Origin of the sequence: Kribbella capetownensis, from assembly GCF_004331485.1 — a bacterium.
GTDB classification, from domain to species: Bacteria; Actinomycetota; Actinomycetes; order Propionibacteriales; family Kribbellaceae; genus Kribbella; species Kribbella capetownensis.
Genome location: NZ_SJKD01000003.1, coordinates 1 through 55,499, shown reverse-complemented (window position 1 = coordinate 55,499; position 55,499 = coordinate 1). Strand labels below are relative to the sequence as shown.

Annotated in this window: 54 protein-coding genes and 1 riboswitch (1 of these 55 running past the window's edge); of the genes, 25 read left to right on the top strand and 29 right to left on the bottom strand. The window is 68.5% G+C overall.

The window, feature by feature from the left end; all coding sequences use genetic code 11:
* Window positions 1-717, top strand: the end of a protein-coding gene (locus E0H75_RS15010; protein ID WP_131514174.1) for an ABC transporter ATP-binding protein. Its footprint begins 1,173 nt before the window's first position; only the last 717 of its 1,890 coding nucleotides appear in the window; the start codon falls outside the window, past its left edge; its stop codon occupies window positions 715-717.
* Between the two features lie 43 nt (window positions 718-760).
* Window positions 761-937, top strand: coding sequence for a hypothetical protein (locus E0H75_RS43070; RefSeq protein WP_165553758.1), 177 nt, complete (start codon window positions 761-763; stop codon window positions 935-937).
* Between the two features lie 3 nt (window positions 938-940).
* On the opposite strand, the gene E0H75_RS15005 is transcribed toward E0H75_RS43070, so the two are convergent.
* The 3 genes from E0H75_RS15005 to E0H75_RS14995 all read right to left on the bottom strand — a co-directional run bounded on the left by E0H75_RS15005 (window position 941) and on the right by E0H75_RS14995 (window position 3,379).
* On the bottom strand, window positions 941-1,444 hold the full coding sequence (locus E0H75_RS15005; protein ID WP_131366465.1) for a hypothetical protein: 504 nt from the start codon (window positions 1,442-1,444) through the stop codon (window positions 941-943).
* A 94-nt stretch (window positions 1,445-1,538) separates the two neighbouring features.
* The gene (uppS, locus tag E0H75_RS15000) at window positions 1,539-2,303 is read right to left on the bottom strand and encodes a polyprenyl diphosphate synthase (protein WP_131514173.1); all 765 of its coding nucleotides are present in this window, start codon (window positions 2,301-2,303) and stop codon (window positions 1,539-1,541) included.
* Window positions 2,303-3,379, bottom strand: coding sequence for an ATP-dependent DNA ligase (locus E0H75_RS14995; protein WP_131514172.1), 1,077 nt, complete (start codon window positions 3,377-3,379; stop codon window positions 2,303-2,305). The genes uppS and E0H75_RS14995 overlap by 1 nt, the downstream gene beginning before the upstream one ends.
* 86 nt (window positions 3,380-3,465) lie before the next feature.
* Between E0H75_RS14995 and E0H75_RS14990 the strand changes: the two genes are divergently transcribed.
* The 5 genes from E0H75_RS14990 (at window position 3,466) to E0H75_RS14970 (ending at window position 6,060) form a co-directional block, all read left to right on the top strand.
* A complete protein-coding gene (locus E0H75_RS14990; RefSeq protein ID WP_131514171.1) occupies window positions 3,466-4,194 on the top strand; it encodes a hypothetical protein in 729 nt (242 codons plus the stop codon).
* A 65-nt stretch (window positions 4,195-4,259) separates the two neighbouring features.
* Window positions 4,260-4,949: a DUF1707 and FHA domain-containing protein gene (locus E0H75_RS14985; protein ID WP_131514170.1), complete on the top strand. Its 690-nt coding sequence runs from the start codon at window positions 4,260-4,262 to the stop codon at window positions 4,947-4,949.
* Between the two features lie 39 nt (window positions 4,950-4,988).
* Window positions 4,989-5,309, top strand: a complete 321-nt coding sequence (locus tag E0H75_RS14980) for a hypothetical protein (RefSeq protein ID WP_131514169.1) — start codon at window positions 4,989-4,991, stop codon at window positions 5,307-5,309.
* On the top strand, window positions 5,306-5,728 hold the full coding sequence (locus tag E0H75_RS14975; protein ID WP_131514168.1) for a MerR family transcriptional regulator: 423 nt from the start codon (window positions 5,306-5,308) through the stop codon (window positions 5,726-5,728). Before E0H75_RS14980 ends, E0H75_RS14975 begins: the two co-directional genes overlap by 4 nt.
* Window positions 5,725-6,060 carry a YnfA family protein gene (locus E0H75_RS14970; protein ID WP_131514167.1) on the top strand — a complete coding sequence of 112 codons (336 nt, stop codon included), beginning with the start codon at window positions 5,725-5,727 and terminating at the stop codon, window positions 6,058-6,060. The genes E0H75_RS14975 and E0H75_RS14970 overlap by 4 nt, the downstream gene beginning before the upstream one ends.
* 3 nt (window positions 6,061-6,063) lie before the next feature.
* On the opposite strand, the gene E0H75_RS14965 is transcribed toward E0H75_RS14970, so the two are convergent.
* On the bottom strand, window positions 6,064-6,825 hold the full coding sequence (locus E0H75_RS14965; protein ID WP_131514166.1) for a phytanoyl-CoA dioxygenase family protein: 762 nt from the start codon (window positions 6,823-6,825) through the stop codon (window positions 6,064-6,066).
* A gap of 115 nt (window positions 6,826-6,940) precedes the next feature.
* Between E0H75_RS14965 and E0H75_RS14960 the strand changes: the two genes are divergently transcribed.
* Entirely contained in the window at window positions 6,941-7,735 is a 795-nt protein-coding gene (locus E0H75_RS14960) for a helix-turn-helix transcriptional regulator (RefSeq protein WP_131514165.1), read from the top strand.
* Window positions 7,736-7,812: 77 nt separating this feature from the next.
* Window positions 7,813-9,624 (top strand): GH39 family glycosyl hydrolase, encoded by a 1,812-nt coding sequence (locus tag E0H75_RS14955; RefSeq protein WP_131514164.1) that lies wholly within the window; start codon window positions 7,813-7,815, stop codon window positions 9,622-9,624.
* Between the two features lie 22 nt (window positions 9,625-9,646).
* On the opposite strand, the gene E0H75_RS14950 is transcribed toward E0H75_RS14955, so the two are convergent.
* The 5 genes from E0H75_RS14950 to E0H75_RS14930 all read right to left on the bottom strand — a co-directional run bounded on the left by E0H75_RS14950 (window position 9,647) and on the right by E0H75_RS14930 (window position 16,172).
* A complete protein-coding gene (locus E0H75_RS14950; protein ID WP_131514163.1) occupies window positions 9,647-11,497 on the bottom strand; it encodes an ABC transporter ATP-binding protein in 1,851 nt (616 codons plus the stop codon).
* A gap of 1 nt (window position 11,498) precedes the next feature.
* Window positions 11,499-12,413: an ABC transporter permease gene (locus E0H75_RS14945; protein ID WP_131514162.1), complete on the bottom strand. Its 915-nt coding sequence runs from the start codon at window positions 12,411-12,413 to the stop codon at window positions 11,499-11,501.
* A complete protein-coding gene (locus E0H75_RS14940) occupies window positions 12,410-13,405 on the bottom strand; it encodes an ABC transporter permease (protein ID WP_131514161.1) in 996 nt (331 codons plus the stop codon). The genes E0H75_RS14945 and E0H75_RS14940 overlap by 4 nt, the downstream gene beginning before the upstream one ends.
* Window positions 13,406-13,411: 6 nt before the next feature.
* A complete protein-coding gene (locus E0H75_RS14935; protein WP_131514160.1) occupies window positions 13,412-15,082 on the bottom strand; it encodes an ABC transporter substrate-binding protein in 1,671 nt (556 codons plus the stop codon).
* Window positions 15,083-15,176: 94 nt separating this feature from the next.
* A complete protein-coding gene (locus tag E0H75_RS14930) occupies window positions 15,177-16,172 on the bottom strand; it encodes a LacI family DNA-binding transcriptional regulator (protein ID WP_131514159.1) in 996 nt (331 codons plus the stop codon).
* A gap of 130 nt (window positions 16,173-16,302) precedes the next feature.
* Here E0H75_RS14930 and E0H75_RS14925 point away from each other — a divergent pair, with 130 nt between their 5' ends.
* Window positions 16,303-18,750, top strand: coding sequence for a beta-galactosidase (locus E0H75_RS14925; protein WP_131514158.1), 2,448 nt, complete (start codon window positions 16,303-16,305; stop codon window positions 18,748-18,750).
* Window positions 18,751-18,766: 16 nt separating this feature from the next.
* Window positions 18,767-19,870 (top strand): Gfo/Idh/MocA family protein, encoded by a 1,104-nt coding sequence (locus E0H75_RS14920; protein ID WP_131514157.1) that lies wholly within the window; start codon window positions 18,767-18,769, stop codon window positions 19,868-19,870.
* Window positions 19,871-19,873: 3 nt separating this feature from the next.
* On the opposite strand, the gene E0H75_RS14915 is transcribed toward E0H75_RS14920, so the two are convergent.
* Window positions 19,874-20,839, bottom strand: a complete 966-nt coding sequence (locus E0H75_RS14915; RefSeq protein ID WP_238163025.1) for a zinc-binding dehydrogenase — start codon at window positions 20,837-20,839, stop codon at window positions 19,874-19,876.
* A 105-nt stretch (window positions 20,840-20,944) separates the two neighbouring features.
* Here E0H75_RS14915 and E0H75_RS14910 point away from each other — a divergent pair, with 105 nt between their 5' ends.
* Window positions 20,945-22,165 (top strand): ROK family transcriptional regulator, encoded by a 1,221-nt coding sequence (locus tag E0H75_RS14910; RefSeq protein ID WP_131514155.1) that lies wholly within the window; start codon window positions 20,945-20,947, stop codon window positions 22,163-22,165.
* Here E0H75_RS14910 and E0H75_RS14905 read toward each other — a convergent pair.
* From E0H75_RS14905 to E0H75_RS14880, 6 genes are read right to left on the bottom strand one after another with little or no spacing between them, the layout of a single operon-like run.
* Window positions 22,154-23,506: a GH1 family beta-glucosidase gene (locus E0H75_RS14905; RefSeq protein WP_131514154.1), complete on the bottom strand. Its 1,353-nt coding sequence runs from the start codon at window positions 23,504-23,506 to the stop codon at window positions 22,154-22,156. The two genes, E0H75_RS14910 and E0H75_RS14905, sit on opposite strands and share 12 nt — an antisense overlap.
* Window positions 23,503-24,450, bottom strand: coding sequence for an aldo/keto reductase (locus E0H75_RS14900; protein WP_131514153.1), 948 nt, complete (start codon window positions 24,448-24,450; stop codon window positions 23,503-23,505). The genes E0H75_RS14905 and E0H75_RS14900 overlap by 4 nt, the downstream gene beginning before the upstream one ends.
* Entirely contained in the window at window positions 24,447-25,223 is a 777-nt protein-coding gene (locus tag E0H75_RS14895; protein WP_131514152.1) for a VOC family protein, read from the bottom strand. The genes E0H75_RS14900 and E0H75_RS14895 overlap by 4 nt, the downstream gene beginning before the upstream one ends.
* Window positions 25,224-25,241: 18 nt before the next feature.
* Entirely contained in the window at window positions 25,242-26,081 is an 840-nt protein-coding gene (locus E0H75_RS14890; protein WP_131514151.1) for a carbohydrate ABC transporter permease, read from the bottom strand.
* Window positions 26,078-27,031, bottom strand: coding sequence for a carbohydrate ABC transporter permease (locus tag E0H75_RS14885; protein ID WP_131514150.1), 954 nt, complete (start codon window positions 27,029-27,031; stop codon window positions 26,078-26,080). Before E0H75_RS14885 ends, E0H75_RS14890 begins: the two co-directional genes overlap by 4 nt.
* A gap of 4 nt (window positions 27,032-27,035) precedes the next feature.
* Complete coding sequence (locus E0H75_RS14880; RefSeq protein WP_131514149.1) at window positions 27,036-28,340, bottom strand: ABC transporter substrate-binding protein; 1,305 nt, start codon at window positions 28,338-28,340, stop codon at window positions 27,036-27,038.
* 175 nt (window positions 28,341-28,515) lie between these two features.
* On the opposite strand from E0H75_RS14880, the gene zapE reads away from it, so the two are divergent.
* Genes zapE through E0H75_RS14865 form a run of 3 tightly spaced genes read left to right on the top strand, consistent with a single transcriptional unit; the run spans window position 28,516 to window position 30,654 of the window.
* On the top strand, window positions 28,516-29,535 hold the full coding sequence (gene zapE / locus E0H75_RS14875) for a cell division protein ZapE (protein ID WP_131514148.1): 1,020 nt from the start codon (window positions 28,516-28,518) through the stop codon (window positions 29,533-29,535).
* 4 nt (window positions 29,536-29,539) lie between these two features.
* The gene (locus E0H75_RS14870; protein ID WP_131514147.1) at window positions 29,540-29,746 is read left to right on the top strand and encodes a hypothetical protein; all 207 of its coding nucleotides are present in this window, start codon (window positions 29,540-29,542) and stop codon (window positions 29,744-29,746) included.
* A 29-nt stretch (window positions 29,747-29,775) separates the two neighbouring features.
* Window positions 29,776-30,654 (top strand): PPK2 family polyphosphate kinase, encoded by an 879-nt coding sequence (locus E0H75_RS14865; protein WP_131514146.1) that lies wholly within the window; start codon window positions 29,776-29,778, stop codon window positions 30,652-30,654.
* Window positions 30,655-30,670: 16 nt separating this feature from the next.
* Here the strand turns inward: E0H75_RS14865 and E0H75_RS14860 are convergent, their stop codons facing one another.
* Complete coding sequence (locus E0H75_RS14860) at window positions 30,671-31,762, bottom strand: Clp protease N-terminal domain-containing protein (RefSeq protein WP_131514145.1); 1,092 nt, start codon at window positions 31,760-31,762, stop codon at window positions 30,671-30,673.
* Window positions 31,762-31,989, bottom strand: coding sequence for a ribbon-helix-helix protein, CopG family (locus E0H75_RS14855; RefSeq protein ID WP_202867892.1), 228 nt, complete (start codon window positions 31,987-31,989; stop codon window positions 31,762-31,764). The genes E0H75_RS14860 and E0H75_RS14855 overlap by 1 nt, the downstream gene beginning before the upstream one ends.
* A 58-nt stretch (window positions 31,990-32,047) precedes the next feature.
* Here E0H75_RS14855 and E0H75_RS14850 point away from each other — a divergent pair, with 58 nt between their 5' ends.
* Both E0H75_RS14850 and solA read left to right on the top strand, forming a co-directional pair.
* Window positions 32,048-32,428, top strand: a complete 381-nt coding sequence (locus E0H75_RS14850; RefSeq protein WP_131514144.1) for a VOC family protein — start codon at window positions 32,048-32,050, stop codon at window positions 32,426-32,428.
* A 9-nt stretch (window positions 32,429-32,437) separates the two neighbouring features.
* Entirely contained in the window at window positions 32,438-33,580 is a 1,143-nt protein-coding gene (solA, locus tag E0H75_RS14845) for an N-methyl-L-tryptophan oxidase (RefSeq protein WP_131514143.1), read from the top strand.
* 39 nt (window positions 33,581-33,619) lie between these two features.
* On the opposite strand, the gene E0H75_RS14840 is transcribed toward solA, so the two are convergent.
* The 6 genes from E0H75_RS14840 to E0H75_RS14820 are packed head-to-tail and all read right to left on the bottom strand — an operon-like array spanning window position 33,620 to window position 39,164.
* On the bottom strand, window positions 33,620-34,417 hold the full coding sequence (locus E0H75_RS14840) for a sirohydrochlorin chelatase (protein ID WP_131514142.1): 798 nt from the start codon (window positions 34,415-34,417) through the stop codon (window positions 33,620-33,622).
* Window positions 34,414-35,700, bottom strand: coding sequence for a sulfate adenylyltransferase subunit 1 (locus E0H75_RS14835; RefSeq protein ID WP_131514141.1), 1,287 nt, complete (start codon window positions 35,698-35,700; stop codon window positions 34,414-34,416). The genes E0H75_RS14840 and E0H75_RS14835 overlap by 4 nt, the downstream gene beginning before the upstream one ends.
* Entirely contained in the window at window positions 35,700-36,647 is a 948-nt protein-coding gene (cysD, locus tag E0H75_RS14830) for a sulfate adenylyltransferase subunit CysD (RefSeq protein ID WP_131514140.1), read from the bottom strand. Before cysD ends, E0H75_RS14835 begins: the two co-directional genes overlap by 1 nt.
* Window positions 36,644-37,330, bottom strand: a complete 687-nt coding sequence (locus E0H75_RS14825; RefSeq protein WP_131514139.1) for a phosphoadenylyl-sulfate reductase — start codon at window positions 37,328-37,330, stop codon at window positions 36,644-36,646. Before E0H75_RS14825 ends, cysD begins: the two co-directional genes overlap by 4 nt.
* Window positions 37,327-37,476: a hypothetical protein gene (locus tag E0H75_RS43065; RefSeq protein WP_165553756.1), complete on the bottom strand. Its 150-nt coding sequence runs from the start codon at window positions 37,474-37,476 to the stop codon at window positions 37,327-37,329. Before E0H75_RS43065 ends, E0H75_RS14825 begins: the two co-directional genes overlap by 4 nt.
* The gene (locus E0H75_RS14820; RefSeq protein ID WP_131514138.1) at window positions 37,473-39,164 is read right to left on the bottom strand and encodes a nitrite/sulfite reductase; all 1,692 of its coding nucleotides are present in this window, start codon (window positions 39,162-39,164) and stop codon (window positions 37,473-37,475) included. The genes E0H75_RS43065 and E0H75_RS14820 overlap by 4 nt, the downstream gene beginning before the upstream one ends.
* A gap of 409 nt (window positions 39,165-39,573) precedes the next feature.
* Between E0H75_RS14820 and E0H75_RS14815 the strand changes: the two genes are divergently transcribed.
* The 3 genes from E0H75_RS14815 to E0H75_RS14805 all read left to right on the top strand — a co-directional run bounded on the left by E0H75_RS14815 (window position 39,574) and on the right by E0H75_RS14805 (window position 43,314).
* Window positions 39,574-40,143: an ArsR/SmtB family transcription factor gene (locus tag E0H75_RS14815; protein WP_131514137.1), complete on the top strand. Its 570-nt coding sequence runs from the start codon at window positions 39,574-39,576 to the stop codon at window positions 40,141-40,143.
* On the top strand, window positions 40,140-41,354 hold the full coding sequence (locus E0H75_RS14810) for an MFS transporter (RefSeq protein WP_131514136.1): 1,215 nt from the start codon (window positions 40,140-40,142) through the stop codon (window positions 41,352-41,354). The genes E0H75_RS14815 and E0H75_RS14810 overlap by 4 nt, the downstream gene beginning before the upstream one ends.
* A 112-nt stretch (window positions 41,355-41,466) precedes the next feature.
* On the top strand, window positions 41,467-43,314 hold the full coding sequence (locus E0H75_RS14805; protein ID WP_131514135.1) for a glycoside hydrolase family 9 protein: 1,848 nt from the start codon (window positions 41,467-41,469) through the stop codon (window positions 43,312-43,314).
* Window positions 43,315-43,433: 119 nt separating this feature from the next.
* Here the strand turns inward: E0H75_RS14805 and E0H75_RS14800 are convergent, their stop codons facing one another.
* From E0H75_RS14800 to E0H75_RS14790, 3 genes are all read right to left on the bottom strand, one after another.
* A complete protein-coding gene (locus E0H75_RS14800; RefSeq protein ID WP_131514134.1) occupies window positions 43,434-44,483 on the bottom strand; it encodes a CU044_5270 family protein in 1,050 nt (349 codons plus the stop codon).
* Window positions 44,480-45,073 carry an RNA polymerase sigma factor gene (locus E0H75_RS14795; RefSeq protein ID WP_131514133.1) on the bottom strand — a complete coding sequence of 198 codons (594 nt, stop codon included), beginning with the start codon at window positions 45,071-45,073 and terminating at the stop codon, window positions 44,480-44,482. Before E0H75_RS14795 ends, E0H75_RS14800 begins: the two co-directional genes overlap by 4 nt.
* A gap of 384 nt (window positions 45,074-45,457) precedes the next feature.
* The gene (locus tag E0H75_RS14790) at window positions 45,458-45,928 is read right to left on the bottom strand and encodes a GbsR/MarR family transcriptional regulator (protein ID WP_131514132.1); all 471 of its coding nucleotides are present in this window, start codon (window positions 45,926-45,928) and stop codon (window positions 45,458-45,460) included.
* A 63-nt stretch (window positions 45,929-45,991) separates the two neighbouring features.
* Between E0H75_RS14790 and E0H75_RS14785 the strand changes: the two genes are divergently transcribed.
* Window positions 45,992-47,545, top strand: coding sequence for a DHA2 family efflux MFS transporter permease subunit (locus tag E0H75_RS14785; RefSeq protein WP_202873003.1), 1,554 nt, complete (start codon window positions 45,992-45,994; stop codon window positions 47,543-47,545).
* Between the two features lie 53 nt (window positions 47,546-47,598).
* Here E0H75_RS14785 and E0H75_RS14780 read toward each other — a convergent pair whose 3' ends face one another.
* Window positions 47,599-49,047: a glycine hydroxymethyltransferase gene (locus E0H75_RS14780; protein WP_131514131.1), complete on the bottom strand. Its 1,449-nt coding sequence runs from the start codon at window positions 49,045-49,047 to the stop codon at window positions 47,599-47,601.
* Window positions 49,048-49,075: 28 nt separating this feature from the next.
* Window positions 49,076-49,157, bottom strand: a riboswitch (ZMP/ZTP riboswitch).
* 26 nt (window positions 49,158-49,183) lie between these two features.
* Window positions 49,184-50,809 (bottom strand): acyl-CoA dehydrogenase family protein, encoded by a 1,626-nt coding sequence (locus E0H75_RS14775; RefSeq protein ID WP_131514130.1) that lies wholly within the window; start codon window positions 50,807-50,809, stop codon window positions 49,184-49,186.
* An 18-nt stretch (window positions 50,810-50,827) separates the two neighbouring features.
* Between E0H75_RS14775 and E0H75_RS14770 the strand changes: the two genes are divergently transcribed.
* The 4 genes from E0H75_RS14770 (at window position 50,828) to E0H75_RS44625 (ending at window position 55,113) form a co-directional block, all read left to right on the top strand.
* Window positions 50,828-52,102 (top strand): YihY/virulence factor BrkB family protein, encoded by a 1,275-nt coding sequence (locus E0H75_RS14770; protein WP_131514129.1) that lies wholly within the window; start codon window positions 50,828-50,830, stop codon window positions 52,100-52,102.
* 148 nt (window positions 52,103-52,250) lie between these two features.
* Window positions 52,251-53,318 (top strand): ribosome small subunit-dependent GTPase A, encoded by a 1,068-nt coding sequence (rsgA, locus tag E0H75_RS14765; RefSeq protein ID WP_131514128.1) that lies wholly within the window; start codon window positions 52,251-52,253, stop codon window positions 53,316-53,318.
* 30 nt (window positions 53,319-53,348) lie between these two features.
* Entirely contained in the window at window positions 53,349-54,092 is a 744-nt protein-coding gene (locus tag E0H75_RS14760; RefSeq protein WP_131514127.1) for an SDR family NAD(P)-dependent oxidoreductase, read from the top strand.
* A 175-nt stretch (window positions 54,093-54,267) separates the two neighbouring features.
* Entirely contained in the window at window positions 54,268-55,113 is an 846-nt protein-coding gene (locus E0H75_RS44625; RefSeq protein ID WP_131514126.1) for a DMT family transporter, read from the top strand.
* Window positions 55,114-55,499: the final 386 nt, after the last annotated feature.

Sequence of the window (55,499 nt, the reverse complement as noted above, 5' to 3'; positions counted from 1 at the left end):
GACAAGCGGGTGTCCTCGCAGGTGCTCGAAGACGTGAACTTCGCCGTCCAGCCCGGCCAGATGGTCGCGCTGGTCGGCCCGTCGGGCGCCGGCAAGACCACGATCACGAACCTGGTGGCCCGCCTGTACGACGTGACCGGCGGGGCCGTGCGGGTCGGTGGGCAGGACGTCCGCGAGGTGACGCTGCAGTCGCTGCACGACACGATCGGGTACGTCACGCAGGACGCGCACATGTTCCACGACACGATCCGGGCGAACCTCGCGTACGCGAAGCCGGACGCCACCGACGACGAGATGATCGAGGCCCTGAAGTCCGCGCAGGTGTGGACGTTGGTGTCGTCCCTGCCCGACGGCCTCGAGACCGTGGTGGGGGACCGTGGCCACCGGCTGTCCGGTGGCGAGCGGCAGCGCCTCGCGATCGCGCGTTTGTTGCTGAAGGCACCGCAGATCGTCGTACTGGATGAAGCCACGGCCCATCTGGATTCCGAGTCCGAGGTCGCCGTACAGCGGGCGCTCGACACCGCGCTGGAAGGGCGTACGTCGCTCGTGATCGCGCACCGCTTGTCGACGGTGCGGAACGCCGACCTGATCCTGGTCGTTGACCGCGGCAACATTGTCGAGCGGGGTACGCACGAGCAGTTGCTCGCCCAGGGCGGGGAGTACGCCGACCTGTACCACACCCAGTTCGCCGAGACCGGATCCGCTGCCGGCGTCTGAGCGAGCTACTTTGGTTGTGAGGGGCAGTGAGGGGGAGCGGACGATGATCAGACTGGCCTTGGCTCTCGCCGCGGGCTACGCCGGCTACAAACTCGCGTATCACTCCGAGGACGGCCGCCACTACGGCGAAACCGGCGACCGAACGATCCGCACCACGGTGTCGCTGCTGATGGCCGCCCTCGCGGTCGGCGTCACCTACGCAGTCATGCTCCGGTTCTGACCGCTACGAAGCGGACGCCTTCTCTGGGTCGTGTTCCAGCAGGTGGAGGACCGGTACGCCGAGGTGGCGGCGGGCGGAATTGGTCCAGTCCAGGTGGAAGAACTCGGCCACCACGTGTGGCCGGGTCAGGATGATGACTTCCTGGCCCTGCACGTGGTCCACGGTGGCGATCAGGGCGTCGATCGGGCGGTCGTGCGAGATGCCGCCTTCCGCGTGCTGCCCGAGGTCGCGCAGCCGCTGGACGCTGCGTCCGCTGCAGCCCTTCGCCTCGGTGTCGATCGCCTTCTGCGCCTCGGCGAGATCCTGGCGCTGACTGGCCAGCCCTGGACCGTACAGGTCCGCGGTGCCCAGCGCGCTGATCGAGGCCTCCACACCCGCCTCGGCGTTGTGGCACGGCACGAGCACGTGATACGTGACGGACTCGGGCATGTCCTGGTGCAGTTCAACGACGCGTTTCGCGTCCGGCGCCGATAGTTCCTGTTCGACGAGCAGTACGACGTCGTACATCGCAACCTCCGGTTCCTACCAGTCGGTATGCCTCCATAGTGCCCCCAAGAAGGCCCGATGTATTCGCTCCCGGCCGAGCCACCCCCTCAAACAATCAACTGAATCGTTCCAGTCTCCGACGCCCATAGGTCCGGAGTGCCCGCAACAGGTCGACCTGCCGGAACGCGGGCCAGTACAGGTCGCAGAACTCGACCTCCGAGCGCGTTGCCTGCCACAACAGGAAGTCCGACATCCGGAGCTCCCCACTCGTCCGGATCACCAGGTCGGGATCCGGCAGCTCAGGCAGATAGAGGTGCCGGCCGATCACGTCCTCGCTCAGCTCGTCGGCGACATCCTCCAGCGAACGCCCGGCAGCCGCAGCCTCGTCCAGCACAGCCCGTACGGCGTCCACCACCTCGAGCCGGCCCGAGTATCCGATCGCGAGCGTCAGGTCACCCGCATCCGTCCGGTCGCGGGTCTCCTCGACCGCCTCCTTCAGTGCGCGAGCGGTTGTATCAGGCAACAAATCAAGTTGGCCCGCGACGTGGAGACGCCAGCGGTGGTCACGCCGTACATGCTCGGCCAGGACCGTCTCGGTGAGCTGCATCAGGTAGTCGACCTCGGCCGAGTCGCGGCGCCGGATGTTGTCCGCCGACGCGACCCAGGCGGTCACGCAGTGCACGCCCGCCTCGGAACACCAACGCAGGAACAGCTCCAGATGCTCTGCGCCGAACCGGTGGCCGATCCGCACGTCGTCGTACCCGGTCCGGCGTGCCCACCGGCGGTTGCCGTCCATCGCGATCGCGATGTGCCGCGGTATCGGCAGTCCGGCCAGTTGGCGTCGCAGGATCCGGGCGTAGACGTCGTACAGAACCTGCATCAGCGTTGGGCGCTGGAGAGTACGTCGGCCAGGTCGAACTTGACTGGCTCCTCAAGTTGTTCGTAGGTGCAGGACTCAGGGGTGCGGTCCGGGCGCCAGCGGACGAACTGTGCGGTGTGGCGGAAGCGGATGCCTTCCATGTGGTCGTAGCGAACCTCGACCACGCGCTCCGGCCGCAGCGGCACGAACGACAGGTCCTTGCCTGCCTGCCACCGGCTGCCTTCGGCGTTGCGCGGCGTACGCACGCCTTCCTCCTGCTTCGCCCACGCCCACGGGTGATCGTCGAACGTCGTGACGAGCGGCTGCATCTCCTGGAAGAGTTCTTTGCGCCGTTCGAGCGGGAACGCACCGATCACGCCGACACTGGCGAGCGTGCCGTCGTCGCTGTACAGCCCGAGCAGCAGCGACCCGATCCGGTCCGGCCCGCTCTTGTGCACGCGATACCCGGCGACCACACAGTCCGCCGTGCGCTCCGGCTTGACCTTGAACATGACCCGCTTGTCGGGCTGGTACGTGACGTCCAACGGCTTCGCGATCAGCCCGTCCAGACCCGCGCCCTCGAACTGCTCGAACCACTCCGCGGCCGTGTCGCGGTTGGTCGTCGCCGGCGTGACATGGATCGGCGCCTTCACTCCAGCCAACGCGTCGATCAGAGCGGTACGCCGTTCCCCGAACGGACGCTCCATGTAGTCGTCATCGCCGAGCGCCAGCAGGTCGAACGCGACGAACCGCGCCGGCGTCTTCTCCGACAGCATGTTCACCCGGCTCGCGGCGGGGTGGATGCGCTGCTGCAGCACCTCGAAGTCGAGCCGGTCGCCGGACGCACCGATCACGATGATCTCGCCGTCGATCGCGCAGCGCTCCGGCAGGTTCGCCTTCACCGCCTCGACCAGCTCGGGGAAGTAGCGCGTCATCGGCTTCTCGTTCCGGCTGCCGATCTCCACCTCGTCCCCGTCCCGGAAGATGATCGAGCGGAACCCGTCCCACTTGGGCTCGTAGCTCATCTCCCCGCGCGGGATCTCCTTCACGGGCTTGGCGAGCATCGGCTTGACCGGTGGCATCACAGGCAGTCGCATCCCGTCATTCTCACCCACGGCCAACTCGTGGGCGATCGGGCGCGTCGAACCAGTGAGGACGAAATGACCAACTCGGGAGGTTGATCATGAAGATCAAGGGTCTATCCAAGGCCGGCGGGATGGCGGCCGCGCTCGCGGTTGCTGCCCCGCTCGTGCTCGGCGGTTCGGCGGCTCCGGCCGTTGCTGCCGGTGCTCAGACGACCGCCTCGTGCGGTGCGTCGGTCGCTCGGCTCGATGCGGTCACCTACGCGGACCGATTGGTCCGCGCCTGGGGTCGCGGTGACACGAGAATGACAGCTTGTTACGGCACGACTGACGTCACGCGGGCTCTGTTCGCCCAGGCGTCGCCCGGTGGGATCCACTGGCGCAGGATTTCAGAGGAAGGCGCTGCCGGGACGATCTATGTGACCTACCACGACGACGCCCGCGGCGGGAATCTCACCCTCGGGGTGGCGAACGCCGCGCCGGAGCTGCGCGGTCCGGACGGCTGGCACGCCGCCAGAGTCGTGAGCTTCGCCAACGAACCGCGTGCGTGGAACGCGGTGCAGTGGTCCGACAACCTGGTCCGCGCCTGGGGTCGCGGCGACACGAAGTGGATGACGTACTACGCGACGCCCGCGGTGACGAAGGCGTTGACGAACATCTCCGCGTCCGGCGGACCGTCCTGGCGCCGGATCACGACTGAGGGTGCGGCAGGTACGACGTACGTGACGTACCGGAACGACGCCAACGGTCACCAGTTGGTCGTCGGGATCTCGAACATCGGGCTCTCGCAGGGCGATGCAAACGTCGCCTACCGGATCCAGTACCGCTGAGCTGGTCCCCGGCCGCCCCCGGGGTTCGGTGGACAGTGAACCGGACCGGACCGGACAATGCTGAGATGACATCGGTTCCGGCGGAGGGGACGCGTCCGTCGGACGCCGAGCGGGATCGTGCCCTGGCCATCCTGCGCGAGGGCGCCGGGACCGGTCGGCTCTCACACGACACCTTCGTCCGCCGGATGAACTTTGTGCTGCGCGCCCAGAGCCGCGGCGAACTCGCCGACGCCATTCGCGACCTGCCTCGCGAGGAGCCACGCGTCACGCGCCGGCTCCGGGACTTCCGTTCTCGACTGCCCCGGCTGGAAGTCATCCGCAGCCCCAGCCCGGCCCGGCCACCAGCGCGGGCGGACGGCTGGCCGGGTGCCGGGACACCTGAGCAGCCGGGTGGGGTCGTCGGTGCGTGGTTCGGGTTTCTCGAGCGGCTCGGGTCCCTTCCGCGGGTTGCAGTCGTGCAGAAGACGCCCGCTCTGCCGCCGCCCGGGCTCGCATTGCCGGCGCCAGGATCGCCGACGGTCCGGATCGGTCGTGGGCCGGGTGCGACGCTGCGGTTGGCCGACCTGTCCGTGTCCCGGTTCCACGCGGAGCTCCGGTACGTGAACGACGGGTGGATGGTGCGCGACCTCGGCTCGATGAACGGGACAGAGGTCAACGGTCTGCGCCTCACCACCCCGGTCCGGGTCCGGCCAGGCGACCAGGTCCGTTTCGGCGCGGTGGCGTACGTACTGACCTGGACCGATCAGCCCGACTAGTTGCATCCGGTACTTGGGTACAGGTTTACCGTCGATGTCATGACCGAACACCTCACCTGGGCTCCGGCCGCCTGCACCCTACCGACCGCAGAGCAACCGCTCCGCGTGGCCGAGTTCGACCAACTCTTCGCGGACCATCTCCGCAACGCCAACCGCGTCGACCCCCAGACACTCGACCTGACCCTCGCAGCCGAAGGCCGCGACACCACCGCCGACCTGACCGCCCGCGAGACCGAGTGCTGCTCGTTCTTCGCCTTCACCCTCACCGAACCAACCGACGGCCATTTCCACCTGCGCATCGGCGTACCTGCCACGCAAGTCGCCGTACTGGATGGACTGGCGGATCGGCTGCCGGCGTGAGATCCGGCGAGGTGGCAGCCGCCGCCGGCGTGAACTTGCAGACCCTGCGGTACTACGAACGCCGCGGTCTGCTCGACGAGCCGGTGCGGAGTCTTGGCGGGCATCGCGTCTACCCGGAGGCTGCGGTCACCACGTTGCGCGTGATCAAAGCGGCGCAGCGGCTCGGGTTCACGCTGACTGAGGTGTCCGAGCTGCTCAACACAGCCAGGCATCGGCATGCGCTCGGCGAGGGAGCTGGGCTGCAGGCACGGGCTCGCGAGAAGCTGACCGCTGTGGAAGCGAAGATCGCCGACCTCACCGTCATCGCCGACACCCTGCGCGCGGGAATCGCGGCCGGCTGCGACGACCTGCAGACCTGTGCGGGCGATCCCAACTGCCCACTCCCATTCACCGAGCTCGGCCAGGGCGAGCGCCTGTGACCGTACTGCGGTCCGTGGCGCTCTTCGTCCTGGCCGCGCTGGCCGAGATCGGTGGTGCCTGGCTGGTCTGGCAGGGCTGGCGCGAGCATCGGGGTCTGTGGTGGATCGCGGGTGGCGTGATCGCGCTCGGTGCCTACGGCTTCGTCGCGACCTTCCAGCCGGATCCGAACTTCGGCCGCATCCTCGCGGCGTACGGCGGTGTGTTCGTGGCCGGCTCGCTCGCGTGGGGAATGGTGGTCGACGGCTTCCGTCCGGACCGCTGGGACCTCCTCGGTGCCACGATCTGCCTCGTCGGCGTCGTCGTGATCATGTACGCGCCGCGCAGCTCCTGACCGTCAACGGTCGGTGATGATGCGGCCGCCGTCGAGGAACGGGTCGAACGCGCCGTGGGCCGTCGTACCGTCCTTGGCCGGGATGACCTCCTTGGAGTACTGCGCGATGTACACGCGCCGGTTCCGGTCGGTCAGGTTCGCCCCGCTGCGGTGGATGACGACGCTGGAGAAGACCACGATCGAGCCGGCCTTCGCGGTCATCGGGATGCCGGGATCCGAGCCGAAGTAGCAGACCATGTCGTTGAGTTCCGGGTCCTGGATGTGCTTGATGTACGACTTGATGCCGGACCGCGAGTACGGCAGCAGGTAGACCGAGCCGTTCTCCTCGGTGACGTCGTCGAGGGCGATCCAGCAGGTGACATACGGGTCGTGGTCCTCGTGCACGTAGCCGGAGTCCTGGTGCCAGGCGAACGCCGTGTCCGGGTCGCCGGCCTTGATCACGTACTGCTCCCAGAACAGGAAGGCGTCGTCGCCCAGCGTCGCCCGGCAGATCTCGGCCATTGTGTCGCTGAACAGGAACTGCCGCAGCTCGGGCCGGTCCTGGTAGATCATGCTGCTGAAGTACCGCTTGCCCCGGTGGTTGATGCCGAGCGAGTCGGTGCCGGCTTCGTCCATGGCGGCGTCGAGCTTGTCGATCGAGTACTGCGCTCCGCCGCGCAGCAGCTCGAGCTGCTCGTCGGTGAGCACGCTGTCCAGCACGAAGTAGCCCTCGTCGCGGAACTGGGCCAGGTGCTGGGGCGTGATCAGGTCGGTCGAGGTCGTCATGCGGTCCTCCGGTCGGTCGGATCGTTCCTACCCCTCAAACGCTAGGGCGGCGGGGACCGGCAGAGAATGTCTCCGCGCGACCGCGGCATGAACATTTTGGCGTACCGTGGCCGCCATGGCGGAGCGGACGGTCGTCGCGATCTCCGACGGGCGGGTGACCCGGCTAGGTCAGATCGTGCTCGCGGGCGAACTGGTCGACGACGAGCCGATCATGCCGTCGACGCTGCGGGTGATGGACGCGTACGTGCTGTCGGTGCTGATCGGTGGTGAGGGCAACTATCGCGACGCGGACGGGCGCGACGAGCGGATCACGCCGGGCGCGCACACGATCGTGCCGCCAGGGTTCCCGCACACGTACGGCACCGATGCGGGGGAGCGGTGGACGGAGTTGTTCGTCGTCTTCACCGGACCGCTGTTCGACTCGCTCGCCCACCTGGCCGGGGCCGGTCCGCGGTACCCGGTGCCCCCGCCGTCGATCGAGGCCCTGCGCACCGTACTGCGCTCGCCACCGCGGACGCGCCGGGTCGCGGAGCATCAGTTGCTGGCGCTGGCCGACTGGCTGATCGACACCGACGACACCGCGGACAGTCCCGACGTGAGCATGGAGATCGTGGACGCGATGGGCCGGTTGGCCGACGACCTCACCGCGAGCACGGACCTGGCGACCGTGGCCGCCGAGTCCGGGCTGAGCTACGACACCTTCCGGCGCCGGTTCACCGAACAGGTCGGCCAGACGCCGGCGGCGTACCGGAGTGTGCGTCGGCTCCAGGCCGCGGCCACCCTGCTGCGGCTGACCGATCTGACCCACCGGGAGATCGCGCGGACCCTCGGTTTCGCGGACGAGTTCCACCTGTCGCGCCGGTTCCGGTCCCACTTCGGTGTGTCGCCGCGCGCATACCGTCGGTCCTGAAATCCGCCTTGACACCTCGCCCGGAGTGAGATGGGGTGGTCTGAAACCGGTTTCAGACCAAACGCCCTGGAGGACTGATGAGCACCGGCACCACCGCCCGCGAGAACTGGGAGCAACGCATCGCGAGTCGTTCCGACGAGCGCGAGACCGTCCCCATGCCGCAGCTGCCACCGCCCGCCGGCCTCACCGTCGTCGAGGGCCTCGGACACGTGACGCTGCGCTGGGAGCCGGTGGAAGGCGCGATCGGCTACCTCGTGCACCGTGCGCCGGCCGGTTCGCCGCGCGCCGGCCTGGCGCCCGTCGACCACCTCGGCGGCGACGTCCTGTCGGTCCCAGAGACGTGGTACGTCGACACCACCGGCGAGCCCGGCATCGCCTACGACTACGCCGTCGCCTCGGTGCCGACCGTGACCGAGCACGGCGAGGTCGGCGATCCGGTCACCGCCACTGCCAAGCCCGCGGACGGAAGCGTCCCAGTGGTCGACCTGACCGTCACCACGACAGCGGACGGTACGCCGCTCGCGAAGCCCTGGCAGCCGATGATCGGCAGCGAGCGGCTGAGCCAACTGTTGTGCACCGACACCTCCGGCGGCCAGGTGATCGGGACCGAACTGGAGGCCGCGCTGCGCCGCGTCCACGACGAGATCGGCGTCTCGACCGTACGGGCGCACGCGATCCTGCACGACGACCTCGGCGTCTACCGGGAGGTCGACGGCGAACCGGCGTACGACTTCAGCCGGATCGACGAGGTGTACGACAAGCTGCTCGCGATCGGCCTGCGCCCGTGCGTCGAGCTCGGCTTCATGCCGCGCGACCTGGCCAGCGACCCGGATCGCACCGTCTTCGAGTACGGCGGCATCATCTCGCCGCCGAAGGACTGGGATCGCTGGTCGGATCTGATCGGCGCGCTGGTGCGGCACCTGATCGACCGGTACGGCGCGGACGAGGTACTGCGCTGGGACTTCGAGGTGTGGAACGAGGCCAACCTCGAGGTGTTCTGGTCCAGCACCCGCGACGAGTGGATGCGCCTGTACGACGTGACGGCCGCCGCGGTGAAGGCGGTCGACCCGCGGCTCGCCGTGGGCGGACCGTCGTCGGCCGCCGCAGGCTGGGTGGACGAGCTGCTGGAGCACACCAGCCGGTCCGGAGCGCCGGTCGACTTCGTCACCACTCACACCTACGGCAACTCGCCGCTCGACCTGCGGCCGACGCTGGCCCGCTACGGCAGTACGGCGCGGATCCTGTGGACCGAATGGGGTGTGACTCCCACGCACTTCAACCCCGTCAACGACAGCGTCTCCTCGGCGACGTTCCTGCTGCACGGGATGCACTCGGCGTCGGGCCGGCTGGACGCGCTGTCCTACTGGGTGGCGAGCGACCACTTCGAAGAGCTCGGCCGGCCGCCGCGGCTGCTGCACGGCGGGTTCGGGCTGATCACCGCCGGCGGGATCGCCAAGGCGCGCTACCACGCGCTGCACCTGCTGTCCCGGCTCGGCGACACCGAGCTGCCGGTCGAGGCATCCGGCGACGGCGCCGACGGGCTGGTGCAGGCCTGGGCCTCACGGCATGACGACGGCAGCCTGAGCATCCTGGTCTGGAACCACACGCTGGACCAGGGCAAGGCGGGTGGCGATTCCACTCTCCGTCGTACCATCCGGCTGCGCCTGCAGGACGGCGGTACGGCGCGAGTCACCCGGTTGGACGCCGACCACGGCGACATCACGACCCTTGCCAAGCGGATCGGCGTACAGAACTGGCCGACGGACGCGCAGTGGGTCGAACTGCATCGCGCCGACCAGCTGGCGGCCGAGCCGGTCGAGGTCACCGCCGGAGTTCTCGAGCTCGACCTGCCGCAGCCGTCGGCAGTCCTGATCCAGGTCACCGTCTGATCCCCGTCCCCGGGCGCGTGGTTCAGGCGATGTCCCGCGCGCCCGGGCGAGGGATGGCGGCCAGCAGCTTGCGGGTGTAGGGGTCCTTGGCCTCTGCGATGACGTCGAGCGTCGGGCCGCGCTCTACCATCACGCCCTGGTTCAGCACCATAACCTCGTCAGCGAGCAGCCGGGCGCTGAGCAGGTCGTGGGTGATGTAGAGCATGGCGATACCGCGATCGCGGACCAACTGGTCGAGCAGCGCGATGATCTCGGCGCGGATGGACACGTCGAGCATCGAGATCGGCTCGTCGGCGACGACCACCTCGGGCTCGGGTGCCAGGGCCCGTGCGATGACTACGCGCTGACGCTGCCCGCCGGACAGCTGGTGCGGCAGCTTGTCCAGGTACTGGTCCGCCGGGCTCAGCCCGACGGTCTCGAGCAGCTCGGCAGCCCGCGCACGGGCCTCGGCGCCGGTGAGACCGAGGTGGTTGCGGAGCGGACGACTGAGCGCGTACGCGACAGTCCGGGTCGGGTTGAGGGCCGAGAACGGATCCTGGAAGACCAGCTGGACATGCCGCCGGTACTTCCGCAGCGCCCCGCGTCCGAGGTGGTCGACCGGCTCGTCCTTGAACCGGACCGACCCGGCGGTCGGACGCTCCACGCCGGTGAGGATGCGAGCGATCGTCGTCTTGCCCGAACCGCTCTGGCCGACCAGCGCGGTGACCTGACCCGGCCGCAGCGCGAACGACACGTCGTCCACGGCCTGGGTGAGAGTCGTGTTCAGTCCGCGCCTGGTCTTGTAGACCTTGCTGACACCGTCCACCACGAGCACCGGCTCCGCATCGGCGCGCTCCGACAAGCCGGCGGCGAACACCTGATCACGGCGGCGCAACTCTGCCGCCTTCTCCAGTACGACGCGGGCGTCGCCGGACTGCTCGACGAGCAGGCACCGCACCTGGCCGAGACTCGCCGGCAGCAGCTCCGGGTGCACGGTCCGGCAGGCGTCCACCGCGACCGGGCAGCGCGGCTGGAACAGGCAGCCGGCGTGCGGCTGCGACAGGTCCGGCGGCCGGCCCGGGATGAACTCGACCTCGACGACCTGGTCTCGCGGGTCGGCGTACGAACCGAGCAGGCCGGCGCTGTACGGATGCAGGTGGCGGGTGACCATCTCCGCGGCAGGCTGGTCCTCGACGATCTCCCCGGCGTACATCACCATCACCCGGTCGGCCAGTTCCATCACCGTGCCGAGATCGTGGCTGATGAACAGTACGGCGAAACCGAGCCGCGCCTGCAGCACGCGCAGCCGGTCGAGGATGTCGCGTTGCACGACGACGTCCAGCCCGGTGGTCGGCTCGTCGAGCAGCACGAACCGCGGCTCGAGAGCCAGCGCCAGTGCGAGCGCGACCCGCTGCTTCATGCCGCCGGACAGCTCGTGTGGGAACCGGCTCAGCACCGAGCGGTCCAGCGACACCATCTCGAGCAGCTCGGTGGCGCGGGCGTCGACGTCCAGGTCGTTGCCCAGGGCATCGGAATGGGCCTCGAACGTGTCGGCGAACTGGCGCCGGACGGTGATCACCGGGTTGAGCGAGTTCATGCTCGACTGGAAGACGGTGGACAGGTCGACCCAGCGCAGCGACCGCAGGTCGTCCTCGGGCGTCGTGGTCACGTCCTGCCCGTCGAACCTGATCGTGCCGCCGGTGATCGCGGCCGGCCGGTCCAGCAGCCGCAGTACGGCGTTGCCGAGCGTCGACTTGCCGCAGCCGGACTCGCCGAGCAGGCCGACGAACTCGCCGTCGTGGACCTCGAAGCTGACCCGGTCCACCGCCCGGACGGCGGCGGAGTCGCGCGGGCTGTACGTGACGCTCAGGTCGCGGACCTCGAGCAGAGCCATGTCAGTCCTCCCTCAGATGCGGGTTGCTCAGCGCGTCGATGCCGAAGTTCATCAGCGTGAACGAGGTGATCAGCAGTGCGAGCGCGAGCCCGGGCGCCACCAGCCAGGCCCACTGGCCGGTGGTCAGTGCGCCGCCGAGGCTGGCCTGGTTGAGCATCGTGCCCCAACTGACGGTCTGCGGATCGCCGAGACCGAGGAACGCCAGACCGGCCTCCGCGCCGATCGCGCCGAGCGCGGCACCCATGAAGCCGACCACGATCAGCGAGATCATGTTCGGCACGATCTCGAACGCGATGATCCGGGCCGTGCTGTCGCCGGCGAACTTCGCCGCGGTGATGTAGTCCCTGGTCCGCAACGTGATGATCTGGGCGCGTTTGATCCGGGCGCCGTACGCCCAGCCGGTCACGGTGATCACGATGATGATCAGCCCGAGCCCCTTCACCGGCGCGTACCCGGCCAGCACGATCATCAGCGGCAGCACCGGCACGACCAGGCCGAGGTTGATGAAGAACGAGAGCACCTCGTCCACCACCCCCCGCAGGTATCCGGCGGTGAGACCGACGGCCATCGCGATGAGTGTGCTCAGCACACCGGCCACCAGCCCGACGATGAGCGAGGTGCGAGCGCCGTAGATGAGTTGGGAGAACACGTCCTCACCACGGGCCGTGGTGCCCAGCCAGTGCGCGGCACTCGGCCCCTCGGACGCCCCGAACTCGTCGAGCCGCGGGCCGTACGGCGCGATCACCGGAGCGAGTACGGCGATCACGATGAACGCCGCCAGCATCAGCATGCCCACCCGGCACTTCCCGTTGCGCCACAGGATCACGAACCAGCCGGGCAGCCGGCTGGACGCGTCGGCGTCCAGCGCGGTGACCCGCAAGGCCTCGGTGTCGATGGTTTCCGGTGTGGTCGTCATACCGCCTCCGCCCGTCGTACTCGCGGATCCAGGAACCCGTACGTCACGTCGGCCAGGAAGTTCGCCGTCAGTACGCCGATCGTGGTGAACAGGAACAACGCCTGCATCAGCGGATAGTCCTTGTTCGACACCGCCTCCAGCAGCAGCCGGCCGAGCCCGGGGTAGTTGAAGATCGTCTCGACCAGCACCGTCCCGCCGAGCAGGCTGCCGAGTGCGATCGCGAACCCGGTGACGTTCGGCAGGATCGCGATCCGGGCGCCGTACGTCAGCGCGATCCGCCGCCGCGGCAGCCCCTTCGCCCGGGCCAGCCGCGCGTAGTCCTCGCCGAGGGTCTGGACCATGTTGTTGCGCATGCCGATGATCCAGCCGATCGGCCCCGTGATCAGCAGTGCCACCGCAGGAAGCACGCTGTGCTGGAACGCATCGGAGACGAACAGCCAGGTCCAGCTCGGACTGCTGCCGCCGCCGTACCCGCCGCCGTCGGGGAACCAGTTCAGCGTGATGGCGAAGACGAAGATCAGCAGCAGCGCGAGCCAGAAGAACGGCAGCGTGCCGACGAACGTCGACCCGAGTGTGATGACCGAGTCCACCCGCGAGTTGCGCCGGTACGCCGCCCACGCGCCGAGCAGCGTGCCGATCGCGAACGACAGCATCTGCGTGACGCCGACCAGGATCAGCGTCCATGGCAGGGCGCTGCTGATCATGGCTGTCACGGTGTAGGGGAAGTACGAGTACGACACCCCGAAGTGCCCGGTGCAGATCGCGCCCAGATAGTCCCAGTACTGCGACAGCAGGTTGCCGTCGGGAGTCCCGAGCAGCTTTCGGATGGCCTCGAGCTGGGCAGGGTTGACCGCCGTGGTCTCACCCTGCAGGCGGTTCAGCATCGCCTGGGCCGGATCCCCCGGCTGGAGCCGGGGGATCAGGAAATTCAGCGTCACCGCCGCCCACAGGGTGGCCAGGAAGAACCCGGCCCGCCGGACGAAGTACAGCATCGGCGGTCAGCTCCCGGACGACGGGACGAGGTGGGTCAGCACGACCAGGCCGTTGCCGCCGTCGGCGTACGGGTCCTGCTCGTTCGGCCAGCCCTCGGCCTTCTTGGTGTCGTACTGGAACCACTTGGCGCCGTACCAGATCGGGATCATCGGGACCTGGTTCATCATGATGTCGACCAGTCCGGCCACGGCCTGCTTCTGGGTGCCCTCGTCCGGCGAGGTCTCCAGCTGGCTGAGCAGCTCGTCGGTCTTCGGGTCCTGCCAGCGGATCTCGTTGCTGTCGGCCTTCTTGCCGATCGGGGCGGTGCGGGCGCTGTTCAGCGGGTCGCTGAAGTTCGCGTACATGTTGCAGCCGCCGCCGTGGACGCCGAACATCATGTCGTAGTTGCCGGTGGCCCGTTCCTGGTCGTGCGCCTCCGGCGTCGGGGTGTCCTTGGTGACGTTGAAGCCGAGCGCGGTCAGGTTCTTGATCAGGATGTCGGCGGCCGCGACCCAGTCGACGTACGAGCCGGGCACCTTGAAGCTGAACGAGATCGGCTTGCCGTCCTTGCCGAGCCGGTGGCCCTTGGAGTCCTTGGTGTAGCCGGCGTCGGTGAGCGCCTTGTCGGCGGCCGCCGGGTCGTACTTGATCCGGCCGTCGTCGGCCAGACCCTGCGGCAGCCAGTCCTTCTGGCCCGGTACGACGAGGCCGCTCTGGCTGGCCTGGGTGACGTAGCCGAGCTGGGCCCGGTCGATGACCTGCTGGTGGTTGAACGCCGTCGTCAGTGCCTTGCGGAACGCCGCGTCGTTGAACGGCGTCTCGGTCAGGTTCATGTACACGCTGATCACGCCGCCCGGCGCGTACCAGTAGTGGTGGTTCTTCGGGTCGCGGTCGACGTAGGCCTTCTTGATGTCCTGGACGAACATCGCGTTGGTGTCGTACTCGCCGCGGCTGAGCTTGAGCTGCTCGACCTGGCCACCGGCGTCGGCCTTGTTGAACCGCAGTTCCTTGACCTTGATCTTGTCGGCCTGCCAGTAGTCCGGGTTCCGCTCGACGACCAACTGGCGTGGGTTGAACGACTTCACCTTCATCGGGCCGGTGCCGACCGGTGCGGTCGCGTTCGTGAACGTCGTCGGGTCCGCGACCTTCGACCACACGTGCTCCGGCACGATCCGTACGTCACTCACCAGGGTGAAGACGGAGGCGGCCGGCTTCTTGAACGACATCGTCACCTTGTTGCCGTCGGCCTTCACCGCCGACAGGTACGTCCACACGCCCTTGAGGTCGAGGGCCGGGTACTTCTTGATCATGGTGAAGGTGAAGGCGACGTCGGCCGCGGTGAACGGCTTGCCGTCGTTCCACTTCACGCCGTCGCGGACCGTGTAGACCAGCGTCTGCGGGTCGGTCCACTGGTACGCCGTGGCCAGCCAGGGGAGTGCCTTGCAGCTGTAGCCCTCGACGTACATCAATGGTTCGTAGATGTAGTCCGCCGCGCTGAGCTTGGTGGTTTCGAGATAGGGGTTGTAGTTCGGCTTCGGCGCGGCGCCGCCACCGAAGTCGCCGTAGTTGAGGAAGTCGACCATCCCGTCGCCGGAACTGGCCGTTGTCTGGCCCTCCGTACCGGTACAGCCGGCGAGTAGCAGGCTGACGCATGCCAGCGCGGCAATGAGGGTCTTGAGCCGTGCTCGTCTCGTCATCGGGAGTCCTCCTCAGGGTGTGTCCGGCCCCAGCCGGACGTTGGCGGTTTCCCCCATCGATCCCCGTACGTTCGATCCCCTCAGCTCCGCAGGATCAGGGCACACCCCCGCAGCCGCACGAGCTGCGCAGCACCAGCTCGGTCGGTAGCACGATGTCGCCGGCCGGCTGGTCGAGCGGGTCGGCCAGCAGCCGGGCCGTGGTCGCGGCCAGTTCGCGGATCGGCTGCCGGATCGTCGTCAGTGCGGGCCGCACCAGGGCGGCCATCGGCATGTCGTCGAAGCCGGTGATCGCGACGTCCTGCGGCACCCGCAGCCCTCGGCCGAGCGCGCTCAGCAGGAGACCGAGTGCGGTCTCGTCGTTCGCGCAGACCACCGCGTCGGGCCGGTCGTCGCGATCGAGCAACTGCTCCGCGGCGATCGCGCCGTCGGACTGCTGCAGCCCGACCCGGATCGGCTCGGCCGGTGGTTTGCGGCGAGCTGACTTGTGCGCCGCGAGGAACGCCTGCCAGCGGGCGGTCACGTCGGGGGAGCCGTCCGGCATCCCGACGAAAGCCAGCCGGCGATAACCGTGGTCGACCAGCAGGTGCCTCGTCAGGTCCTTCACTGTGTCGTTGGCGGCGCTGACCGAGGCCTGCGCCGGACCGGCCTCGCTGGCCATCACCACGACGCGGATCTGCTGGGCCACCTTGCCGATCGTGTCGGTCGACACTGTCCCGCCGTGGATGGCCATGCCGTCCACCCGGTCGGCCAGGTCGAGCACGGTGGCGTCGGTGTCGGCGCGCGAGTGCGATGCCAGCACCAGCACGCTGTCGCCGGTCTCCAGCGCCTCGGCCTCGAAGCCTTGGATCAATTCGGAGAAGTACGGCCCGGACAGGCCCGGAAACACCAGCCCCAAGGCGCCGTGCCGGCGCTCGGCCAGTGCACGCCCGAAGTGGCTGGGCTTGTACCCGTGCTCCTCGATCACCCGCAGGACGCGGTCGCGGACCTCGGGGGAGACCGGGGTCGTGCCCCTGGAGACGCGCGAGACGGTCGCGGGGGAGACGCCCGCGATCTCGGCGACCCGGCGGAGCGTGACACGGCTGTTGCCCATCGGCTGAACTCCCGTTACGGTTGAAACCGGTTTCATGAGACCGGTTTCACGACCATAACCACGACCGCGCCCAGTGGCAACAGCTCGGCGCGGCGACCCGGAACGATCCAGACCCGGCGAGGACGTGACTGTGACGACATCTGCGAATCCCCGATCGATACGGCTGGAACGGCGCCGCATCCTGGTGGACGGCGTACCGCGGATCCTGATGGCCGGCGAAGTGCACTACTTCCGGCTGCACCGTGAGGACTGGGCCGACCGGCTCGACAAGCTCGTCGCCGCCGGTTGCGATGCGGTGGCCAGCTACATGCCGTGGATCGTGCATGAGACCGCGTCCGGCGAGGTCGACCTGACCGGCGCCACCAGTGAGTACCGCGACCTGATCGGGTTTCTCGAACTCGCCGCTGAGCGGGATCTGCTGGTGATCGCCCGGCCGGGCCCGTTCGTGATGGCTGAGTTGAAGAACGAAGGCGTGCCGTTCCGGATCTACCGTGAGCACCCGGACGCCGTACCGCTGGGATGGGACGGCAAGCCGGCCAGTACGGCGACCCTGGACTACCTCGAGCCCGGATACCTCGCCGAGGCCGAGCGGTGGTACGCCGCGATCATGCCGGTGCTGGCAGAACGCCTTGTCAGCAAGGGCGGACCGGTCGCTGCGGTCCAGCTGGACAACGAGGTCGGCATGCTCTCGTGGGTCACGAACACTCCGGAGCTGACCGACCGAACGCTGGCCGACCTCGCCGCCTGGGCCGACCAAACCTGGGGCCGCGAGGGCAGCATCGATCGGTACGGCGCCGATCCGAGCGACACCGGGCGTTGGGCATCGTGGTGGCGCGCCGGCGGCACCGGCGGTGGCACGGAGATCCAGCAACTCGCGCTGCACCATGACCTCGGCGCGCATCACCGCGATCGCTATGCGCGGTACCTGCTGCGGCTGCGCGACGTAGCCCTGCAGCACGGTGTCGACGGCGTACCGTTCATGATCAACCTCCACGGCACGTACGCCGGACGCGGCCGGCACTTCCCGATCGGCATCAGTCAGCTCTCCAAGTCGTACGCCGGAGTACCGCAGACGACCTCGGGTTCCGACCACTACATGGGCGAACTGACCGTCGAGAAGGTGCCGGACCTGTATGTGATGAATGCCTTCATGGCCGCGGTCCACGATGCCGACCAGCCGATCACGTCACTCGAGTTCGAGGCGGGGACGGGCGACTACGGCGAAGACCTGAGCTCGCTGACCGCGCCGGAGACCGCAGAGCTGAAGACTCGACTGTGTGTTGCCCAGGGCAACCGCTTGATCAACTACTATCTGTTCGCCGGCGGGCACAACCCACCGCTGGACGAACCGGTTGGCGACGGCAACGACCGGATCGCGTTCACCGGTGAGCGGCACGGCTTCGCGGCGCCGGTCGACCCCGAGGGCCGGCTGAGCCAGACCTACGCGGGTACGGCGAGTGCGGTACGGGCGGTCCATGCTGCCGAACACCTGCTGGCCGACATGGACGAGGAGCACGACGACGTCGTCCTCGGCTACGTGCCGGACCACTACCTGACCGAGTACCACCACCCGGACTCCGCCGTACGCCGTGATCAGGTCGGCGAGCTGGAGCGATACCGGGGGATGGGGCCGCGCGACATCCTCGCCCGCGCCCTGCTGCTCGGCGGCTACTCCTTCGGCGCTGTCGACCTGTCCGGTACGCCGACCTCGGCCGGTGCCGAGCTGGACCCGGCCGGACCGGTGGTCGCGCTGGCGACGCCGCCGGTCCTGAGTCGCGCGATCCAGGAGCGTCTCGCCGAATACGTCCGGGCGGGCGGCAGGCTGCTGCTGCACGGCCGGATCCCGGTCAACGACGACGACGGTACGCCGTGCACAGTGTTCGCCGACGAGCTCGGTGTGAAGGTCGACGGCACCGTTCAGGGCACCCCGCATCTCTTCCCGTCAGTGCGTGCGACCGCCTGGGCCGGCGACCAGCCGGAGGTCCGGGTCGGGATGATGGAGCATCTGGTTGCACCGGACGCGGAGCCGCTGGTTGTCGACATCGCGACCGGTGTGCCGGTCGCTGTGGCGCTCGCCGGTGGGCGGGTCGTGGTGATGGCCTGCGACTATCCGTCCCACCTGGACTTCTGGCGGTTGGTGTGGGAGCGGATCGGTGTCCGCCGCCGGATCATTGCCGAGGGCAACACTCCTGGCCTGGTGACCACCAGTACGGTCGATACGACCGGCCAGCGGCTGGTGCATCTGATCAACGTCGCACCGGTACCTCAGACCTTCACGCTGACCGTGGACGGTGCTTCCCTCGACCTCCACCTCGACGCTCGCGAGGGGCTGATCCTGCCGGTCGGCGTACGGCTCGACGACGCGGTACTGCGCTGGTCCACGGCCGAACTGGACGGGCCTGGCGACGGGTCGACCTTGTTGCTGCGGCGACAGGCAGGCCAGGGCCGTGCACTGATCGAGACCACTCGGAATGTCTCCGTCGACGGCGATGCTGCCGTGAGCCGGACCGCAGCGGCCTGGCTCGTCACCTGGCCCGCCGGCCGGGCTGGTGACCGGCTCACACTGCGCCTCTCCTAGGAAGGAACCGCCCACGATGACTTTGTCCATCGGTGTGCTCGGACTCGGAAGTGTGTTCTCCGGCCCGTACGCCGCTTTGATCACCAAGCTCGAGCAGGAAGGACGCGTGCGGCTGGCCGCGGGCTACGACCCCGATCCGGACAAGCGGACCGTCGCCGCGGACCGGTTCGGGATCGACACGACGGCGGGCGGGCCCGAGGACCTGATCGGGCGCGACGACCTCGACATCGTCCTGGTCCTCACCAGCATGAACCAGCACGGCTCACTGGCGCGTGCGGCCCTCGAGGCCGGCAAGCATGTCCTCGTCGAGAAGCCGATGTCCACCTCACTCGAGGACGCCCGGGTGCTGCTCGAGGCCGCCGCCGTCGCACCGGGGCAGCTCGTGTGTGCACCGCACATCGTGCTGTCGCCGACGTACCGGGAGATGCATCGGCGGGTCCGTGACGGTGAGATCGGCGACCTGCACCTGGCCCGGGCCCGGTACGGCTGGTCCGGTCCTTGGTGGGGCCGCTGGTTCTACGAGGCCGGCGGCGGCGCGCTGTTCGACCTCGGCGTGTACAACCTGACCAGTCTGTGCGGGTTCTTCGGTCCGGTCCGGCGGGTCACCGCCATGGTCGGCACCGCCATACCCAAGCGCGAGATCAACGGCGAGTTCGTGACGGTCCGCGCCGACGACAACGCGCAGATCACCCTCGACTTCGGCAACGCCCGCTTCGCCACCATCACGACCGGGTTCACCATGCAGCAGTACCGGTCGCCGGCGATCGAGCTGTACGGCGCCACCGGCGTACTGCAGCTGCTCGGCGACGACTGGGCGCCGAACGGGTTCGAGCAGTGGTCGAACGAGCGGGGATCCTGGGAGGTGTTCGGCGAACGCGACCCGAACTGGCCCTGGACCGACGGCCTGCGGCATCTCGTCGAGAGCGTCGAGAACGGTACGCCGACCGTCACCCGGCCAGACCACGCCTTCCACGCCCTCGAGGTGATGCTCGCCGCCAAGCGTTCCGCCGAGGAGGGCAGCGTGATCGACGTGACGAGTCCCTTCCCGGACCTTGACTACGACACCCCCACCCGCACCGCCGGCGACGCCCACGCCAACCACGACCCCCGCAGCAGCTGAGGTTCAGGGGATCAGCACGACCTTGCCGGTGGTCGACCGGGACTCGAGAGCGCGGTGCGCCGCAGCGGCCTCGGACAGCGGGAACGTCGTCGTGAGCGCCTCCCAGCCTCCGGAGAAGGTCTCCTCCAACGCCGCCTTCTCGAGCTCCCGGAGCCGCGGTGTCAGCTTCGGCCCGATCGCCCAGGTCGCGGTCAGCCCGCGCTTCATCAGGTCCGCGGTGGTGAGCTGGATCGGCCCGCCTCCGGACCAGCCGAACATCAGCACCCGCCCGCCGACCCCGAGCAACTCGAAGGCTCGCTGACCACTCTCGCCACCGACCCCGTCGAGCAGCACCGTCACGGCTCGGTCGCCGAGATCCGCCTGGAGCGCACTCACCCAGTCCGGATCACGGTAGTCGACGGCGTACTGCGCCCCGAGATCCCGGACCAACCGCACCTTCGCCGCCCCACCTGCCAGCCCGATCACGGTCGTCCCCACGTTGCGGGCGGCTTGGACCAGATAGCTCCCGATCCCGCCCGCCGCCGCGGTGACCAGTACGACGTCGTCCGCGGTCAATTGCGCCTGCGAGAGGATCCCGGCGGTCGTCCGCCCGGTCCCGATCGCGGCGACCGCCTGTACGCCGTCCACGTGGTCAGGGAGCTCGTACAGCGACTCCACCTTGGCCACCGCGAGTTCGGCGTACCCGCCGGGGACCATGCCGAGGTGCACGACAACCCGCTTGCCGATCCAGCCTGCGTCGGCCTCGGACCCGACCGCTTCGACCCGGCCGGCGACCTCACGGCCAGGGATCGTGGGGAGCTCAGGCAGGGGGATGGGGCCACCCCCGGCCGCGCCGGATCGGAGCATCGTGTCGACCAGATGGACACCGGCGGCTTCCACCCGGATCAGGACCGTCCCCGGGTCTGGAGCGGGGTCCGGTGCCTCCTCGTAGCGCAGGTTCTCCGGCGGGCCGAACTCGTGCAGCGTCATTGTCTTCACAGTTACCAGAACCTAGAACCTCAATGACTGTTGAGGTCAACCTGTCCCACTTTCTTACGTTGTGTATTAAAGTGCGCGGTAAGGGAGGGGTGTCACGTGGCGAAGATTCTGAAGGGCGCGACCGCGCAGGAGACGCACAGCGCGATCCTGGACCTGATCCGCTCCAGCGGCACTGTCACCCGCGTCGACCTGGCCGAGCGGTCCGGCCTGACCGGCGCGTCCATCTCCCGGGTGGTCAAGCAGTTGCTCGCCGACGGCCTGATCATCGAGACCGGCCTCGGCGACCCGACCGGCGGCAAGCGTGCCACTCTGCTGCAGTTCAACCCCCGCGCCCGGCACGCCGTCGGCATCTCGATCGACACGCCCAGCACGACGTACGTCATCACCGACATGAGTGGGCGGGTGATCGAGCAGGTGTCGTCGCGGGGTATCGGCCGCGACGCGCCCGCGACGGCGGTCAAGCGGATCACTGCCGAGCTCGAGGACCTGATCGTCAAGGCGGACGTCGAGCCGTCCTCGCTGATCGGTGTCGGGGTCGCGCTGGCCGGCCGGCAGGGCGGGGGAGGGCTGCGGCTGCTGCGCACCGACCCGGAGAAGTACGCCTGGGAGCCGTTCGCCGTCCGCGACACGTTGATGGAGACGATCGACCACCCGATCGTGGTGGAGAACGACTCGACCTGTGCCGCCATCGGCGAGTTCTGGGCCGGCCGGATCCCGTCGGCGAACGACTTCGCCACTGTCTACATGGCGGCGGGCTTCGGCCTCGGCCTGGTCACCAACGGCGACGTGTACCGCGGCTCGTCGTCCAACGTCGGCGAGATCGGCCACATGGTCCTGGATGTGAACGGACCGGAGTGCTGGTGCGGCGGCATCGGCTGCCTCGAAAGTCTGGCCGCGCCGGCCGCGGTGGTGAAGCGTGCCGAGCAGGATCCGTCCCTGGCGACCGCACTCGGGCTCCGCGGCCGCCGGACGTCGGTCCGCTCGGACTTCGCCAAGATCGCGCGGCTCGCCGCCGCCGGTGATCCGCGCTGCACCGAGCTGATCGAGGAGTCGGCGACGTACCTGGCCAAGGCCCTGCTGTCGATCACGAACCTGCTCGACCTCGACCAGATCATCCTGGCCGGACCGGGCTTCAGCGAGGCGGGTGACATCTACGTCCGGATCACGACGACGGAGATCAACCGCCTGTCGTTCGTCCGCGCGATGCACCCGACCCGCGTCGAGCAGTCCAAGCTCGGCCCGAGCGCCGCCGCGCTCGGCGCGGCGTCACTCGTCCTGCACAGCCAACTGACCCCCCACCAGAAGTCAGGTCGTTAGGAAGTCCTTCAGCCAGCGGCCGCTCTTCTTCACGATCCGCTGCTGCGTCGCGTAGTCGACGTACACGATGCCGAAGCGGCGGCTGTAGCCCCAGGCCCACTCGAAGTTGTCCATCAGTGACCAGGCGAAGTACCCCTTGAGCGGGAAGCCCTCCGACACCAGATCCCGGCAGACCGCGATGTGCTGCTCCAGGTACGCCTGCCGCTCGTCGTCCTCGACGGTCCCGTCCGCGGTCACCTCGTCGAGGTACGCCGCTCCGTTCTCGGTCACGTACAACGGGAGGTCGGGCGCGAGCTTGTTGATCGTGACCAGGATGTCGCGCAGACCGGTCGCCTGGATCGGCCAGCCCATCTGTGTCCGCGGTAGACCGGTGTCAACGGCAACGACCTTCTCGCTGCCCGGCTGCGTGCTCGGCCGACCGGGGGAGGAGATCGGGCCCTCGGGCGCGGCGACCGTTGTCGGGCAGTAGTAGTTCACGCCGATGAAGTCCAACGGCGCACCGATCAGCGGCAGGTCGGCCTCCTGCGCCGCGAACCAGTCGGTCAGCCCTGTGTCCTCGAGTACGTCGGCCGGGTACTTCGCGGCCAGCAGCGGGTCCAGGAACATCCGGTTCCGCAGCCCGTCGATCCGCCGCGCGGCGTCCAGGTCCGCGGCCGAGTCCGAGGCCGCGTGGATCGGCGCCGGGTTGAGCGCGATGCCGTACGTGCCTTCGTCCGACCGGATCGCCTCGAGCGCGAGCCCATGTCCGAGCAGCAGGTGGTGCACCGCCTTGAGTGCGTCGGTGCCCTCGGTCCGGCCGGGAGCGTGCTCGCCGTTACCGTAGCCGAGGAAGGCCGAGCACCACGGCTCGTTCAGCGTCATCCAGTGCTTGATCACGTCCGACAGCCCGGCGTGCGTGATCGCCGCGTAGTCGCGGAAGCGCTCGGCCGTGTCGCGCACGAGCCAGCCGCCGGCGTCCTCGAGCGGCTGCGGCAGGTCCCAGTGATACAGCGTCGCGTACGGCGTGACGCCGTTCTCCAGGCACGCCTCAGCCAGCCGGCGGTAGAACGTCAAGCCGGCGGGATTGGTGACGCCGGAGCCGGCCGGGATGATCCGCGACCAGGAGATCGAGAACCGGTAGGCGGTCAGACCGAGGTCGGCGAGCAGCCGGATGTCCTCGGCGAACAGCCGGTAGTGGTCGTCGGCGACGTCGCCGTTCGTGCCGTCGGCGATGCGGCCGGGGGTGTGCGCGAAGGTGTCCCAGATGCTCGGGCCGCGTCCGTCCGTGCCGACCGCGCCCTCGACCTGGTACGACGCTGTCGCCGCGCCCCAGGCGAAGCCGGGTGGGAAGCCGTTGGTCACGTTGTCTCCTTTGGGCCTTCGAGCCAGTACTGCGGGTTGGGCAGCAGAGTACCTAACCGGTTAAGTAGCTCGTCGGGCAGGTCGGTTTCGAGGGCGGCGACCAGCGTGTCGACGCGGGCCGGCTTGGTGATGCCGACCACGGTCCCGGAGATGTCCGGGTTGTCCACCGAGTGCCGCAGCGCGGCGGTGGCGAGGTCGGTGCCGTACTCGCGGCACGCCTTGTGCATCGCCGCGACAGCCTCGAGTACGGCGGCCGGTGCGTCGCGGTAGCCGTACTTCGTGGCGCCCTGCGGGTTGGCGAGGATGCCGCCGCCGTAGATGGCCGCGTTGATCACCGCGATGTCCTCGCCGAGCGCCCGCCGGAACAGGTCGCCGGCCGAGTGGTCGACCAGGCTCCAGCGGTTGTGCACGAGCAGCACCTCGAACCCGCCGAGGTCGAGGTAGCGCCCGAGCTCGGTGGTGTTGCCGCCGGCCAGGCCGACGTGCCCGATCTCGCCGTCCGCCTTGAGCTGCATCAACGTGTCGACGGCATCGCGCATCGAGTCGAAGTCGTGGAACTCCGGGTCGTGCAGGTGGACCAGCGGCAGGTCGTCCAGACCGAGCCGCTCCTTGCTCTCGGCGACACTCGCCCGGACGCGCGCGCCGGTGTAGTCCTTGCCCCGGGCATCGACCTTGGTCGCGACCAGGAAGCCCTCGGGCAGGCCGCCGTACTCCTTGATGGCCTGACCGATCCGCAGTTCGCTCTCGCCGTCGCTGTACCCGTTCGAGGTGTCGATCCAGGTGAGCGGGCCGTCGAAGACGCGGAGGACGAGGTCGACGGCCTCCTGCCGGGTGACGTCGTACCCGAAGACCTCGGGCATGCCGCCGATCCCACTGCCGCCGGCACAGACGGCGGAGACGGTCAAGCCGGTGGATCCGAGCGGCCGCAGCCAGTTGTCTCTCATGCCTCGGAGCCTACGGCGAACGCGAACCCGTCGCGATCGACGTACACCTTGGTTCCGTCCGGAGCGTTCTGCGTGGGGAGGTCCGGCGGGTCGCCGGCGAGTTCGGCGTACGCGAACCCGGCGACGTCGAGTTGCGGTCCCCGTGAGCTCTTCTCGACCTCGTAGGTGAACACTTCGAGGACCGTGTCGCCGCCCTTCAGGTAGCCGATGTGGAAGCCGCGCTGGTCGTGCGGCTGCTCGATCGTGCCGATGAAGGAGAAGCCGTAGTTGTCGCGGTAGAACTCGCTGGTCTTGTCCCGGTCCTCGATCGTGACCGCCACGTGGTCGAACCGCGGCCGCCGCGGTACGCCGAGCGCCCGCTCCCGCGCCACCCCGTCAGCGTCGAGGACGGCGGCGTACTGCAGGTCGCCCTGGATCATCTCGAGCAGCGTGCCGTCAGGGTCGTAGAAGAAGCAGATCCGGACCTTGCCCTCGGCATCGAGCGGGTCGAGCTTGAACTCCACCCCGGCCGCTTTGAGTACGCCGGCCCGCTCATCCAGCCGGTCGACCTTGAACCCGATGTGCCGGAAGCCCTTCTGCAGATCGTCCGGCGACCACGTGGTCCGGTCCCGGCCGTTGCCCACGGCCCGCAGTTCGATCGTCGCCGTCACGGCGTCCAGAACGGCTCGCTCCGCGGTCGGTTCGCCGAGAACCGGCAACTCGAGGAACTTCGTGTAGTACTCGACCGAGCGCTGTACGTCCGTGCAGTTGACCACGAGGTTCTTGATCGGCATAGGGCCTCTTTCCGTGTGCTAGTTCTTGACGGCGCCGAGCATCATCCCGGCGACGAACTGCCGCTGCATCCGGACGTACACGACGATGACCGGTACGACGGACAGCGTGAGGCCGGCGGTGAGGGCCGGCCAGTTGGTGGAGTACTGGCCCATCAGGGTGAACAGCACCGGCTGAAGAGGGAGCGAGTCGGTGTTCCGCAGCACCGTGTTCGCGATCAGGAACTCGTTCCAGGTGGACAGGAACTGGAAGATCACCACGGTCGCGATGCCGGGCCGGGTGAGCGGCAGGATCACGCCGCGGAAGATGGTGAACTCACTGCCGCCGTCCACCCGGGCCGCCTCGATCAGCTCGTCCGGCAAGGTCTGGAAGAAGGCCCGCATCAGGAACATCGCGAACGGCGCCGAGCCGGAGATGTAGAGCACCAGCAAGCCGACCTGCGAGTCCAGCAGGCCGAGCGACTTGAGCTCGAGGTAGAGCGGGATGATCAGCGCCGTCGACGGCATCATCAGCGTGGTCAGCAGCAGCACGAACAGCGTGTTGCGGAACGGGAACTCGAGCTTGGCGAACGCGTAGCCGCTCAGCGTCGCGAAGACGAGGACGCCGATCACGGTGACCGAGGTGATCCAGACGCTGTTCCAGAAGTGCAGCGGGAACTCGATCGAGGTCCAGGCCTCTTTGTACGCCGACCCCGTGAACGACCGCGGAATGATCGGCCCGTTGAAGATCGTGTTCTGCTCCCGCAATGAAGTGAGCAGCATCCACACGAACGGGAACGCCATCAGCACACAGAACGGCAGCAGGACGAAGGTGGCGAACGACTTGCCCACCCACGGCCTTCGCGCGTTGGAGGCGCTCATCGGTCTGCCCTCCGCGTCAGCCAGAGCTGAGCGATGACGGCCAGCGTGCAGAGCACCATCGTCACGACGCTGAACGCACTCGCGTAGCCGAGCTGCGGGATCGAGCCCGAGGTGGACCCGAACGCGAGCGAGTAGAGATAGGTTCCGAGCACTTCACTGGCGTGGTTCGGACCACCGCCGGTCATCACGAAGATCACGTCGAACGCCTTGAAGCCGTTCAGCAGGCCGAGGCTGACGATCAGGCCGGTGACGACGCGCAGGCTCGGGATGGTGATGTGGCGGAACTGCTGGACGGTGTTTGCTCCGTCCATGGCCGCCGCCTCGTACAGGTTCGGGTCGATGCTCTGCAGGCCGGCGTAGTAGATCAGCATGTTGAAGCCGATGCCGCCCCAGACCGTGACCACGATGATCGCCGGCAGCACGGTCTTCTGATCGGCCAGCCAGGCATGCTGCAGGCTGTCCAGACCGATGGCCCCGAGCAATCGGTTGAGCGTGCCGATGTTCGGGTCGTAGATCAGCCGCCACAACACCGCCGACACCACGAACGAGACGATGCCGGGGATGAACAGGATCGTCCGGACCAGCACCCCGACCTTCGACCAGACCGCGTTGACCAGCACGGCCGTGACCAGGCCGATGAAGGTCAGCAGCACGGTCGTGACGCCGGTCAGCACCAGCGTGATGATCATCGCCCGGCGCGCGATCGGGTCGGACAGCATCCGGCTGTAGTTGTCGAAGTTCACGAACCGCGGCGTACCGAAGCCTCCCCAGGAGGTGAGGCTCAGGTACGCCGTGTAGAGGATCGGCCAGAGCACGAAGCCCAGGAACAGCACGAAGGTCGGCCCGATGAACACGTACCCCGCGACCCGCTGCGACTTGCGGAGCGGAGAACCGAACTTGTGCGAGCTGACCGTCGCCGTCCGGCTCGCCTTGTAGGTTGCCGTCGCCATCCGATCAGCCGCCCTTGGCGTTCAGCACGGCCTGCTGCATCTCCTTCGCGACCGCTGCCGGTTCGCCGGAGCCGTCGAAGATCTTCGCGAGTGGATCGCCGGCCGCGACCGAACCGGGACCGAACGGGATGTGCGGGCAGCCGTCGCCGTCGAGCAGCCACGACGTCATCTGCTTCATGATCGGCAGCTCGATCCGGGTCGCCGCGCTCTTGGTGGCGGGCATCGAGTTGGACTCGTTCATGGTGGGGGAGTACTCGTCCGCGGAATACAGGAACTTGAGGAACTCCAGCGCGGCGTCCTTGTTCTTGCTGGTCTCCGAGACCGCCCAGCCGGCGCCGGCCTGGTTCGCCGTCCAGTGCCGCTTGCCGGACGCGATCGCCGGCGTCTTCATCACCTTGTACTTCTTCACGAAGGCCGGGGGAGCGTCGGTGGTCAGGCCCTGTGGCGTCCACGAGCCGTTGAACAGCATCGCGGACTTCTCGGTGTAGAAGATCACCGGCGCCTGCTCGCCGCTGGTGCCGGTGGTCCCGGGCTGGAAGACGCCGCCCTTGACGATCTTCTTCTGCAGCTCGATCGCCTGCACCACCTTCGGGTCCTCGTACGTCGCCCCGTCCTTCAACTGGTCGAGCTTGAGGTAGAAGGTCGGGTCGTCGGCGACCTGCGTGATCAGCGGCAAGAAGAAGTCCAGTGAACTGGTCGTCGGGTTGCAGCTCAGCGCGACCGGATACTTGCCGATGGCCTTGATCTTGGCCGCCGCGGCGATCAGGTCGTCCCAGGTCTCGATCTCGTCCTCGCCGACCCCGGCCCGCTTGAGCAGGTCAGGGTTGTAGAAGATGCCGAACGTCTGCGCCATCCAGCCGACCGCGTACTGCTTGCCGTCCAGGGTGTACTCCTGGTTGGCCGAGTCGAAGAAGTCCTTCAGGAAGTCGTCACCGAGATCCTTCTTCAGATCGGCGGAGATGCCGCCGGTCCCGTAGGTGAGTGCCCGGGTGTGCGGCGCGAAGATCTCCGGGACGTCGCCGCCGGCCACCGCCGCCTGCAGGGCGGGCAGGTACTGGTCCGGGGTGCCGAAGACCCGGTTCTCGATCTTGATGTTGCTGTGTGCCGCTTCGAACTTCTCGATCAGCTTCGGGAACTGCTTCTCCTGTTCGCCGTACCAGGACCACATCCGCACGACCGCCTTGCCGCCGCTGGTCGTTCCGCCGCCGCCGCTGTCACTGCCACCGCAGGCCGCGAGCGCGGATCCCAGTCCCAGTGCGCCCACCGCTCCCTTGAGTACTGTCCGCCGCCGTACGTGCCGTTCGCCCATCGCCGACTCCTAGTCGCTCACCTCACGAACCTCACATCAACTTCCTAACTGAAAGTAAGAAAGCGGTCAAGGTCGCAGCCGGGTTTCCGGACCTTTCCATCCATGGCAGAACGGGGGGTCATCCGCAGAAGAACGGATGGCCATCCGCAGAACGGATAGCCCCTAAGGTTGAGACATGGTGATCCGGCTGAGTGAGCGGTGGCCGGAGGTCAGTTCCGATCGGCTGCTGTCCGAATGCGTGCCGCCGCCGCGCTTCGCCGAGGTCCGCTTCGCGACGTACCGGCCGGATCCGGACGAGCCCTCACAAGCCGAAGCGCTGAGCGTGCTCACCGAGCGCGCGGTGCAGTTGGCCCAGCCGCGTCAGGCACCAACCTTCTGGTCGCGTCTGCGCGGACGTGGCGCCACACCCGCGGGCAAGCCAGGCATCTACCTGGACGGCGGCTTCGGGGTCGGCAAGACGCACCTGCTCGCGTCGCTGTGGCACGAGGCGGCCGGGCCGAAGATGTACTGCACCTTCGTCGAGCTCACCAACCTGGTCGGCGCCCTCGGCCTGCGCGCCGCCGTCGAGGCCTTGTCGTCGTACCGGCTGATCTGTATCGACGAGTTCGAGCTGGACGACCCGGGCGACACGATGCTGATCTCGCGGCTGCTGGGTCAACTGGTGGCGGCGGGAGTCGAGCTGGCCGCGACCTCGAACACGTTGCCGGACAAGCTGGGCGAGGGCCGGTTCCAGGCGATCGACTTCCTCCGCGAGATCCAGGCCCTCGCCGCGCACTTCGACGTACGGCGGATCGACGGGCCGGACTACCGCCATCGCGGGCTGCCGGTGGCGCCGGAGCCGCGGCCGGACGAGCAGGTCGAGAAGATCGCGGCCGAGCGGCCGGGTGCGTCGTGTGACCACTTCGTCGACCTGCACCGCCACCTGGCCGAGCTGCACCCGAGCAAGTACGGTGCACTGCTCGACGGCGTGGAGGCCATCGCGATCACCGACATCCGGCCACTCACCGACGAGAACGTCGCGCTGCGGCTCGTGGTTCTGGCCGACCGTATGTACGACCGGGATCTGCCGCTGGTGGCCGGCGGCGTACCGCTCGACCAACTGTTCTCCGCCGAGATGCTCAAGGGCGGCTACCGGAAGAAGTACCTGCGCGCCCTGTCGCGATTGATCGCACTGTCCCGGGCATGCACTCCCTGAGTGCATGAGCGGTCACGCACGGCGACGGATAGCGTCTCTGGTCTGCCTCGTCGCCGGCGTCGGTCTGCTGTTCGCCGGCCGCTTCGTTCAGTTCGATGACGTCTCCGGGTTCGGCAGCGAGCGCTGGATCTTCCCGCTCGGCATCCTCGCGCTGATCCTGGCCGTCGGAGTCATCGAGCTTGTGCTGTGGCGTCGTACCAAAAGCCGCTGATGTCGGGGGGGATGAGGCAGGATGGGCTGATGGCGAAGGAGAAGAAGAGCCAGGAAGCTGAGCAGGCGGAAGCTGGGGGACTGGCCGCGCAACTGCGGGTGCCGTCGGGTCCGGTCGACCTGACGAAGTACGACACGCGCGCGACGACCGGGTTCGACGGGTCCAAGCAGGACGGCAAGCTCGCGCTGGAGGACCTCGGCGCCGAGGTGTCGGACTGGCAGGAGAAGCTGTTCGCCGAAGGGCGCAAGGACGGCCGGCGCAGCATCCTGCTGGTGCTGCAGGGGATGGACACGTCCGGCAAGGGCGGCGTGATCCGGCACGGCGCGGGTCTGATGGATCCGCAGGGCCTGAAGATCACCTCGTTCAAGGCGCCGACGGCGGCCGAGAAGCGGCGCGGCTTCCTGTGGCGGATCAAGCAGGCGCTGCCGGATCCCGGCATGATCGGCATCTTCGACCGGTCGCACTACGAGGACGTGCTGATCGCCAGGGTCCGCAACCTGGTCACCCCGAACGTGTGGAACCGGCGCTACGAGCAGATCAACGACTTCGAGGCCGAACTGGACGCGAACGGCGTGACGCTGGTGAAGTGCTACCTGCACATCTCGGAGGAGGAGCAGAAGGCCCGGCTGCAGGCTCGGCTGGACGATCCGACCAAGCACTGGAAGTACAACCCGGGCGACGTCGACGAGCGCGAGCTGTGGCCCGACTACATGGAGGCCTACGACGCGGCACTGGAGCGCTGTAACAGCGCCGAGGCGCCGTGGTACGTGATCCCGAGCGACCGCAAGTGGTACCGCAACTGGGCCGTCACCACGATCCTGCTGGAGACGATGAAGGCGCTCGACCCGCAGTGGCCGCAGGCCGACTACGACGTGGCGGTCGAGAAGAAGCGCCTCGCCGCGACCTGAACCCGGTCGGCCGCCTTCAGCTGTCGGGATCGATGGCGTGTTTGCGGAGCAGATCGCGCAGCCGCGCGACCTGCTCGTGCAGGCGCTCGTTCTCGTCCAGTACGGCGTTGAGCTCGGCGATCAGGTGATGCCGCCGGCCGAAGGAGGCCCAGTTCGCTGCCGTGTCGTCGAGCACGTCGGCGACCACGGACTCGGCCCGCTGCCGCCGGTCGATCCACTGCTCGATCCGCTCGCAGAGCTCGTCGAGCTTGCCACCGAGCCTCGTCAGGACTTGTGCGGCGACGCCTTCGCCATCGTGGATCAAGGCGAGCAGCAGATGCTCCGGCCCGAGCTGCTCGGCGCCCAGCCGGCGCGACTCCTTGTACGCCTGCTCGAGCGCGTGCTTGGCCCGCGGCGTGAACGGGATGTGTCCGCCGGGGGCCTTGTGCTCGCCGCGCCCGATGATCTCCAGCACCAGGTCGCGCACTGCCGGGGCCGCGATGCCCTTGTCGGACAGGATTTTCGCCACCCCGCCCTGACCCGCCTCGATCAGTCCGAGGAGGAGGTGCTCCGTCCCGATGAAGGTGTGGTCGAGGCTCCGCGCCGCTTCCTGCGCCACCACCACCGCCCGCCGGGCCTCAGCGTTGAAGTGCTCGAACATGCGTTCTCCCATCCCTTGCCAGTCGGTGTGCAGTGCCGGGATCTCGTCCTCCAGCAGCAGATCGAGTCGGAGCTGCTCATGCAGTTCGGCGGCAGTCATCCCGAGGTGCTCCAGCCGGTCCTGGATGAAGCCGGCGACCTCGTGCCGGTTGGTCTCATCGGCCGCGATCCGATCCAGCAGGTCGTCCAGTTCGTCCACCGGCTCCAGCCGCAGATCGGCCTGGTTGAGCGTGACGAACTGCAGCACCACCGCGACCGCGACCGTCCGGTTCGCTCCGCTGAACGCCCGGGCCCGGATCAGCCCGGACAGCAGGACACCGGCTGCCTCGGCCAGTCCGCTGGTGCGGCGTACGTCGGCCAGCGCGCGTTCGACCGCGTCCAGGTCGGTCCGGCGTACGGCGTCCTCTGAGTCGCACCGGAGCACCCGGGCCGCCACCGCCAGAACGTCGTACACGCCGAGGTAGCGCATCAGTCGTCTCCGCGGAGCCGGCGCAGCGACTGCTCGTGCCGGGCGAGGTTCTCCTCCAGCAACTGGCTGAACCGGCTGTCCTCGCGCCGCTGGTCGACCAGCGCCGCGATCGCTTCGCGCGCCACGTCCGACACCGACCGGCCCTCGACCGACGCCACCGTCTGCAGGCGCTCCGCCAACTCCGGATCCAGCCGCAGCAGGATGTTCTTCGTCGCATCCTTCGTCATGGCTATCAAGATATCACGCTATCTTGGCGGGGCAAGAACTCGTGAAAGGATCGGCGACATGTTCAGGGCGCCCCAGATCACGTTCTACTCCGAGCAGCTCCCGGTGCTGCGCGACTTCTACCTCGGCCTCGGCTTCGCGCAACGCTTCCAGCACCCGCCCGAGGGCGATCCGATCCACGTCGAGCTGGTGCTCGAGGGCTTCAACCTCGGGATCGCCGACGTCGCCTCCGCACGCAAGGACCACGGCCTGACTCCCGATCTCACCGGCCGGGCCGCCGAGCTCGTGCTCTGGTGCGAGGACACCGACGGCGAGTTCGCCCGTCTGACCGCGGCCGGCTGTGCGTCGCTGTCCGCGCCACACGACTGGCTCGGCAGCCTGCGGATCGCGTGGATCGCGGATCCGGACGGGAATCCGATTCAACTGGTGCAGAGCCGGTAACTGTCGAGCATGGAGAGTTTGCGGGCGGACGTCGTCGTTGTCGGGCTGGGTGCATTCGGATCGGCGGCGCTGTGGCGGCTGGCCGCGCGAGGCGTGAACGTCGTCGGAATCGAGCGGCAGGCGATCGGGCACGCGTTCGGGTCGTCGCACGGGACCACGCGGTTGTTCCGGGTCGCGTGCCTGGAGCACCCGGCACTGACGCCGATAGCGCGGAAGTCGCTCGAGCTGTGGACCGAACTGGGGGAGCGGACCGGGCAGGTGTACGTCCGGCAGACGGGCTCACTGAACGTCGGCGGTCCGAACAGCAGTCCCGTGAGAGGTGCTCGCCGAGCCGCCACCGAGTCGGGCGCACAGGCCACAGAGCTGGCGCATGACGAGTTGCGCTCACGCTTCCCGCAGTACGGCGGGCTGGCCGCTGATGAGGTCGCGGTCTGGGACCCGGAGGCGGGGATCTGTTACGCCGAGCCGACCGTCCGCGCGCACGTCGCCGAGGCGCAGCGACTGGGCGCGACGGTGTATCCGCACACGATGGTGACGGCGATCGAGTCCGGCTCCGACGGCGTGGTGGTCCGGACGCCGACGGTCGACTTCCGGGCGGAGCAGGTTGTCGTCTGCGCCGGTGCATGGCTGGGCAAGCTCGTGCCGGGTCTGCCGCTGTCACCGCGACGTACGCCGTTGTTCTGGTTCCAGCCGCAGGATCCCGAGTCGGAGGCGTTCCGGCTCGAGGCGTTCCCGTCGTTCATCTGGGAGTTCGCCGACGGCCGGGGACTGTGGGGTCACGGGTCCGGCGAGGACTTCGGGGTGAAGGTCGGCCTGCATGGCGGTCGTGAGCGGGAGACCGGGTTCGACGCGGACGAGCTCGATCGCTACATCCATCCGCTCGACGACATCGCCGAGCTCGCGTCGGTGGTCGGCCGGGCGTTCCCGGGGCTGGATCCCGCGCCGGTGAAGGCGATCCCGTGCATGGTCACCGACTCTCCGGACGGTCAGTTCCTGGTCGGGCGGTACGACGAGCGGCTGGTCGTCGCCGGCGGGGACAGCGGGCACGGGTTCAAACACAGCGCCGGACTCGGCGAAGTGATCGCCCAGGTCACGACGAAGGAGACGCCGTACGCCGACGTCTCCTTCATCGATCCGCTGCGCTTCGGCTGAGATCCGTAGCGCTGCGGTTGATCAGGCGGTGCGGGTTGATCAGGCGGTGCGGACGAGCTCCGGGCGGCTGATCACCGTCGGACGCGCGATCGGCGCCAGGGTCAGCAGGTCCAGGCCCGCCACGCCGTAGCGCAGCAGCACGAGCCGGGCGACCTCAGCACTCACACCCAGCGGCCGCGACACCGCGACAGCACCGGCCCGGCGAGCGGTCGACTCGGCTTGATCCGGCAGGACGCCAGGCGCGAGGAACAGTGAACCGACGGCCACGTGCCGACGACCCTCGAGCCGCCACTGCAGCACGGCCTCGGCCGGCGACGGTGTGGCAGCAGCGGTGAAGGCCGCTGTGACCGGCAGCTTGTGGCGCTGACCCCAGAGCCGCGCCAGACGTGTCACGCTCGCGTTCGCCTGCGAGTCGCTCGACCCGGCGCACGCCAGGACGAGCGCGTCCAGCTCGCGCACCCGGCCGTCCTTGAGCTCGGCGCGCATCCGGCGATCCAGTACGTCGAGCAGCGACTCGTCGTACCCGAGCACGTCGGAAGCGATGATCCGCAGGTCCGGGAAGCGGCTGCGCGCCTCGTCGACGACGGCCGGGACATCCACCCGCGCGTGGAACGCCGAGGACAGCAGCAGCGGCAGGACGACGACCTCCTCCACGCCCTCGGCGGCGAGCTTGCCGATCACCTGGTACGGCGTGGGCGGGCAGTGGTCGAGGAAGGAGGCTTCGATCCGCAGGTCGTCGCGCAGGTCACGCAGGCACTTCACGAGGCCGTGGACGGTGGCGGCCGAACGCGGATCGCGGCTGCCGTGGGCGAGGATCACGAGCGCTGGAGCAGTCACAGCAGTTCCCCTTCTTCGTCGTCGATCATGCCGGCCGCGAGCGTCCATCCGTCGTGGGCGTCGATCAGCAGGAACGATCCGGTGATGGCGTTGCTGGAGTACGGATCGGCGGCCAGCGGTGCGGCGACCTTGAGCTGCACCTTGCCGATGTCGTTGAGGCCCAGCCCGGTGGCATCGATGACGCCGAGCGAGTCGAGGTCCAGCGCCCCGTTGATCTTGGTGACGATCGCCTGGGCGGTCGTGGTGGTGTGCTTGATCAGCACCCGGGCGCCCACTGCGAGCGGGCGGTCGGACAACCAGCACACCGTCGCGGCCACCTCCCGGCGGGTGCCGGGGGAGGATTCGGCCGCCACGATCACCGAGCCGCGGGCGACGTCGATGTCATCGGCCAGCCGGACGGTCACGGCCTCACCGGCGACCGCGGACGGCCTCTCGGCGACCGCGGTGCTGGTAGCGGTCACCACGGGCCGGTCGATGCCGGCGATCGACGTACGGCGACCGGCGGGCAGCACGATCACCGGGTCGCCGACCGCAACGGTGCCGGAGGCAACGGTGCCGGTGTAGCCGCGGTAGTCGCGGTACTGATCGTCGGTCTGCGGCCGGATCACGTACTGCACCGGGAACCGCAGCGGCTGGTCCGAGGAGTCGATGCGGCCGTTCGCGTTCTCGAGGTACTCCAGCAGTGTCGGACCGTCGTACCAGCTGGTCTCGGTCGAGTGGTCGACCACGTTGTCCCCGACCAGCGCGGATACCGGGATGGCCTGGACATCGGAGATCCCGAGCTGGTCGGCGAGTTGCGCGACGTCCTTCGCGATCCCCTTGAACACGGCCTCGTCGTAGCCGACCAGGTCGATCTTGTTCACCGCGAGTACGACGTGCGGCACCCGGAGCAGTCCGGCGACGGCCAGGTGCCGGCGGGTCTGCTCGAGTACGCCGTGCCGCGCGTCGACCAGGATGATCACCACATCCGCGGTGGACGCGCCGGTCACGGTGTTGCGGGTGTACTGCACGTGCCCGGGGCAGTCGGCCAGGATGAATTTGCGCTTCTCGGTCGCGAAGTACCGGTAGGCGACGTCGATCGTGATGCCCTGCTCGCGTTCGGCCCGCAGGCCGTCGGTGAGCAGCGCGAAGTCGAAGTCACCGCCCCGGGCCTCGGAGACGGTCTGCACGTGGGCGATCTGGTCGGCCAGGATCGCCTTGCAGTCGTGCAGCAGGCGGCCGACCAGTGTGGACTTGCCGTCGTCGACCGAGCCGGCCGTGGCCAGGCGGAGGAGCGTGGTCATCAGAAGTACCCCTCTCGCTTGCGGTCTTCCATCGCGGCTTCGCTGACCCGGTCGTCGGCGCGGGTCGCGCCGCGCTCGGTCAGTTCGCTGGCCGCGACCTCGACGACCACCTCGGCCGGGGACGACGCCGTACTGGCGACCGCGCCGGTGCAGGACATGTCGCCGACGGTCCGGTAGCGCACCACCCGGCGCTCGACCGTCTCGTCCTCGCGCGGCTGCGAGTAGGGGCCGACGGCAAGCAACATGCCGTCGCGCTCGAACACGTCCCGCTGGTGCGCGTAGTAGATGTCCGGCAGCGGGATCTGCTCGCGCTCGATGTAGTTCCAGACGTCCAGCTCGGTCCAGTTCGACAGCGGGAATACCCGGACGTGCTCACCCGGGCGGTGCTTGCCGTTGTAGAGCGACCACAGCTCGGGCCGCTGGTTGCGCGGGTCCCACTGGCCGAACTCGTCGCGCAGGCTGAAGATCCGCTCCTTCGCCCGGGCCCGCTCCTCGTCCCGCCGGCCACCGCCGAACACCGCGTCGAACCGGTGCCCGTTGATTGCGTCCAGCAACGGAATCGTCTGCAACGGGTTCCGGGTCCCGTCCGAGCGCTCCCGCAGCCGGCCGTCGGCGATGTAGTCCTCGACGCTGGCCACCTCGAGCCGCAGCCCGAGCGACTCGACCGTGGCGTCGCGGAACGCGAGCACCTCGGGGAAGTTGTGCCCGGTGTCGACGTGCAGCAGCGCGAACGGGACACCGGCCGGCGCGAACGCCTTCCGGGCCAGGTGCAGCATCACGATCGAGTCCTTGCCACCGGAGAACAGGATCACCGGCCGCTCGAACTCCGCCGCCACCTCACGGAACACGTGAATGGACTCGCTCTCCAGAGCATCCAGTTCGGTCACCGGTTGGGTGGCGCTGACGGTGCTCAGGGTCGCCTCCGGGGCGTGCAGTGTGGCCGTCATGTGTGCAACCCACATTCGATCTTGCCCTGTCCCGCCCAGCGGCCGCTGCGCGGATCCTCGCCCGGCGCGACCCGCTGGGTGCAGGGCTCGCAGCCGATCGAGGGGTACCCGTCGTACTGCAGGAGGTTGACCAGTACGCCGTTGTCGTTGATGTAGCTGTCCAGGTCTTCCTGGGTCCACGGGGCGATCGGGTTGAGCTTCACCATGTCGCGCTTCTCGTCGTACTCGACGATCTGGGTGTTGGCCCGCGTCGGCGCCTCTTCCCGCCGTACGCCGGTCACCCAGGCCTTGTAGCCGGACAGGTACCGGTTCAGCGGCTCGACCTTGCGGAGCGCGCAGCACTGGTCGGGGTTGCGGTCGTGCAGCTTCTCGCCGTACTCCGCGTCCTGCTCGGCGACGGTCTGCTTCGGGAGCGCGTTGATCAGGTTGATCGGCAGCGTCGCCGCCACCGCGTCCCGGGTCCCGATCGTCTCGGCGAAGTGGTAACCGGTGTCGAGGAACAGTACGTCGACACCGGGAGCCGCCTCGGCCGCCAGGTGGGGGAGTGCTCCGTCGGCCATCGACGCGGTCACCACCAGCTCGTCACCGAAGGTCTCTCGTGCCCACGCCAGCACCTCGAGCGCCGTGGCGTCGCCCAGTCGTGCGTTCGCCTCCTCGGCGAGCGTCTTCAGATCTGTACTCATTCCACCGCCACCCGCAGTCCGATCATCTTCAGCTGGAACACCCGTGCACACGGCCGGCACTCCCAGGCACCATGCCCGTCCTCCGCCGGCCGGAGGTCCTCGTCTCCGCAGTACGGGCAGTACAGCGGTGCAGCGCGCTCGCTCATTGCAACGCCTCCTCATCGGCTCGGGTGGCCCACTGGGCGAAGCGCTCGCCTTCGTTGCGCTCCTTCAGGTAGTTCTGCGTGACCCGCTCGACGTAGTCGGGCAGATCCGCCGAGGTGACCTTGTGGCCGCGCAGCTTCCGGCCGAAGCCGGCGTCCAGTCCGAGGCCGCCGCCGAGGTGGACCTGGTAGCCGGGTACTTGGTTGCCTTCGGCATCGCGGACCAGCTGGCCTTTCAGGCCGATGTCGGCGACCTGGATCCGGGCGCACGAGTTCGGGCAGCCGTTGACGTTCACGGTGATCGGTACGTCGAGCTCGGGGATCCGCTCCTCCAGCTCGTCGATCAGCTGGGCGGCGCGGGCCTTGGTCTCGACGATCGCCAGCTTGCAGAACTCGATCCCCGTGCAAGCCATCGTGTTCCGCCGCCAGGCGGATGGGTTGGCCTGGAAGCCGAGCGCGTCCAGCGCGGCGACCAGCGAGTCGACCTGCGACTCCTCGACGTCGAGTACGAGCAGCTTCTGCTGGGCGGTGGTACGGATCCGGTTCGACCCGTGCGCCGCGACCACGTCGGCGACCTTGGCCAGCGACGTACCGGACACCCGGCCGACGATCGGCGCGACGCCGACGAAGTACTTGCCGTCGTTCTGCTTGTGCACGCCGACGTGGTCACCCTGGACGGCGGGGATCTCGGGCGCGGGCCCGTCGATCAGCTTGCGCTTGAGGTACTTGTCCTCCAGCACCTCGCGGAACTTCTCCACACCCCAGTCGGCGACGAGGAACTTCAGCCGGGCCCGGTTACGCAGCCGCCGGTAGCCGTAGTCGCGGAAGATGCTGGTGACACCCCACCAGGCCTCGGCGACCTCCTCGCTCGGGATCCAGGTGCCGAGCCGTTGCGCGAGCATCGGGTTCGTCGACAATCCACCGCCGACCCACAGGTCGAAGCCCGGCCCGTGCTCGGGGTGGACCACCCCGACGAAGGCGATGTCGTTGACCTCGGGCACGACGTCGTGCGACGGGTGGCCGGTCAGCGCGGTCTTGAACTTGCGCGGCAGGTTGGAGAACTCCGCGGAGCCGATGTACTTGTCGACGATCTCGTCGATGGCCGGCGTCGGGTCAATGATCTCGTCGGCCGCGATCCCGGCGACCGGGCTGGCGATGACGACGCGCGGTACGTCGCCGCACGCCTCGGTGGTGTACAGACCGACCGACTCCAGCTTCTGCCAGATCGCCGGCACGTCCTCGATCCGGATCCAGTGCAGCTGGATGTTCTGCCGGTCGGTGATGTCGGCGGAGTCGCGCGCGTAGTCGGTCGAGACCTCAGCGATCACCTTGAGCTGCTCGGTGCTGAGCTGGCCGCCCTCGACCCGGACCCGCATCATGAAGTAGCGGTCGTCCAGCTCCTCCGGCTCCAGCGTCGCCGTCTTGCCACCGTCGATCCCGGGCTTGCGCTGGGTGTACAGCCCCCACCAGCGGAACCGGCCGCGCAGGTCGGCGGGGTCGATCGAGTCGAAGCCGGTGTGCGCGTAGATGTTCTCGATCCGGGCCCGGACGTTGAGGCCGTCGTCGTTCTTCTTGTTCTCCTCGTTCTTGTTCAGCGGCTCGCGGTAGCCGAGGGCCCACTGACCTTCGCCCTTGCCCTTGCGCGGGCGGGCCGGTTTGCGGGGAGCGGGAGCAGAGGTGACGCCAGTCATCGGGAACGTGTCCTAGTCCTCGTGACAGGTGCGTCCGCAGGCGGCAAGATCGAAGCGTCGTCGGTTCGATGCGTTCCGCGCGGTGCGCACCCAGCGGTGATCGGGGGTGATCAGGGGCCGTCATCCGGCCCGGCGGGGTCGCTGTCAGAACATCGAAGGACAACAGATGGCGCTGCGCATCCGCCCGAGGTCGACATGAATGCGACCTACGAGGTGGGTGGACTGGGCAGCGAGCATGTCCACAAGAGTCAGCTCCAGCGGCTGACAAATCAACCCACAATCCCACATCCTGAGCGCTGGTCTCACGATACGACTATGTCTACCAGTCTGATAAAGATTGTTTCGGGCTCCGGATTCATTCCACAAGAACTCTTGCACAAGAATTCTTGTGGAAGCTATCGTGCTGTCCATGACACCCGCCAACCGACGGACGGTGACGCCGTCCGTGCTCGCCGCGATCCACCATCCGCTGCGTCGCCGGCTGCTCGACATCATCTATGTCGACGGCCCGGCGACCGCCTCCCGGCTGGCCGAGGCCACCGGTGAACTGGTCGGCAACATCAGTCACCACCTCAAGGTTCTGAGCGCGGCGGGGGTGATCGTCGAGGCTCCCGAGCTCGCGAAGAACCGGCGCGAGCGGTGGTGGAAGCTCGGCGACACGTCGTCGTACTCCTGGTCCATCGCGGATGCCCAGGGCGACCCGGCCGGCGAGTTGGTCGCGGCCACGGCCGAGGATCAGAACCTCGCACATCACGTCAGCAAAGTGCGGCAGTGGTTCGACATCAGGTACGAGTTCGAGGAGCCCTGGGTACGGGCGGCGTACGCGACCGAGAGATGGCTCACATTGACGCCCGATCGGCTGAACGAACTCAGCGAGCGGATCGAGGATCTTGTCCGCGAGTACTACAACGAACCGTCCGAGGGGGAGGACGCCCACCGGGTCTTCTTCTTCGCTCACGCGGTGCCGGCCCGGCCATGAGCGAGCTTCCGCCCACTGCTCCCGCCGTCGTATTCCCGCCGCTGCGCCGGGACACCCGCGTGCACGCCTGGATCTTCGCCGCCGCCGTCTCGAAGGTCGGCGACATGGCCTGGTACATCGGTCTGGCCTGGAGTGCCGCACAGATCACGACGCCGGCCGGCGCCGGACTCGTGATGGGCATCGGCGCCCTGCCGCAAGCTCTCGTGCTGCTGTTCGGCGGGGCGCTTGCGGACCGCATCGACGGACGCCGGGTGATGGTCATGGCGAACCTGGGGCGGATCGTCGTCCTGACCGCGGGCGCCGTGCTGGCCTCGCTGTGGGGGTTGTCGCTGCTGCTGCTCCTCACGATCGCGGTGGTCTTCGGCGTGGTCGACGCGATCTACACGCCGGCCGCCGGGACGTTGCCGCGCCGGATGGTGCAGCCGGACGACCAGGTGAAGCTCATGGCGGGTAACCAGTTGGCCGTCCGCCTCGCCATCTTCGTCGGCGCCCCACTCGGTGGCCTGCTGGTCGCCCACGGCGGCCTGGTCACCGTGATGCTCGTCGACGCGGCGTCGTTCGCGGTGATCGCGGCTGTGCTGGCGTTCCTGGTGAAGCCGCGGCTGCCGCAGCCCGCCTCCACGGGTGCGTCGATCCGCGCGGACCTGAAGGAGGGCTTCGCCTACCTCGGTCGCGACGACAGGGCGCGGACGCTGGTGATCGCGTTCTCCGGGCTGAACCTCTGCGTCGGTCCGGTGCTGGCGGTCGGCCTGGTGCAGCGAACCCATCTGGACGGGTGGGGCCCGGGCGCGCTCGGCTGGTTCGAGGCCGTATCGGGGATCTCGGCCGCCGCCGGCGCGATCGTCGCGATGCGCTGGAAGCCGGCCAACCTCGCCCGCAGCGGCCTGATCGCGCTGATCTTCCAGGCGGCCGGGTGCGTGATGATCGGCGTGATGCCGCGGGCAGGCATCTTCCTGGCGATGATCATGATCGGCAGCACAGCGGGGATCGCGTCGGCTCAGTTGTCGGCCGCGTTCCAGTTGTCGGTCGATGCGTCGTACCTCGGCCGGAGCTTCAGCATCGTGCATCTGTCCGACCAAGGCTTGATGCCGGTCGCGATGGTGGCCTTCGGTGCGTTCATCGCGCTGGCCGGGATCTCGGTGGCCTGTGCGGTGATCGGTTCGGCCTTCGCCGCCCTGATGGTCTGGGCGGTCGCTCGAGTCGGTCGCTGAGCTCTGTACTCCGGCGGGGGACTGCGCTACCTTCCGACAAAATCAACAGGAAACTTTCCTATTGGTCTTCGTGGGGTTCGTGGTCCTGGTGGTCGGGTGGGAGGAGTCGCTCGTGAGGTCGTTGCGCCGGGTGGGGCCGATCGTCCTGGCCGCGGGATTGGTGGTGGGGCCGGTGAGTACGGTGTCCGCTGCCGCGTCCGGCGGCGTGGTGCGGGTGAGTCAGCTCGGGTACGGCGCCTTGGACGGCAAGGCGGCGTACGTGATGACGCGGGACGCGACGGCCGGGAAGAAGTTCCAGGTGGTCGACCGGTACGGGCATCGGGTGCTGACCGGGCGGGTCGGCGGCGACGCGGGGGAGTGGAACGCGACGTACCAGCACGTGTACCAACTGGACCTGTCCGCGCTGAAGGTGCCGGGGACGTATCGGGTCGAGGTGCCCGGGGTGGCGTCGTCGGCGGCGTTCGAGATCCGGGCGAACCGCGACCGGATGCTGACCGGGGCCAAGGACAAGGCGGTCACGTTCTTCACCGAGCAGCGTGACGGCGCGAACGTCGTACCCGGGTCGCTCGGCCGGCAGCCGGCGCACCTGAACGACAGGTCCGCGCAGGTCTACGACTGGCCGGTCTTCGTCGATCCCGACACCGATCAGACTGTGGGCGAGCTGCAGCGGATCGGTGGGCCGGTCGATGTCGAGGGCGGTTGGTACGACGCCGGCGACTACCTGAAGTTCACCCACATCGCGGCGTACTCGGAGTCGTTGCTGTGGGCATCGACCCGGGATGCGCGGAAGCCGGACAAGCAGGTGCTGGCCGAGGCGCGGCACGGTCTGGACTGGCTGGACAAGATGTGGGACGAGCGGACGAAGACGCTCTACATCCAGGTCGGCATCGGCACCGGCAACGTCGAGGAGACCTTCATCGGCGACCACGACATCTGGCGGCTGCCGGAGGTCGACGATCACCTGACCGATCCGTCCGAGCGGTTCCTGCGCAACCGGCCGGTGTTCCGCGCCGCCGCGCCTGGGCAGCCGATCAGTCCGAACCTGGCGGGCCGTACTGCTGCGGCGTTCGCCCTTGCTGCACAGGTCGAGGCGCGGACGAGCCCGGCCAAGGCTCGTCGTCATCTCGAGACTGCGGCGCAGATCTTTGCCCAAGCTCAGTCGAAGAACGTCGGGCAATTGGTCACGTCGCTGCCGTTCGCGTTCTACCCGGAGTCGGCGTGGCGGGACGACCTCGAGTTGGGTGCCACCGAACTGGCGCTTGCCGCGCAACGTCTCCGCGATCCACGAGGACACGCGTGGCTGAAGCAGGCCGGCTACTGGGCTGGGCAGTACATCGAGCACGAGGCCGGCGGCGACACGCTCAACCTGTACGACGTGAGCGCGCTGGCCCACGCGGATCTGATCCGGGCCAACCGATCGGACCGTGCGCTGGTGAAGGCGTTGGCTGGTGATCTGCGCGCGCAGCTGAAGATCGGGGCGGAGCGGGCGTCCGCGGATCCGTTCCGCGCCGGAGCGCAGTACGACAACTTCGACGCCGTACCGCATGCGTTCGGCTTGGCGGCGACCGCGCACCTGTATCGGCAGGTGACCGGAGATCGGCGGTACGACGACTTCGGCACGCAGCAGCTGGACTGGAACTTCGGCGCCAACGCTTGGGGTGTGTCGTTCATGGTCGGTATCGGGGAGAACGCTGAGCGGTGCCCGCATCACCAGATCGCGAACATCCTCGGTCGAGAACTCACTGGCGCGGTGGTGAATGGGCCGAACTCGGAGGAGCTGTTTGAGGAAGGCCTTGGCGATCATCTGGATGGAATGAACCCGTGCCCGGCCGACGGCGTCGATCAGTACGCTCAGTTCACCGGCCACGGTTCCCGGTACGTCGACGACGTCCGCTCCTGGCAAGCCTCCGAACCCGCCGACGACTTCGCCGCCATCGCCGTCTACGCGCTCACCACGTAGTCCCCTCCCCGTACCGGCGACGCGCGCCCCTCTCCCCGCGCGCTCGCCGGTGCACATGCCTTGATCACAAGCACCCGCGTGGGGCGTTCCCGTACGCCGGCGTGCGGGGCCACCGCTGTCTACAAGTAGAGCTCGTACGAGATCACGGCCGGGATCCGGACGTTCAGCCGGCCGGCTGTCTTCGTCAGCACTTCTTCCTTGGCCCACAGCCGTCCGGTCGCCGGGTCGAAGATCAGTACGCGCCGGTTCGGCAGGCCACCGTAACTGCTGTCCACGGCGAATGCCTGGCCTCGACGTCCGGCGCGATCCGTCATCGTCCCCAGCGACACCGCTCCGCTGTGTGCTGCGAGGACCTCGAGCACAGCCTTGCGCACCGCAGGGGTGGGCGTCGCCTCCTTGTACACATCCGTGACCACGTCGGCCAGGTAGCCGGGTCCGTTGGCGTCGATGGGGTGGTCGGTCTTCAGCGTCGCCAGCAGCCGGGCCGGATCACTCGGCAGCGGGTACCGGAACAGCGGTTGATAGCTTCCCGGCGGCCAGGACTCGTCACCTTTCACTGTGCCCGGCTTCTCGACCGACCCTTCCCGCCGCGAATCCTTGGGAGACGCCTCCGGGAAGTACGGCTGCCCGGTCCTGACCACCATGCGCCCGGAAAGATCGCTGTTCCAGGTCCGCGTGATCTCCTCCGGAATGATCGCCGAAGTGACCCGCTCCTTCTCGTCGACAGCCGTCGACAGGTACCAGGCCCGCATTCGTACTGCGTGTGACCCGGCGTCGCCCGGCAGCGTCTTGTCCGCGCCAGCCTTCCGCGCGAGCGCCAGCAGGTCCGTCTGGCCCGGCCGGCCCTGCGCGAGCTCCGCATCGAGCAACGGCGGTGTCGCCGCCATCGCAACCCCACCCGACCCGAACGGGTGGACAACCACCACCCCCGCGCCCGCGACCGCCACGGCCCCGGCCGCGCCGATCAGCACCGCACGCCGCTGTACCTTTCCACGACGGGCAGGTACGTCGGCCGCCGGGATACCGTTGACCGGAGCAACGTGCTCCTCCGCGGCCAGCCTGGATCCGATCCTCTGCAGCCCCGCCAGTTCGCGAGGTGTCAAAGGCCCGTCCGGGATCCCGGACGCCGGGTCGACGCGTTTCAATGTGTCGAGGTCGTTGGTGTTCATGAACGTTCTCCCTGCGTCTTGGACTCAGCTGTTCGCACGACCGTGGAACCGGCCGACCCTCCCCGCGTGCGCTGAGAGCGGTCGTCGTACTGCGCCTGTGCCGTCTTCAACCGAGCTCTCGCGCGATGCAGCCGAACTGCCGCGGCCGTCCTCGAGCAACCGAGTGCCGTCGCCAGATCGGCGCCGCGCAGTTCCTCCCAGCCGGCCAGCATCAGCACCTCTTGGTCGGCCGCGCTGAGCGTCCGCAGAGCAGCCAACGTCCCGGCCAGCTCGTCAGACCACTCGAGCCGCTCATCCGCGGCCGGTCCGGTCCGAGTCACCAGGTCGTTGCCGGCCCGTTGATACGCGGCAGCCGACCGCTGCCGACTGCGCCGCCGATCGGCCAGCACGTTCGCCGCGACCCGATACAGCCACGGCAACGGCCGGTCCTGCGGGAGGTCAGTACGCCGCCTCAACGCCGTCAGGAACACATCCGCAGTCACATCATGCGCCTCGTCGGCATCCCCGATCCGGCGTACGACGTACCGCAGGATCGCGCGATAGTGCTCCGTATAAAGCTGCTCAAGATCGGCCCCATCAGGCTCGGTCATCCGTTCCACACCCGTCTATTGCCGATCACAACAACCGATTACAAACCACCCCACAAGCCCGCACCAAGCCGCCCCCAACAGGCAACGAAGGAACACCCCGCAAGCAAGGGAAGGGGGAGCACCGACCGGGCACGTGGCGAAAGGGCACCTCCTCGACGTCTTCACCCAGGCAGATCGAGCGCGTGGCCAACGTTTCGGGACGCCTCTCGAGTGCCTTCGGCGGTCGACCCACCCACCCCACGGTTGTTGAGCACCACACGCGCACCTGCCAACCCCTGCTTTCACAAGTGGGGCGATGCAGGAGCCCGCGCAAGCAAGGGACGGGGCGGTGGGAGCACCGGCGAGCACGCGACGACAGGAGCGCGCGTAGCGGCGCGTGGGGGTTTACCGCGGGTGTTCGGCGCGCCAGTTCTTGATCATTTGGTCCATGTCGGCGTGGATGAAGGCGAAGAAGTCGGCGGCTTCGGAGAGGCGGCGGCCGACGGGGGAGTCGGGGCCGAAGAGGTCGGCGCCGGACCGGCTGCTGGACTCCCATTCGCTCAACGCCAGATTCCGCCGTTCGAGGATCGCGGCGAAGACGTCCTCCCGGATCCGGTAGTGGTCCTTGCGGGACCCGGGCTGCCGCTCGCGCGTAATGAACGAGACCTGGATCAGCTGTCGCACAGCGCCGGACACCGCCGGCTGGCTGATCTTCAGCGACTCCGCCAACTCAGCCGCCGTCATCGTCCCGGTCGGGCTGACGAGCATCCGGCCCATCACCCGGGCAGACATCGTCGGGACGCCACTGTTCGCCAGGATGCCGGCGAAGCGCTCGACGAACTGGCTGACCTCTTCGGGAGTTGGTTCGGGCGCCATGGTTGAAGACTACAGTAATTTGATCTATCGCAACTATCACAAATATCTGATAATTTGCGTAACATGACCACATCCTCCGTTGCCGAAGGGCCGACGCTCACCGGCGCCCGCCGCTTCGGAGTTCTCTTCGCACTCTGCCTGGCCGTGCTCGTACTCGGCCTGGACACGACCGTGCTGAACGTCGCGCTGCCAACCCTGGCCGCCGACCTCGACGCGTCGACCAGTCAGCTGCAGTGGATGGCGAACAGCTACAACCTGGTGCTCGCCGCGCTGCTGCTGCCGGCGGGTCTGCTCGGCGACCGTTTCGGGCGGCGCAAGATCATCGCCATCGCGCTGACACTGTTCGGCGCAGCGTCGCTCGCCTGTGCGCTGTCCGACTCGGCCGGCCAACTGATCGGCGCGCGGGCCTTCCTGGGCGTCGGCGCCGCGATGATCGTGCCGGTCGCGCTGTCGCTGATCACCGTGCTGTTCCCCACCGACGTGGAGCGCAAGAAGGCGATCGGCTTCTTCGTGGTCGCGAACAGCATCGGGATGCCGCTCGGCCCGATCGTCGGCGGCCTGCTGCTCGACCACGCCGGCTGGCAGTGGATCTTCTACCTGAACGTGCCCATCGCGTTGATCGCCGCGATCGCCGTCAGCCTGCTGGTGCCGGAGACGCGCAGCTCCCGCCGCCCGGCCATCGACTGGCTCGGCATCCTGCTCTCCAGCGCCGGCCTGGCCTCGCTCGTGTACGGCGTGACGAAGGCGGGGGAGACCTCGTGGACCGACGGCATGACGGTGCTCTTCCTGGCGCTGGCCGTCGTACTCATTGCCGTCTTCCTGCTCTGGCAGCGGCGGAACTCCGACCCGCTGATCGAGCTGCGGTTGTTCGGCGAGAAGGTGTTCACCGGTGGGGCGGTGCTGCTCACTGTCTCGGTGTTCGCGATCTTCGGGTTGCTGTTCACGATGCCGCAGTACTTCCAGGGCATCAACGGATCCGACGCGCTGCACACCGGCCTCAAGCTGCTGCCGTTCATCGGTGGAATGACGGTCGGCGCGAAGCTGGCCGAGCCGGTCGAGGCGAAGGTCGGTACCCGGCTGGTGGTGATGGTCGGCTTCCTCGTGATGGCTGCCGGGTTCCTGCTCGGAGCCTTCACTGATCTTGGTACGGGCTACGGCTATACCGCGATCTGGTTCGTGGTGGTCGGATTCGGCCTCGGCTGTTCGATGCCGCAGGCAATGAACGCGGCGCTCGGTGTGCTCGACCCGGAGCGGGCCGGCACCGGATCCGCTCTACTACAGGCGTTCCGGCAGGTTGGTGGCACCGTTGGCGTCGCCGTCCTCGGCACGGTGCTGAACTCCGTCTACCGGCACAACGTGGACACGACCGGCTTGCCGGCGCAAGCGGCGGACGCTGTCGAGAAGGGGTTGGGCGGCGGGCTCGCGGTCGCGGAAAAGGTCGGGTCGGCGGACCTGCTCGGCGACGTACGTGACGCGTTCATGACCAGCCTCAACACGACCATGTGGGCCTCGGCCGGCATCGCGGTCGCGGGCGCCGTACTGGCCGCCGTACTGATGCCGAAGCAGGCCACCAAGGCCTCGCAGGAGGCGCTGATGGGGATCAAGCAGGACGCCTGACACAGCAGCGCGGCGCCCGCTCCCGAGGGGAGAGCGGGCGCCGCGCGATGGGCTCAGTTGAGCTCGAGGCCCGGGTACAGCGGGTGCTTGTCGAGCATTTCGGCCGAGGCGGCCCTGACCTTGTCGGCGACACCGTCGGCCAGCACGTACTTCGCCTTGGACGGCGCACCGGCGGACGTCGTGGTCGGCGTGATCGAGGACAGTACGTCGACCATCAGCTCGGCGACCCGGTCGAACTCGTCGGCCCCGAAGCCGCGCGTGGTCAGCGCCGGCGTACCGATCCGGACGCCCGAGGTGTACCAAGCGCCGTTCGGGTCGCGCGGTACGGCGTTCCGGTTCGTCACGATGCCCGCGTCGAGCAGCGCCGACTCGGCCTGCCGCCCGGTGATCCCGTACGACGAGACGTCGAGCAGGACCAGGTGGTTCTCGGTGCCGTCGGTGACGAGCTTGACGCCACGCTTCATCAGGCCCTCGGCGAGCACGACCGCGTTGTCGGCGACCGCCTGTGCGTACTCCTGGAACGACGGCTGCCGGGCCTCCGCCAGCGCGACCGCCTTCGCCGCCATCGTCTGGCCGAGCGGACCGCCCAGAACCATCGGGCAGCCGCGGTCGACGGCGTCGGCGTACTCGGGCTGGCAGAGCACCATGCCGCCGCGCGGGCCGCGCAGCGACTTGTGTGTGGTCGTGGTGGTGACGTGAGCGTGCGGGATCGGGTCGAAATCGTCGGTGAAGACCTTGCCCGCGACCAGGCCGGCGAAGTGCGCCATGTCGACCATCAGCGTCGCCCCGACCTCGTCGGCGATCTCGCGCATCTTCGCGAAGTTCACCTTCCGCGGGTACGCCGAGTAGCCGGCGATCAGGATCAGCGGCTTGAACTCCCGTGCCTTCCGGGCAACGTCGTCGTAGTCGAGCAGCCCGGTCTCCGGGTCGGTGCCGTAGGAGCTCTGGTTGAACATCTTGCCGGAGATGTTCGGCCGGAAGCCGTGAGTGAGGTGGCCGCCGGCGTCCAGCGACATACCGAGCATCTTCTGGTCACCGAACGCCCGGCGGAGCTTGGACCAGTCCTCCTCGGTCAGGTCGTTGACGTGCTTCACGCCGGCCTCGGCCAGCGCCGGAGACTCGATCCGCTGGGCCAGGATCGCCCAGAAGGCGACCAGGTTCGCGTCGATGCCGGAGTGCGGCTGGACATAGGCGTGCGGGGCGTTGAACAGCGCCGTGGCGTGTTTGGCCGCGGTCTGCTCGACGGTGTCGATGTTCTGGCAGCCGGCGTAGAAGCGGTGCCCGATGGTGCCCTCGGCGTACTTGTCCGAGAGCCAGTTGCCCATCGTCAGCAAGGTGGCGGGGGAGGCGTAGTTCTCGCTCGCGATCAGCTTCAGCGAGGAGCGCTGGTCGGCCAGTTCGGCCTTGATCGCGCCGGCGACGGTGGGTTCGACCGCGGCGATCACCTGGAGCGCGTTGTTGTACGCGGCCGACGCGGCGGCAGCATCGAAGGGTTGAGTCATCGTTGTCTCTCCTGCGGTTGCAGTGGGTCGTAGGCACCCAGGCGCACGGTGCCGACAGTCTTCGCTCCCCGGTGGTTCTCCACCTCAGCGCGCCAGTCGCGACGCGGCCACCTTATCGTGCGGCCGCGGCTCGGAGTCAGAGGCTGCGGTCGGTGATCAGGCCGAACGGCGTGGTCCGCGGGAGAGTGCCGAAGACACCGCCCCAGTCGTTCGCCAGCCGGGACGCGACGAAGGCGTCCGCGACCGCGGGAGTCGAGTGCCGGACGAGCAGCGACGCCTGCAGGCACAGCGCCATCCGCGCCGCCAACCGACGCGCTCCCGCCTCGGCACCTTCGACGTCAGCAAGCGCTTGCAGTACGTCGTTCACCGCCGTGTCGAGGCGCTCGTCCGCACCCCGCGCCGCGCCGACTTCCAGCAGCCACGCCTCGAGCGATTCCGGCCGTCTGAGGGCTCGCAGTACGTCGAGCGCGTTCACGTTCCCCGACCCTTCCCAGATCGAGTTCAGCGGCGACTCGCGGAACAGCAGAGGCATCCCGGATTCCTCGACGAACCCGTTCCCGCCGAGACACTCGAGAGCCTCGGCGGCCATGAACGGCGTCCGCTTACTCACCCAGAACTTCGCCAGCGGCAGCCCGATCCGACGGAACGCGGCCTCCTGCTCGTTGCCGTTGATCGACGCGTCGACCGCTGCCGCGAGCCGCATCCCGAGCGCCGTCGCCGCCTCGCTCTCCAGCGCCAGGTCAGCCAGCACGTTCTGCATCGCGGGCTTATCGGCGAGCAGATCGCCGAACGCCGAGCGATGGCGGGTGTGCCACACCGCCTCCACCAGTGCGCGCCGCTGGAGAGCGGCCGAGCCGAGGACGCAGTCGAGCCGGGTCGCGGCGACCATCTCGATGATCGTGCGGACCCCGGCGCCCTCGTCGCCGAGGCGGTAGCCGACCGTGCCGTGGAACTCGACCTCGCTGGACGCGTTCGACCGGTTCCCGAGCTTGTCCTTCAGCCGCTGCAGGGCAAACGCGTTCCGGTTGCCGTCGGCAAGCACGCGCGGGACGACGAAGCAGCTCAGCCCGTCCGGCGCCTGCGCCAGCACCAGGAACACATCGACCTGCGGCGCCGAGCAGAACCACTTGTGCCCGTTCAGCTGATATTCACCGTCGTCACCGGCCGGAGTCGCGGTGGTCAGGTTCGCCCGGACGTCCGAGCCGCCCTGCTTCTCGGTCATTCCCATCCCCGCGAGTACGCCGCTCTTGGTGGCCGCAGGCAACCGGCGTACGTCGTACTGGGTGGAGGCCAGCTGTGGGACCCACTCCTTGGCGAGCCGTTCGTCGGCCCTGAGGGCGGGGACGGCGGCGTACGTCATCGAGATCGGGCAGCCGTGGCCGGGCTCGACCTGGGACCAGACGTAGAAGCCGGCCGCGCGGGTCAGGTGCGGCGACGGCTGGTCGCTCGTCCAGGGCGCGGCCTGCAGCCCGAAGCCGACGGCGCGCTCCATCAGCCAGTGCCAGGACGGGTGGAACTCGACCTCGTCGATCCGGTTCCCGTACCGGTCATGGGTGCGCAGGACGGGTGGGTTCTGGTTCGCCGGGAGCGCCTGCGCGAGGGCCTCTTCAGAGCCCGCGAGCTCGCCGATCCGGGTCAGCCCGGGATCGTCCGCGAGGCCGGTGTACGGGCGCAGAGCGTCACCGAGTGCCGTGTCGCGCGTGAAGAAGTTCACCCCTTGCAGTGGGGGAGCCTGGTTCGTTACCGCGAATGGGTCCGCCATGTCAGTACGGTAAGCGGTATGGCACGTTCAGGGGCAGGACCCACTGGTGGGAGCTCCCTCTCATTGGCATGGGCCCGCAAGATCCCCGCGACGACCTGGAAGCTGCTCACCCAGACCGTCGGGGTGTGTCTGCGCTACCGGGTCACCGGTCTCGCGGCCGAGGGGGCGTTCTACGCGATCCTCTCGCTGCCGCCGCTCATCTTCGGACTGGCCGGATCGCTCGGTTACATCGCGAGCAAGTGGTTCGAGGTCGAGACGATCAACGACATCAAGCAGCAGATCGTCGACCTGGCCGCCCGGGCGCTGACCGACGACTCGATCAGGAATGTGATCGAGCCGACCCTGGACCAGGTCCTGAACGGCGGCCGTCCGGACGTCATCTCGATCGGTTTCGTGCTCGCGCTGTGGTCCGGCAGCCGCGCGCTGAACGTGTTCGTCGACACCATCACGATCATGTACGGGATGGGCGGCAAGCGCGGCATCGTCCGGACCCGGGCGCTGTCGTTCTCGCTGTACTGCGCCGCCCTGGTGATCGGCGTGATCGTCCTCCCGCTGGTGCTGGCCGGACCGGACGCCGTCCAGGCCCTGCTGCCGCACCGCCTCGACTTCCTGAACCAGCTGTACTGGCCCGTCGTCACGATCCTGTCCGCGGGCTTCTTGAACACCCTGTACCACCTGTCGGTGCCGGTGCGGACCCCTTGGGTCTCCGATCTGCCCGGCTCGTTCCTGGCGCTCTCGATCTGGATCCTGGGCAGCTTCGTACTGCGCTGGATCCTGCAGAGCACGGTCGGCGGTACGTCGATCTACGGTCCACTGGCGGCACCGATCGCCGTACTGATGTGGCTCTACATGACCGCCATCGCGGTGCTGATCGGCGCGGCGCTGAACGCGGTCGTCGACCGGCTGTGGCCGCACAAGGTCCGGATGACGGAGACGGTGAAGGAGACCGTGGACGAGGTCGAGCCGGTGATGAAGGCGGAGTCGGAGCCGCATCACGACAACCCGCTGACCCCGGTTCAGCAGGAGCGGCCGGAGATCGAGGTCGCGCGGAAGGTCGAGGGTCTCGGCGTACCGGCGGCGGATCAGCCACCCAAGGCCCCGCCGGCGGATCGGCCCCCGCCGGACAAGCCGGGGCCGGACAAGTCGCGGCCGGACCGGCCGCCGAAAGCTCCGGGGGTCGAGCCGGGACCGAAGACCGAGGTCGCCGAGCCGGCCCCCGCGCCGGCGCCGCAGCGCAAGCCCGAGCCGGTCGGAAAACCCGGTGCGCAATCTGACACCGACGACCTACGCTGACGCCATCAGCCGGTCCTGGACCCAGGACCGCAGGACTTGGAAGGGAGGAGCCCGCCATGAGCTTGGATCAGGCCCATCGGGCCGATGTCTCCCACCCCGTCCGTCCGCTGAGCTGACCTCGCGGCCGGACCCTCCGAAAGGTTCGCTGATGTCAGCCACACTTCAGGCCCTGGGACTCGACAGCTCCACGGCCGACTACCTGAGCTCTGTCCCGGCCGAGCTCGTGCCGGGTCGCGTCTCCCGGGTCGACAAGGGCCTGGCGACGGTACTCACCGAGGACGGCCCGGTCCGCGCCTCGTGGTCCAGTGCGCTCCTCGCCGCGATCGCCAGTGACCACCAGGCCGGCCCGTGTACAGGGGATTGGGCCGTACTGCGGCACTGGCCGGACGACCGGATGACGGTCGAGTCGCTGGCCCCACGGCGTACGGCGATCGTGCGCGCGGAGGTCGGTGGTTCGTCCAGAGGCCAGGTGCTCGCGGCCAACGTCGACGTGATCGCGATCGTCGTCGGTCTGGTCCCGGAGCCGAACATCGTCCGGATCGAGCGCTTCCTCGCGCTGGCGTGGGAGAGCGGTGCTCGGCCGGTCGTCGTACTGACCAAGTCGGACCTTGTCGGCGATGCCGACGCCCTCGCTGAGGACGTGGCCCGCGCTGCGCCGGGTGCCGACGTACTGGTGTGCAGTGCGACGACTGGTCAGGGCCTGGAGTCGGTGCAGGCGGTGCTGGATGGTGACGCGACTGTGGCGCTGCTCGGGTCGAGTGGTGCGGGGAAGTCGTCGTTGGTGAACGCACTGGCCGGTGTGGAATTGCTGGACGTGCAGGACATCCGTGAAGACGGCAAGGGCCGGCACACGTCGGTCCGGCGCGAGCTGATCGTGCTGCCGAATGGCGGCGTCGTCATCGACACGCCTGGACTGCGGGGGATCGGTCTGCAGGAGTCCGGTGAGGGACTGGCTGCGGCGTTCCCGGACATCACGGCCCTGGCTGAGCAGTGCAAGTTCAAGGACTGTGCGCATGCCACCGAGCCCGGGTGCGCTGTGCGGGCCGCGCTGGAGGACGGCACGCTGCCGATCCGCCGCTTCGAGAGCTGGACCAAGCTGCAGCGCGAGGCCGCGTTCATGGCCCGCCGCAACAACCTCCGTCTCCGCGCCGAAGCCAAGAAACAATGGGCCCGCCAGACCAAGGCCTACCGCCGCGACGTGAACCCGCGCCAGTAGTTGGGTGCTCCCGATGAAAGGATCGGGAGCATGGACCGTGCTGTGTTGGTGACCGGGGCGTCGCGGGGGATCGGGGCGGCGACGGCGCAGGCGTTTGCGGCCGCGGGGGACCGGGTTGCTGTGCACTATGGAGCCTCCGCCGAGGCTGCCGAGGCTGTGCTGAAGTCGTTGCCGGGCTCGGGACATGTGCTCGCGCAGGCTGATCTGGCTGATCCGGACGCGATCCAGACGATGGTCGACGACGCCGCGGCTGCTCTGGGCGGGATCGACGTACTCGTGAACAACGCCGGCGTCTACCACCCGCACCGCATCCGCGAAGCGACGTACGCCGAATGGCAGCAGGCTTGGGCGGACACCCTCGCGGTGAATCTCGTCGGCCCGTCGAACGTCACCTGGTGCGCGGTCCGGCACCTGGGCCGCGGCGGGCGGATCGTCAATGTCTCATCCCGCGGCGCCTTCCGCGGCGAGCCCAACCAGCCCGCGTACGGCGCCTCGAAGGCGGGCATCGTGTCGTTCACCCAATCGCTGGCCCGCGCGCTGGGCCCGGAAGGCATCGCCGTGACAGCGATCGCACCCGGCTGGACGACCACCGACATGGCCGCCGTACACCTGACCGGCGAAGGGTACGACCGCCGCCGGATGGAGAGCCCGCTAGAACGCGTCGCCGACCCGTCCGAGGTCGCGGCGGCGATCTTCTACCTGGCGTCGCCAGAAGCCGAGTTCGCCACCGGCACCGTCCTCGACTTCAACGGCGGCTCCCAGCTGCGGATGTAATTCGCTCGGCCGGCTCACGCTTTCGGGCTAAGGTCCTGCCCGTGCATCGCATCATCACCCCGCCGACCGCCGCTTAGGCGGACGGTCACTCGGTTAGCGCCCAGGTTCTGACCTGGGCTTCTTCGGGCTGTTCGCAGACGACCCACCTCTCCCGCGAACATCCCGGAGTACTTCGATGCTGCACCGACCCACGAAGACGCGCGCCCTCGCCTATGTTGCCCTGGCCGGCCTCGCCTGGGGCACCGGCGGTCCCACCGGCGCCCTGCTGTTCCAATCCAGCGGCCTGACGTCCACCGCCATCTCCTTCTGGCGCCTGGCCACCGGCGCCGCCTGGCTCCTCCTGGCCAACCGCCTCTTCACCAGGACCCCCATCCGCGCCACCTTCATGGCCGCGCCAAGGCAATACATCTTCACCGGCCTAGGTCTGACCGCCTGCCAACTCGGCTACTTCGCCGCCATACCCCGCGTAGGCGTGGCAGTGGCCACCGTCGTCTCCCTAGGCGCAGGCCCTCTCTTCATAGCCGCGGCAACCCGAGAACGCATCACGCCGGCCCTCCTGCTAGCAGTCCTAGGCCTGACCCTCCTGATGACAGCCCCAGGCGCCGCCATCACCACATCCCTCCCCGGCATCCTCCTCTCCCTCCTCTCAGCAGCCGGCTACGCCACCACCACGCTGCTCAACCGCAACCACCCAGCCCCCACCACCACAGCCCTCCTAGGCTTCACCACCGCAGCCCTGGCACTCCTACCCCTAGCCCTACTAGAAGGCCTGATCCCACACGCCGCAAGCTGGCCAACCCTCGCGTACTTCGGCCTCATCCCCACCGCCCTCGCCTACACCCTCTTCTACACAAGCCTCCGCACCCTGACCCCCTCAACAGCAGCCGTCCTAGCCCTACTAGAACCCCTAACAGCCACAGCCCTAGCTGTAGTTCTCTTCCACGAACACCCCACCCCCCTCACCCTCACAGGCGCCGCCCTCCTCCTAACAGCAGTAGCCCTAAAAGCCCTGCGCCCCTAACAGCCCCACCACAACCGCTCAACCGGCGACGACGGTTCCGGCGGGGGTTGGGCGCCGGGCCGAGGGCTCTCGATGGTGTTTACACGGCGGCCAACCCCAGGCGGAATCGTCAACGCGGCGAGCAACCACCACCGGCAACTGTCCCGCGGCGCCCAACCCCAGCCGGAACCATCAACGCGGCGAGCAACCACCACCGGCAACTGTCCCGCGGCACCCAACCCCAGCCGGAACCATCAACGCGGCGGCCAACCCCAGCCGACCACTGTCCTGCGGCGGGCAACCCCGGCCGGCAACTGTCACGCGGCGGGCAACCCCGGCCGGCCACTGTCCGTTCGGCGAGCAACCCCAGCAAAGCCGAGCGAAGCGAAGGCGCCAGGGGGTGCGGG

Excerpts from the sequence above, each read along its gene's own strand:
- E0H75_RS14820 (WP_131514138.1), bottom strand. The coding sequence starts at position 39,164 with ATGACTGGCGTCACCTCTGCTCCCGCTCCCCGCAAACCGGCCCGCCCG.
- E0H75_RS14760 (WP_131514127.1), top strand. The coding sequence starts at position 53,349 with ATGGACCGTGCTGTGTTGGTGACCGGGGCGTCGCGGGGGATCGGGGCG.
- E0H75_RS14775 (WP_131514130.1), bottom strand. The coding sequence starts at position 50,809 with ATGGCGGACCCATTCGCGGTAACGAACCAGGCTCCCCCACTGCAAGGG.
- E0H75_RS14890 (WP_131514151.1), bottom strand. The coding sequence starts at position 26,081 with ATGAGCGCCTCCAACGCGCGAAGGCCGTGGGTGGGCAAGTCGTTCGCC.
- E0H75_RS14985 (WP_131514170.1), top strand. The coding sequence starts at position 4,260 with ATGACATCGGTTCCGGCGGAGGGGACGCGTCCGTCGGACGCCGAGCGG.
- E0H75_RS14825 (WP_131514139.1), bottom strand. The coding sequence starts at position 37,330 with ATGAGTACAGATCTGAAGACGCTCGCCGAGGAGGCGAACGCACGACTG.
- uppS (WP_131514173.1), bottom strand. The coding sequence starts at position 2,303 with ATGCAGGTTCTGTACGACGTCTACGCCCGGATCCTGCGACGCCAACTG.
- zapE (WP_131514148.1), top strand. The coding sequence starts at position 28,516 with ATGGTGATCCGGCTGAGTGAGCGGTGGCCGGAGGTCAGTTCCGATCGG.
- E0H75_RS14915 (WP_238163025.1), bottom strand. The coding sequence starts at position 20,839 with ATGACGCTGCACGAGTTCGGCCCGCCGGAGAACCTGCGCTACGAGGAG.
- E0H75_RS14860 (WP_131514145.1), bottom strand. The coding sequence starts at position 31,762 with ATGCGCTACCTCGGCGTGTACGACGTTCTGGCGGTGGCGGCCCGGGTG.
- E0H75_RS14895 (WP_131514152.1), bottom strand. The coding sequence starts at position 25,223 with ATGCCGATCAAGAACCTCGTGGTCAACTGCACGGACGTACAGCGCTCG.
- E0H75_RS14865 (WP_131514146.1), top strand. The coding sequence starts at position 29,776 with ATGGCGAAGGAGAAGAAGAGCCAGGAAGCTGAGCAGGCGGAAGCTGGG.
- E0H75_RS14800 (WP_131514134.1), bottom strand. The coding sequence starts at position 44,483 with ATGAACACCAACGACCTCGACACATTGAAACGCGTCGACCCGGCGTCC.
- E0H75_RS14815 (WP_131514137.1), top strand. The coding sequence starts at position 39,574 with ATGACACCCGCCAACCGACGGACGGTGACGCCGTCCGTGCTCGCCGCG.
- E0H75_RS14955 (WP_131514164.1), top strand. The coding sequence starts at position 7,813 with ATGAGCACCGGCACCACCGCCCGCGAGAACTGGGAGCAACGCATCGCG.
- E0H75_RS14885 (WP_131514150.1), bottom strand. The coding sequence starts at position 27,031 with ATGGCGACGGCAACCTACAAGGCGAGCCGGACGGCGACGGTCAGCTCG.
- E0H75_RS14920 (WP_131514157.1), top strand. The coding sequence starts at position 18,767 with ATGACTTTGTCCATCGGTGTGCTCGGACTCGGAAGTGTGTTCTCCGGC.
- E0H75_RS43065 (WP_165553756.1), bottom strand. The coding sequence starts at position 37,476 with ATGAGCGAGCGCGCTGCACCGCTGTACTGCCCGTACTGCGGAGACGAG.
- E0H75_RS14935 (WP_131514160.1), bottom strand. The coding sequence starts at position 15,082 with ATGACGAGACGAGCACGGCTCAAGACCCTCATTGCCGCGCTGGCATGC.
- E0H75_RS14785 (WP_202873003.1), top strand. The coding sequence starts at position 45,992 with ATGACCACATCCTCCGTTGCCGAAGGGCCGACGCTCACCGGCGCCCGC.
- E0H75_RS14995 (WP_131514172.1), bottom strand. The coding sequence starts at position 3,379 with ATGCGACTGCCTGTGATGCCACCGGTCAAGCCGATGCTCGCCAAGCCC.
- E0H75_RS14945 (WP_131514162.1), bottom strand. The coding sequence starts at position 12,413 with ATGACGACCACACCGGAAACCATCGACACCGAGGCCTTGCGGGTCACC.
- E0H75_RS14960 (WP_131514165.1), top strand. The coding sequence starts at position 6,941 with ATGGCGGAGCGGACGGTCGTCGCGATCTCCGACGGGCGGGTGACCCGG.
- E0H75_RS14850 (WP_131514144.1), top strand. The coding sequence starts at position 32,048 with ATGTTCAGGGCGCCCCAGATCACGTTCTACTCCGAGCAGCTCCCGGTG.
- E0H75_RS14790 (WP_131514132.1), bottom strand. The coding sequence starts at position 45,928 with ATGGCGCCCGAACCAACTCCCGAAGAGGTCAGCCAGTTCGTCGAGCGC.
- E0H75_RS14780 (WP_131514131.1), bottom strand. The coding sequence starts at position 49,047 with ATGACTCAACCCTTCGATGCTGCCGCCGCGTCGGCCGCGTACAACAAC.
- E0H75_RS14900 (WP_131514153.1), bottom strand. The coding sequence starts at position 24,450 with ATGAGAGACAACTGGCTGCGGCCGCTCGGATCCACCGGCTTGACCGTC.
- E0H75_RS14770 (WP_131514129.1), top strand. The coding sequence starts at position 50,828 with ATGGCACGTTCAGGGGCAGGACCCACTGGTGGGAGCTCCCTCTCATTG.
- E0H75_RS14930 (WP_131514159.1), bottom strand. The coding sequence starts at position 16,172 with ATGGGCAACAGCCGTGTCACGCTCCGCCGGGTCGCCGAGATCGCGGGC.
- E0H75_RS44625 (WP_131514126.1), top strand. The coding sequence starts at position 54,268 with ATGCTGCACCGACCCACGAAGACGCGCGCCCTCGCCTATGTTGCCCTG.
- E0H75_RS14835 (WP_131514141.1), bottom strand. The coding sequence starts at position 35,700 with ATGACCACGCTCCTCCGCCTGGCCACGGCCGGCTCGGTCGACGACGGC.
- E0H75_RS14870 (WP_131514147.1), top strand. The coding sequence starts at position 29,540 with ATGAGCGGTCACGCACGGCGACGGATAGCGTCTCTGGTCTGCCTCGTC.
- E0H75_RS14990 (WP_131514171.1), top strand. The coding sequence starts at position 3,466 with ATGAAGATCAAGGGTCTATCCAAGGCCGGCGGGATGGCGGCCGCGCTC.
- E0H75_RS14940 (WP_131514161.1), bottom strand. The coding sequence starts at position 13,405 with ATGCTGTACTTCGTCCGGCGGGCCGGGTTCTTCCTGGCCACCCTGTGG.
- E0H75_RS15005 (WP_131366465.1), bottom strand. The coding sequence starts at position 1,444 with ATGTACGACGTCGTACTGCTCGTCGAACAGGAACTATCGGCGCCGGAC.
- E0H75_RS14965 (WP_131514166.1), bottom strand. The coding sequence starts at position 6,825 with ATGACGACCTCGACCGACCTGATCACGCCCCAGCACCTGGCCCAGTTC.
- cysD (WP_131514140.1), bottom strand. The coding sequence starts at position 36,647 with ATGACGGCCACACTGCACGCCCCGGAGGCGACCCTGAGCACCGTCAGC.
- E0H75_RS14810 (WP_131514136.1), top strand. The coding sequence starts at position 40,140 with ATGAGCGAGCTTCCGCCCACTGCTCCCGCCGTCGTATTCCCGCCGCTG.
- rsgA (WP_131514128.1), top strand. The coding sequence starts at position 52,251 with ATGTCAGCCACACTTCAGGCCCTGGGACTCGACAGCTCCACGGCCGAC.
- E0H75_RS14855 (WP_202867892.1), bottom strand. The coding sequence starts at position 31,989 with ATGACGAAGGATGCGACGAAGAACATCCTGCTGCGGCTGGATCCGGAG.
- E0H75_RS14795 (WP_131514133.1), bottom strand. The coding sequence starts at position 45,073 with ATGACCGAGCCTGATGGGGCCGATCTTGAGCAGCTTTATACGGAGCAC.
- solA (WP_131514143.1), top strand. The coding sequence starts at position 32,438 with ATGGAGAGTTTGCGGGCGGACGTCGTCGTTGTCGGGCTGGGTGCATTC.
- E0H75_RS14980 (WP_131514169.1), top strand. The coding sequence starts at position 4,989 with ATGACCGAACACCTCACCTGGGCTCCGGCCGCCTGCACCCTACCGACC.
- E0H75_RS14880 (WP_131514149.1), bottom strand. The coding sequence starts at position 28,340 with ATGGGCGAACGGCACGTACGGCGGCGGACAGTACTCAAGGGAGCGGTG.
- E0H75_RS14950 (WP_131514163.1), bottom strand. The coding sequence starts at position 11,497 with ATGGCTCTGCTCGAGGTCCGCGACCTGAGCGTCACGTACAGCCCGCGC.
- E0H75_RS43070 (WP_165553758.1), top strand. The coding sequence starts at position 761 with ATGATCAGACTGGCCTTGGCTCTCGCCGCGGGCTACGCCGGCTACAAA.